This is a genomic window from Anaerobutyricum hallii DSM 3353 (genome assembly GCF_000173975.1).
Taxonomy (GTDB): Bacteria; Bacillota; Clostridia; order Lachnospirales; family Lachnospiraceae; genus Anaerobutyricum; species Anaerobutyricum hallii.
The window spans coordinates 1-45,943 of record NZ_ACEP01000069.1; the positions used below are offsets into that span (position 1 = coordinate 1).

Genomic DNA, 45,943 nt, shown 5'->3' on the forward strand with positions numbered 1-45,943 from the left:
CACATAACATATTTGTGAATAGAATAAATATATTCAATTCTCAATGGAGGCCATCATGAGCAACTATTATCCAGATATCAGCCACTATCATCCTGTACGTAACTGGGGAAAAGTAAAGAGCAATTGTCCGTTTCTTATTGCAAAAGCGACCCAGGGGACATCTTATATTGATGAAACGCTAGATACGAATATAAGAGAATGTGAAAGAAGAGGTATTCCATATTGGTTATATGCATTTTTGAACAGAGGGGATGAGACTGCACAGACCAGATTTTTAGTGGAAGTGTGTAAAGAGCGGGTAGAAAAACATTTTATAGGATATGTGCTTGATGTGGAATCCGGAAATACGGAAGACGGAGTGGAGAGTGCCCTGAATTATTTGAAAAGGCAGAGACACAAGATGATGCTTTATACAATGTATTCTGAATATGAAAGATATGAGAGAATTATTCGGCGCCGCCCGAAAAGATGTGCCTGGTGGGAAGCGCGTTACGGCTTAAATGACGCTGTGTACCGCCCTAGATATAGTGCGCACAAAGGTGCAGATCTGCAGCAATTTACTTCCAATGGAATCTGTCCTGGAATACCCGGAAGAGTAGATTTAAATCGGATTACCGGACAGGGGAAGAAAGAACACTGGTTTCGGAAAGCAGGAAAATGTGACTAGAGCGTGTCTGAAACACGCTCTAAAAAATGCATGAAAAAAACAGAAGCAGTTTTGTAAAATATTTGGTATAATAGATATATAAAATTTGTAAAGAAAAGTAGGGGATTGTTATGAACAAAGGAAAAAATAAAGGAAAGATACAAAAGAGCAGGCAAAATGCAGAGGGAAGAGAGGCGGGCTCTTTTTTAGGGAAAGCGTTTGATTCCTATCATAAATTTCTTTCCAACAAGGTCATAAATTTTGTGATAAATATGATTTTAGCAATTGGAACCGTACTTCCTTTTATGATGAAAATGTGCAATAAAGTTGCATTTACTTATGAGGTAAATGATGATGCAGCTATTGTACAGATTTTAGATGGTTCTTATACAGGAACTTCGGATGGACATGCGATTTTTATAAAATATCCACTATCATGGATCATAGCAAAGTTATACGAGTTAAATCCAAAGCTGCCCTTTACGGTTCCGGCAGATAATGGGACAAACTGGTATGTGACAGCAATTGTTTTATTGGAAGTTTTTGCACTTACGGTGGTATTATTTCGAATATTAAATTATTTCCGGTGTAACAGAATTTTGATATGCTTTTTCTACACTCTTGCATTTGTTTATGTGTGGATGCCTTGTTTCTTTCATCTGACATTTTCTACAGTTGCTGCATTTCTTGGATGCATGAGTCTGTTATTTACTGGATTTTCAAAAAAAGAGGAACTGTGGAGACCGTGGAATTTACTTTGTCTTGGTATTTTAGGAATATCGGCATATTGTATGAGAAAACAGTGCTTTTATATGGTCATTCCATTTTTGCTGATTGAAATATGGTATAAATACAGAATGGATTTCTTTCGTTCTGTTAAACCGTGGTTCATTTTCGGAGTCTGTGGTGTTTTAGGAGCTGGTATATTGTTTTTAAATACCCAGATGTATGGTTCAATGGGCTGGAAAAATTATTTTATTTATAATCATGCAAGGGCTTATATGCAGGATTATACGGGGCTGCCGGATTATGAAGAAAACGAAGATTTTTATCAATCCATTGGTGTGAGTGAAAATGCACAAAAAGTATTTAAAAGTTATAGTTACTGTCTGTATGATGACTTCTCTACAGAAACTATCGAGAAAATTTATAATTATCAGAAGACACAAGAGCTTCAGTTATCATTAGAGCAAAAAGCAGAGAATGCAAAAGAAAAAGCATATCGTTATTGCATGAAGAAAAAGCAGACAGGAGAATTCTTGAAGTTTTCTGGATTTTATGTGTGGTTCCTGATTGTTCCACTCACGGCAGTCACGTTGTTATTTAAATGGAAAAATGGATTTTTAAGATGGGTTTCGACCTTTCTTTATGGAGGGACCTGTGCATTTCTTATTCATATAGAATGGATTTACCTTGCAATGAACGGACGTTTTCCGCAAAGAGTAGAAGAAAGTATTCGGTTATTGATGCTGAGCGTTGGATTTATGATTGTATGTCATTTGCTTTCTTTTTGGAAAGATACTTCATTTATCCGTATTTCTGTTGTTATTCAATGTATTTTACTGGCAGTTATTTTACATATGGGAGTAAATGGAAGTGATAGAATACAAGCGATACAGGGAATACAGGCTGGAAGAGAGGCAGGCAGTGGACAAAAAGCAGAAATTGCAGCCTACTGCGGAAAACATAAAGAAAATTATTATATTTTAGATACACAAAGTTTTGGCAAGCCTTCTGGTGTAAAAGATGATCTTCATCAGGGAAACTGGTATATGTCGGGAAGCTGGACAGCATATTCTCCATTATATGAAGAAAAGCTTGCGAAAGATGGAATTTCTAATTTAGGAACAGGATTTTTATTAAAAAAGAATGTATACATTATAACAAAAGGAAAGAAAAATGTTTTGAATTTATTAGGACAGGAAGATACAGAGCATCTTACATATAAAGCGGTGGATGAAATAGAAGCCAGCGGGAATCTGTTTTTTGCAGTATATAAAGTGTCACGAAGTGTAAAATAAAGGAGAAAAAGTCATGCCCAAATTATATAAAAAATTAATAGATATTATCGCGTTGCTTTGTCTGGCTGCTGTTTTCCTTTTTACATTTTCCTATTTAAAAAGCTGGTGGACGGAAGAAATAGGAGAGAAGAGGCAGGAACAAAATATCTGGAAAGAGAAAAGAACAGGAACCTGGTGTACGATAAAGAGTAATTCTTTAGATGGTGTCCCAATTTATGATGAGGCAGGAGGAAGTGTACCGATTGGTTCCCTGCCAGAAGGAAAACTTTGTGAATTAACAGATAGCACGATAAAAGAAGGAAAGAAATGGGGAAAGGTAAAATATGCCGGCCTTTCCGGCTGGATGAAAATGTCGTATCTTAAGTATATTTGCCAGGAATCGATTAGTATACAAGAAGACAGTCAGATTTATATTAATGTTTCAACAGAAAAAGGAATTCGTATGTATCAAGAACCAGATGTTACCTCTGATGCAGTATTAAAGGGAATTCCTTATGGTGCAGAATTTATCGTCCAGGAAACCAGGGACGGCTGGGGTAAAGTAAGTAATAATGGAAGAACCGGCTGGATAAATCTTTATTATGCAGGATGCTATCCAGAGAGCAGTAAAGCAGCCTGGAAAGTAGAGACATTAAGCAGTGCCCAGCAGATTAACTTTCGGGAAAAACCGGGAGAGGATCAAAGAAGTATCGCAAAAGTCCCTGAAAATACGTATCTTGAAATGAAAGAATTTAAAAACGGTTGGGGAAGAACGGAGTATGGAGGACAGGAAGGCTGGGTAAAATTATCGTATCTGACACCATGCAAAAAGAAAAAATGATAAAAAGACTCGTTTGATTCACTAAGTATTGCATCAAATGAAAAAGCGTTATAGAAAAGGATATTACAGAGGAAGCAGCAGATAAACGGACAAAAGATTTAATTCACCTTCTCTATCCACAGCACAGAAGCCATTGCCCTCAATAAGGCATATTTGTGGTCTCGGAGCAAGTGTTGGATGTGAGCGAATAGAGCGAACATTCAATACGCCGCGACTAAAATCACAAATATGCCTTATTGGGGGCAATGGCTTTGTCTGTAATTTCACTAGAGTGTTGTTTTTCCTGCTCGCTTTGGGAGCGTCTGTCTTGCCTGCGGCAAATTCCTATTTAATTATTGATTTCTCCCAAATATCTGTATATAGTTGCCTGTGAGCAGGAGAATCTTTTTGCAACAAACGGGATGGAACCTTTTAATTGGAATAGCCCCTGTTCATATAATTTGATCATGATTTCCTTCCGCTCATTTTGATTTAAACGATCCACAGGTGTTGTAAAGTTGGCTGTTGCATCATTAAAAATCTGTTCTCTAAGAGAAGCAACATCAATGGCGAAGTTTTCGGTAATCCGGCTGGATAAATCTTTTACATTTTCTTTGGATTCTGCTATGCCAGATGATATATTTTTTACAAAATTTCCAGGATGAATCAGCGAAAATAACTTTTCATGAAGTTCCATATAGCGGCTGTCATCAAAGTTAATACATAAGAGTCCGATCGGATTTCCGTTGGAATCTTTAATGAACATACTTGAAGAACGAAGGATATGTCCATTTTCTGCTACCCCTTTATAGTTGGCAATAAAGTCATCCTCTTCATACACTTTTGAAGAAAGCATCTGGAATACAGCACTTGTAAGAGGGCTGCCAATTGTCCTCCCACTGATATGTCCATTCTCTATAGCAATTACTGAGTGGTTTATATTAGATAAATCCTGAAGAACCACCTCATAATCTGGTCCTAATACACTGCCTAGAAATTTTACGGTGGTTGTGTAAGAATAAAGTAAATCTGTCATAGTTGCTCCTTTATGTGTCTGATTAAATAACTTCTGTCAATCAGAAAAAATTATTATTGTAATAAAAAATTATATAAGATAAAATAACATAAAATGAGGTAAAAATATAGTATTTTTAAAGAAATATCTTTTATTGTTTAACTTATACTACATCTGTACGACGAGCTTCGTCCATACATATAATATTTTTTCACTTGAACATCCAGAAAAGGAATTATATAATTTAAAAGCAATAAACAAGAGAGATTATATCAACGAAATATGGAGGAAATAGAATGGCAAAAAAGAAAATTTATGCTGTAAGAAAAGGACATAAAACAGGTTTATTTTATACATGGGATGAATGTAAAAAAGCGGTGTATGGATATTCCGGAGCAGAATATAAAGGATTTTTAACGAAGGAAGAAGCAGAAGCTTTTTTAAATATTGGAGCAGCTAAAATAATTACTAATAAGAATTCTTCAACGGCAGCAACTGGTGTAGATTCCACTGCACTAACAACTTCGACATCCGACAGGCTTGTTGTTTATGTGGATGGAAGTTTTGATGTAAGTATTCAAAAATACTCTTTTGGCTGTGTTATTTTACTTGAAGATGGAAGAATTATTGAGCGAAGCGGGAATGGAGAGGAGCCGGAGTTATTAGCGATTCGCAATGTAGCCGGGGAGATGCATGGTGCGATGTATGCGGTACAGTGGGCATTTGAAAATGGGTATTCCTCTGTTGTTATTCACTACGATTATGAGGGAATCGAAAAGTGGGCAACTGGTGTATGGAGTGCCAAAAATCCACATACTAAGAAGTATGCGGCTTTTATGAAGCGGATGCAGGAGAAGATAGAAGTTATTTTTCAGAAAGTAAAGGCACATTCAGGAGATTTTTATAACGAGCGGGTTGATAAACTGGCGAAAAAGGCATTAGTAGAGGGGCATGGGATACCGGATGTTGATGTATATAGAGAAAAGAACAGAAAATGAAGGCTGGCACAAGTGTTGAATGCGAGCGCATGAGCGAGCATTTAAACCGCCGCGACTAAAGTCACAAATATAGGGTATCGGTTCTTTTCTCGGGCGTCTGTTCTCTAACTGAATCAAATAGTAAAAATGCAAATTGGTTGCATTTTCTTCTTGACATTTTTATCGAAAGTGTCTAGAATATGAAATTGCAATTGATTTGCGTTTTTTTATTTTGCAATTTGATTGTTGGAGATAATACTTATTCACGATTAAATTTCGATTACATTTTCCCAATAAAAAGTAAGAAAATTTATAAAGGAAATTTATTTATAAAGGGAGAAGGAATGTGTTTATGAAACAGCTATTTAAAAAGAAAAAAAGTTATCAGCAAGTTCTCTGTTACTGGCAGGACTTTTTCTATGTATTGTTTTATCAGTGGGATGTTCTGTAGTTAAAAATACTTCAGGAAAAAATACTACAAGAAAGAATGCTGAATCAGAAAATACAATAGAGCAAAACAGCATAGAGAAAGGTAACAGTAATAAGATTTCGATTGTCTGCACTACTTTTCCGCAATACGACTGGGTGAAGAATATTCTTGGAGAAGAAGCAGAACGTTTTAATGTGACTCTTTTACTGGATAACGGTGTAGATATGCATAGTTATCAGCCTGCGGTGAAAGATATTGCGACTGCTGGTTCGTCAGATTTGTTTATCTATGTTGGCGGAGAGTCTGATACATGGGTTGAGGATGCTTTAAAAGAGGCGAAAAATAAAGATTTAAAGGCGATAAATCTTATGGAGACTTTGGGCAATTTTGTAAAAGAGGAAGAAGTTGTTGAAGGAATGCAGGAAGAAAGGGAATCTCTGGGACATTCTCATGAAAAATCTTCGAAGGAAAAACAGGAGCAAACCCAGAAGGAAAGTCATGAAAATTCTCAGGAAATAAATGGGCAAAAGGAAGCAGCGGATGAAGAACCAGAATATGATGAACATATTTGGCTATCTATTCGTAATGCAGAAATTATGGTGAAAAATATTGAAAAGGCAATTGAGCAGCTTGATTCTGACAATGCAAAAGTCTATCAAACCAATGCAGAGAATTATATTAAAAAACTGGATACATTAGATAAGCAGTATGCGAACACAATTCAGAATGCAAAGTATAAAGCGATTTTATTTGGAGATCGTTTTCCGTTCCGATATATGGCAGATGATTATGACTTAAAGTATTATGCCGCTTTTGCTGGATGTAGTGCAGAGACAATGGCTGGGTTTGAAACGGTAACATTTCTTGCAAAAAAGGCAGATGAGCTGCGGCTTCCTGTTATATTGACGATTGAAAATTCGGATGGTCGGATTGCAGAAGCGGTAAAAAGTAATACAACAAAGAAAAATCAGAAGATTCTGGCGATGAATTCTTTGCAGTCAGTTACAAAGGAGCAGATTGCGGATGGTATTACTTATTTACAGGTAATGCAAGAGAATTTATCTGTTTTGTCGGAGGCTTTGAATTAAGTTTGCGAAACAAAGATTTATGTATATTTTTACGGCATTATAGAAATTAATTGTTACAGTACCCTGCAAATATTACTATGCTAGAGTGTGTTAAAAAATGTGCTGGAAGAAATTTAGAGAAAGAGGTGGAGATACAAATGGCTTATATTACCTGTAAAGACTTAACATTAGGATACGAAGGACATGCTATCGTATCAGATTTAAATTTTAAAGTCAGTAAGGGCGATTATCTTTGTATCGTTGGAGAGAATGGAACGGGAAAAAGTACGCTGATTAAGACGTTACTTCATTTACAAGATGCCATTAGTGGTGACATTATTACGGGAGATGGCCTTAAGGCATACGAAGTTGGTTATCTGCCGCAGCAGACAGTCGTACAAAAAGACTTTCCAGCAACAGTGGAGGAGATTGTCCTTTCCGGTACACTTGCGAAATGTGGCTGGAGACCATTTTATAGAAAAGCAGAGAAGAAGCTTGCTGAGGAGAAGATGAAGCGGATGGAAGTGTGGAAGCTCAGAAAGTCCTGTTATCGGAATCTTTCTGGCGGTCAGCAGCAGCGGACGCTTCTTGCGAGAGCATTGTGCGCAGCGAGTAAGGTAATTCTTTTAGATGAGCCGGTAACAGGGCTTGACCCAAAGGTGACGGCAGAGTTTTATCAGGTGACAAAAGATTTAAGTGAAGAGGGAATCGCTGTCATCATGGTTTCTCATGATGTACAGGCACTTGATTATGCAACACATATCCTTCATATGCAAAAGAAAAACTCTTTTTATGGGACAAAGGAAGAATATATGAACAGTGATAAATGGAAATTGTTTAAAAATGCAGAGGAAAACAGGATAGGAGGCGATAAAAAATGACACATATTTTACAGGAACTTTCTTTTTATTTATCTTATCCATTTGTGCGGTATGCATTGATTGTCGGAGTTCTGATTGCTTTGTGTTCTTCATTACTTGGGGTAACATTAGTACTGAAACGTTTTTCTTTTATCGGAGATGGTCTTTCTCATGTTGCCTTTGGTGCAATGGCGGTTGCTACAATTTTTAAATTAGTAAATAATACGATTTTTATTATGCCAGTTACTATAGCTGCGGCAATTTTGCTCCTTCGAACTGGACAGAATACAAAGATAAAGGGGGATGCCGCAATCGCAATGCTTTCGGTAAGCTCACTGGCAGTCGGTTATCTTGTCATGAACCTCTTTTCTACCTCTGCAAATGTATCGGGGGATGTCTGTTCAACCTTATTTGGTTCGACAACAATTCTTACATTAACAAAAACCGAAGTTTTTACCTGTATAATTATGTCGATACTAGTTGTTGCATTTTTTATTTTATTTTATAATCGTATTTTTGCAGTAACTTTTGATGAAAACTTTACAAGGGCAATTGGAAAAAATGCAGAAACCTACAACATGATTATCGCAATTATTACGGCAGTGATTATTGTACTTGCCATGAGCCTGGTCGGCTCGCTGCTTATCTCGGCATTGATTATATTTCCGGCACTTTCAGCGATGAGGGTGATGCAGTCATTTAAAGGTGTGATTATTTACGCAGCCGTTCTTTCAGTAATAGGTGCTTTCTTTGGAATTGTACTCTCTATTCTTTGTTCCACGCCGGTAGGTGCGACAATTGTAATTCTTGATTTGATTTTATTTTTTGTAAACTGTATAATTGGGAAGTTTATAGGAAGAATATAGGGTGTTTTAACTATTTTACCCTTTATAACTTATACGGATATCAATGATATCAACAGAACTTAATGTATAATGCGTACAATCAGCTATAGAATTTTGTGTACTTTTTGGTAGTTGTTCATTGATAGCCAGATAATTATATAATCGTAAAACTTTTGGGAAGATGATATTTTTTATCATCTTCCCATTTTTTGTAATTTCATCATTGACAACATATACCCATACGGGTATTATGCACCAATACCCCAATAGGTATAGTAGGCGTGCGTATGAAAGGTTTCATAGAGAAATTAGAAGAACTTTTAGAACTTGGAGAAACCAAAAGAGATTTAAAGCGTCCTTGTATTGCTTTTCATTAAATTCAATATCTGGTTCATATTCTTAAGTTTTGATAAAGGTTGTTAAGTTTTGGAGTATCCATTATCATGTACAACCGTACTAGATGTACACTTGTTACAAGCGTGAAAAGTTCCGCACTTGCCGCCATACGAGAAGTACTAAAAAGGTACTAAAAAAATATACAGATAATAAAAACAGCTTATTTTTTGCGAAAATCGAAGAATATATACACGGAAAATAGACGTTTCTTCCTTATATAAATAGGTGTGTAGAACATCAACAATTAGTCAGAATATCGCATACATATTTGCTGAATATTTTATAAGAATAGGAAGAAGGTTTTACTTCGGTAAGACCTTCTTTTTTTTTTCGGTTACTTGTGTTATGATATTAAATAGTCTGTAATGATTCAGAGTAGTGTGGATGAAGTTCTGGATTATTACAATATCTGTAATCAAAAATAAAACTGTTAAAAACGGGGAATGCTACGACAGGATAAAAGTAGCGGTTACAGTCCTTTTTATAAAATACAAAAAGCAGGAGGTAGATAGCGAATGCTAAAAGAAACAGATTTTAAAAGTTATTCCTTTGTGCAGAAGGAAAAGATAGACGAACTGAATGGATACGGCTATGTATTGGAACATAAGAAGACTGGTGCGAGAGTTCTTTTAATAGAGAATGATGATACGAACAAGGTATTTAGTATCGCATTTCGTACCCCTCCGGCAGATGATACTGGTGTTGCTCATATTTTGGAACATTCTGTATTATGTGGTTCGGATAAGTTTCCATCAAAAGATCCATTTATTGAGCTTGCAAAAGGTTCTCTGAATACATTTTTAAATGCAATGACCTATCCAGATAAGACAGTTTATCCAATCGCAAGCTGCAATGCTCAGGATTATCATAATCTGATGCACGTTTATTTAGATGCTGTTTTTCATCCGAATATTTACAAGAGAGATGAGATTCTCAAACAGGAAGGCTGGCATTACGAGATTGCTGATAAGGATGATGAACTGAAGTTTAATGGTGTTGTATACAATGAGATGAAAGGTGTTTTTTCTTCACCAGATGATGTTTTAGCTAGAAAGATTCAGGAGGCACTCTTAAAGGATACTCCGTATGCTTTTGAGTCCGGTGGTGACCCAGATGCAATTCCGGAACTTACCAGAGAGAAGTTTTTAGAGTTTCACAGCAAATATTATCATCCATCAAACAGTTATATTTATTTGTATGGTGACGTGGATTTTGCAAGAGAGCTTGCTTTTATTGACGAAGAATATTTAAGCCACTATGAGAAAAAGACAGTGGATTCTAAAGTTGCAATGCAGGAAGTGTTCAAAGCACCAGAAACATTAAAAGATACCTATTCTGTGTCTGAGAAAGAAGAGGAAGGTGTCTATTTAAGTTATAATGTGGCAGCGGGAGATAGCTGTGATAACGAACGTGGCCTTGCAATGCAGATTCTTGATTATGTTCTTTTTACCATGCCGGGTGCACCAGTTAGAAAGAAACTGATTGATGCCGGTCTTGGAAAAGATGTGGATAGCTACTATGATGGCGGAATCCAGCAGCCATTGTTTTCTGTTATTGTAAAGAATGCGAAAAAGGGTAACGAGGCTCTTTTTATAAAAACATTAGAAGAAGCCTTAAGAGAGCAGGCAGAAAATGGTCTTAACAAAAAGGCGATTTATTCAGCGATTAATAATTATGAGTTTAAGTATCGCGAAGCAGATTTCGGCCGTTTTCCGAAGGGGCTTATTTATGGACTGAATTTCTTAAATAGCTGGTTATATGATGATACAAAGGCATTAGAACTTGCTGATTCCCTGACTCCGCTTGCCAGATTAAAAGAAAAGGTAGAGACAGGCTATTTTGAACAGCTTATTAAAGAAAGCTTTTTAGAGAATACTCATAAAGCCTATGTCTATCTCTATCCGGAAGTTGGCAAGAATGAGCGCTTGGAGGAAGAATTAAAAGAGCAGCTTGCCAGAATGAAAGATAAGCTCAACGCAAAACAGTTAAACTATCTGATTGAGGATACAAAGAAGTTGAAGGAATTTCAGGAGACACCTTCCACTCAGGAAGAGTTAGAGAAGATTCCTACATTAGACTTGAGTGATATTTCAAGAGAGGTACTTCCATTTAAGAATAAAGAGGTAACAATTGGCGGTACAACAGCAGTTGTTCATGAATACCATACGAATGGAATTGTATATTCTGATTTTTGCTTTGATATGTCAGAACTGCCGGAAGAACTGATTCCATATGCTACTTTACTGACAGAGATTTATCGTTATGTAGATACAGAACATTTTTCCTATAATGATCTGGCAACAGAAATCAATTTAAAGATTGGTGGATTATCTTTTCAGACAGGCATGAACGTTCTTGTATGGAAAAAGGATGCCTACCGTCCATATTTTAGTGTTCATATGAAGTGTATGGAGAATCAGGTGGCAGATGGCATGTCCCTGTTAAAAGAAGTTCTTTTAAGCTCCAAGATGGATAATAAGAAGCGTTTAAAAGAGATTATTTCTGAACTTCGCACAAAGATGGATACAAGAATTCCGGCAGCGGGTCATGTATATGCAGCGAATCGTGCCCTTTCTTATATTGACCCGATGATGAAATACAAAGATACAGCAGAAGGAATTGGTTTTTATGAATTTGTAAAGAAGCTTGATAAGAACTTTGACAGTAATGCAGATCTTCTTATGAAGCAGCTCGTGAGAGCGCAGATGTGCATTTTCCGTAAAGAGAACCTGACATTATCCCTTACGGGAGAGTTTAACTTTAAGTCCTTAATGGAAGGAGAAATGCTACAGTTTAACCGTATGCTTTATGATATGCCATGCGTTAAAGCAGTTCCCGCATTTGTTTTGGAGAAAAAGAATGAGGGATTTAAGACAGCAAGTAAAGTACAGTATGTAGCAAGTGCCGGCTGTTTTGAAAAAGAAGGACAGGAATACCACGGTGCATTAAAGGTATTAAAGACCATTTTCTCCTATGATTATCTCTGGGTGAATGTCCGTGTGACTGGCGGTGCATACGGATGTATGTGTAATTTCTCAAGGAATGGATATGGTTTTTTTACTTCCTACAGAGATCCAAACCTTTCTGCTACATTGGATGTTTATAAAAAGGCAGCGGATTATGTGAGAAACTTTGAAGCTGGTAAGAGAGATATGACAAAGTATATCATCGGAACTATCAGTGGCATTGATCAGCCGTTAGAGCCGTCTGCATTGGGAGAGCGTTCTTTCCATGCCTACCAGTCAGGAATTACAGTAGAGATGATTCAAAAAGAGAGAAATCAGGTACTCGATGCAACGGATGAGACGATTCGCTCCCTTGCCGATTATATTGAATCTATGATGGGCGCAGGAACGGTATGTGCTATCGGCAATGACCGTAAGTTAGAAGAAGAAAAAGAGATATTTAAGCAGGTATGCAGCCTGAATCAATAGAGGGTAATAGAGAAAGGAAAAAATATGAGCAGATGTTTTAAATCAGGATTTGTAACCATTATTGGTCGTCCGAATGTAGGAAAGTCTACATTAATGAATCAGTTAATTGGTCAGAAGATTGCGATTACTTCCAGTAAAGCGCAGACAACAAGAAATCGGATTCAGACTGTATATACAAGCGAGGAAGGTCAGATTGTCTTCCTCGATACACCGGGAATCAATAAAGCAAAGAATAAGCTTGGAGATTACATGCTTATGGCTGCCGAGAGAACACTCAATGAAGTAGATCTTATTTTATGGCTCGTAGAACCAACGACATTTATCGGTGGGGGAGAGCAGTATATTATTGAGAAGCTTCAGAATGTAAAGACACCGATCTTCCTCGTAATCAATAAGACAGATGTTGCAACTGAAGAGGAAATCTTGAAGGCCATTGTTGCCTATAAAGATCAGTGTAATTTTGCAGAGATTATTCCGGTTAGTGCATTAGAGGGTAATAATACAGATGATTTAGTACATTCTATTTTTAAATATCTTCCAGAAGGACCAATGTATTATGATGAGGATACTATCACAGACCAGCCGGAACGCCAGATTGTGGCAGAGCTTGTCAGAGAAAAGGCGCTTCGTCTGTTAAGTCAGGAGATTCCACATGGCATTGCTGTTGTGATTGAGCGTATGAAGACTCGAAAAAACGGCAATATTGTAGATATTGAGGCAGTAATTGTCTGTGAGAGAGAGTCACATAAACGTATTATCATTGGCAAGAAGGGTGCGATGATCAAAGAAATCGGTACACAGGCAAGAGTGGAGATGGAGAATCTTCTTGATATGAAGGTAAATCTGCGTCTGTGGGTAAAGGTTCGAAAAGATTGGAGAGATAGTGATATCCTACTGAAAAACTATGGTTATAATAAGAAAGAACTGTAAAGACAACGATGAGTGAACAAACAAAAGTGACAGGGATTGTCCTGTCAGTCTATCCTGTTGGAGAGAATGACAGACGGCTTACGATTCTTACAAAAGAGCGGGGGAAGATTCAGGTATTTGCCAGAGGAAGCCGCCGGCCAAAACACCCTTTGTTTGGGGTGACGCAGCCGCTTATTTATTGTGAGTTTATGGTCACAGATACGAGGAATTATACATACTTAAATTCTGCGGAGTGTAAAGACTATTTTTATTTCTTAAAAAAAGATTTAGAAGATATTTATTATAGTTCTTATTTTGCAGAAGTGGCAGAATATTTTACAATGGAAGGGCAGGACGAAAGAAATATACTGAATCTTTTGTTTGTTACTTTTCTTGCCATGAAAAAGAAGCTGATTTCTCTTTCTCTCATACGGAGAATCTATGAACTGAAAATATTGCAGTTTGCCGGATTTGGGCTGCAGTCTTTTCAATGTGTTCACTGCGGAAACGAGGAGCATCTTACAAGGATTTCTTTTGAAGAGGGCGGTATGCTCTGCAGCGGCTGTGCTGTAAAAGGACAGGGAAGAGAGGTGGAATCGGCAGTTCTTTATGTACTGCAGTATGTATCTTCGATTCCACTAAACCGTTTATATTCCTTTACTCTCAAAGAAAACATTGATAAAGAATTTGAGTGGATAGTAAAGCGGTATTTTGCAGTACAGGCTGGGCATAGGTTTAAATCTGCTGAAATGCTAGAGTGTGTTTGAAAAATCATTCCTGCAATCTGCGATATGAAGAATCACAAAGCAGATACCCGGTAATTCAATGACTGAGTTTTCTGAAGAGAATTCAGTCATTTTTTTGAAGAACTTTTTGCTGTCTGACAAAAAGGGCTTGCAATGGTGGAAAAGACAGGGTAGAATAAAAGGCGAAAATATATCGAATAAAGAAAAATGAGGTAAAAGTGTCATGGAAAAAACAATGGACAAGATTATTGCAGTTGCAAAAGCGAGAGGTTTTGTATACCCAGGCTCTGAAATTTATGGCGGTCTGGCTAATACTTGGGACTATGGAAATCTTGGCGTAGAATTAAAGAACAACGTAAAGAAAGCATGGTGGAAGAAGTTCATTCAGGAAAGTCCATATAACGTAGGTGTTGATTGTGCGATTCTGATGAACCCACAGACATGGGTAGCTTCCGGTCATCTTGGCAGTTTTTCTGATCCATTAATGGATTGTAAAGAATGTAAGGAAAGATTCCGTGCGGATAAGATTATCGAAGATTTTGCACAGGAGCATGAGATTGAGTTAGAATCTTCTGTAGATGGATGGTCTCAGGAGAAAATGAAGGCATTTATCGATGATAACAATGTGCCATGTCCAAGCTGTGGAAAGCATAACTTTACAGATATCAGACAGTTTAACCTGATGTTCAAGACTTTCCAGGGTGTTACAGAAGATGCAAAGAATACTGTTTATTTAAGACCAGAGACAGCACAGGGTATCTTTGTTAACTTTAAGAATGTTGCCCGTACTTCCCGTAAGAAGATTCCGTTTGGTATTGGACAGATTGGTAAGTCTTTCCGTAATGAGATCACACCAGGTAACTTTACTTTCCGTACAAGAGAGTTTGAGCAGATGGAATTAGAATTCTTCTGTAAGCCAGATACAGACTTAGAATGGTTTGCATACTGGAAGGATTTCTGTGTAAACTGGTTAAAAGACCTTGGATTAAAAGACGAAGAATTAAGAATTCGTGATCATGATAAAGAAGAGTTATCTTTCTACTCTAAAGCAACAAGTGATATCGAATTCTTATTCCCATTTGGATGGGGAGAATTATGGGGTATTGCTGACCGTACAGATTATGACCTTAACTGTCATCAGGAAGTATCCGGACAGGATCTTACTTATTTTGATGATGCAGAGAAGAAAAAGTATATCCCTTATGTTATCGAGCCATCATTAGGTGCAGACCGTGTAACATTAGCATTCTTATGTGCTGCATACGACGAAGAAGAGATTAAAGACGGCGAGACAAGAAATGTGATGCATTTCCACCCAGCAATCGCTCCAGTTAAAGTTGGTATTTTACCACTTTCTAAGAAGCTTAATGAGGGTGCTGAGAAGATTTATCATGAATTAAGCAAGATTTATAACTGCGAATTTGATGACAGAGGAAATATCGGTAAGAGATACCGCCGTCAGGACGAGATTGGTACTCCTTACTGTGTTACGTATGACTTTGATTCTGTAGAAGATGGTGCTGTTACTGTACGAGACCGTGATACCATGGAACAGGAAAGAATTAAAATTGAAGATTTGAAGGATTACTTTGCTGAGAAATTCAATTATTAGTAAAAAATTTACAAAATACTCAGCGGGATAACCGAATGCCAGCCCCCGCAAAAGCCCGAACAACATATTGCCAGCGGTTTTTGTGAGGGTTTTTTTGTTAGAAATTTTCGATTGAATTAATAAAATTAAGCGCAAATAAGGCTAATTGTTAAAAATATAGGAATTTGCTTTATAAACTCAAGTTATTTTTGTCTAATTTCATGAAAGTGAGAAAAAACACAAAAATCACTTGCATTTTTAAACAAATCGGGGTATTTTATATTTAGCAATTGCGAAAAGTAAATAATTCAATCTCGATGAGAACAATGGCGTTCGCGAATCATAAGGATTCTCGGACGCTTTTTACATTTTTTGACCTTCGGGCAGGAATGGCAATTGTCGATGAAAAGGATAAACATGAAAGGATGTAATAATTATGAAAACAGATGTGAAGAAAATTTTTGGTTCCAATGTTTTTAATGACGCAGTAATGAAGGAAAGACTTCCAAAAGCTGCATATAAGAAGATGAAAGCTACAATTGAAGCAGGCGCAGAACTTGATCCTGAAGTAGCAGACATCGTTGCTCATGAGATGAAAGAATGGGCTCTTGAAAAAGGAGCAACACATTTCACTCACTGGTTCCAGCCATTAACTGGTATCACTGCTGAAAAGCATGATGCATTTATTGACCCACAGGGTGATGGAACAACATTACTTCGCTTCTCTGGTAAAGAGTTAATCAAAGGTGAGCCAGATGCTTCTTCTTTTCCATCCGGTGGATTAAGAGCAACATTTGAGGCAAGAGGATATACAGCATGGGATTGCACATCACCAGCATTTATCAAAGAAACACCACATTCTACTATTCTTTGCATTCCGACAGCATTCTGCTCTTACAAAGGTGAGGCACTTGATAAGAAGACTCCGCTTCTTCGTTCTATGCAGGCATTAGACGTACAGGCAATTCGTATCTTAAGATTATTTGGAAATAAGACAGCAAAACATGTAACAACATCTGTTGGAGCAGAGCAGGAATATTTCCTTGTTGATAAAGGAAACTTCTTAAAGAGAAAGGATTTAATCTTTACAGGAAGAACATTATTTGGTGCAATGCCTCCAAAAGGACAGGAAATGGATGATCATTACTTCGGTGTTATCCCAGAAAGAGTTCTTGGATTTATGGAGAAATTTAATGAAGAGTTATGGAAACTTGGCATTTCTGCTAAGACACAGCATAACGAAGTTGCTCCAGCACAGCATGAGATCGCTCCTATTTATGACCAGAACAACATTGCTACAGACCACAACCAGTTAGTAATGGAAACAGCACAGAGAGTTGCTGATGAGTTAGGTCTTAAATGTCTCTTACATGAGAAACCATTCGCAGGAATCAACGGTTCTGGTAAACATAACAACTGGTCTATGTGTACAGATGAGGGAGAGAACCTTTTAGATCCAGGTGAAACACCACATGAAAATATGCAGTTCTTATTATTCTTAGCTGCAATTCTTCGTGCAGTAGATGAACATGCAGACTTGCTTCGCCTTTCTGCTTCCACACCAGGTAATGACCACCGTTTAGGAGCAAACGAAGCACCTCCAGCAATCATCTCCGTATTTTTAGGAGAACAGTTAGAGGACGTAGTAGAACAATTCGTAGATAATGGAGAAGCAACAAGCTCCTTAGAGGGAGAAGAATACATTTCTGGTGTACATTCTCTTCCACATTTCCAGAAAGATGCTACAGACCGTAACAGAACATCACCATTCGCATTCACAGGTAACAAGTTTGAATTCCGTATGGTTGGTTCCACACAGTCTATCGCAGACCCTAACACAGTACTTAACACAATCGTTGCAGAAGTATTATGTGACATGGCAGACAAACTAGAGGCAGCAGAGGACTTACCAATGGCTCTCCATGACATGATCAAAGATACAATCGCAGCACATAAGAGAATCATTTTCAACGGTAACGGATATTCTGATGAATGGGTTGTTGAAGCAGAGAGAAGAGGACTTCCAAACATCAAATGTATGGTAGATGCTGTTCCTGCATTAGTAAAACCAGAAGCAGTTGAGATCTTTGAAAAACACGGTGTATATACAAAAGCCGAGATGGAATCCCGTGCAGAAGTTATGTACGAAACATATTCTAAGACAATCAACATTGAAGCACTTACTATGATTGACATGGCTAAGAAACAGATTGTCCCTGCAACAATCAAATACCAGACCAGCCTTGCAGAATCTGTTAATGCAATCAAAGCAGCAAGCAGCGCAGTAGATACTTCTGTACAGGAAGCATTAATGGCAGACATTTCTACAAACTTAAAAGATATGTATGCAGCACTTGCACACCTCGAAGAAGTAGCAGGCAAGGCAGAAGCTATGGAAGAAGGCGCAGAACAGGGTCACTACTACCATGACGTTGTATTTACAGCAATGGATGAGTTAAGAAAACCAGCAGATAAACTTGAAATGTTAGTAGCCAAATCTGCATGGCCATTCCCAAGTTATGGAGATTTAATCTTCGAAGTATAGGATAGAGAGACAGACTGGGTGTCGCTTTAGTTTTAGATTAAGATAAAAAGAGAGTTCTTATATACATTTTAGACTGCTGATTGGAGTAGGAAACTGTTGCTTTATTGCAACAGAGGAATATGAATGAAGCAAAAACAGAACAGGAGTATGAATCACAACCATTGAAGAACTTTGCCATGCTTATGTTCGTCTTCAGAGAGACAACTTCATTGTCTTCTGAAGACGAACATAAGCATGACTCGTTCGTCAAATGTTGCAATTCATATCTCCTGTTCTGTTTTTGCTTCAATATTCAGTTTGGCTTATCGCAATAGAGCAACAGCTACCTACTCAACTATCAGCGGCTGATTTTCGTCCGTTTTATGCAAAGAGTTGTACACTTCCCCATTTTATGTTATTATTATCCTCGATTGTATACGCAATAATATGAAGGAGCGTTAGTAATGAATTACATTTCTTTAATAGAAGAGTTAAAAAAGAGGGGCAGTATACCAGGTCTTGATGCAATTCAGGGGTTGCTGGAAGAGTTAGGGCATCCAGAAGATGATTTGAAGATTGTACATATTGCCGGAACGAACGGAAAAGGTTCTGTTTTTGCATATCTTTCTTCTATATTAATGGCAGCAGGTTTTAAGGTGGGAAGATATATTTCCCCGACTATTTCCTGCTATGAGGAAAGATTCCAGATTAATGGAACGTATATTGCAAAGGATAAGTTAGAGAGGCTTTACGGTGTTGTAGAAGAAGCGATGCGAAAAGAGGAGGCGAAAATTGGATTAAGACCTACACTTTTTGAAGTGGAGACAGCGCTTTCTTTCTTATATTTTAAGGAGGAAAAGGTTGATTACGCCTTGGTGGAAGTTGGTATGGGAGGAAGGCTTGATGCCACGAATGTGATTAAGCATCCAGAACTTACTGTAATTTCTTCCATCAGCTATGATCACAAGGCAATTCTTGGAGATACGTTAGAGGAGATTGCCTGCCAGAAAGCAGGAATTATCAAAGAGAGTGCTCCTGTTGTTTTATCGGAGAATCCAGAAGAAGTCTGCAAGGTTGTAAAACACGAAGCAGCAGAGAAAAAGGTACATTGCATCGAAGTAAAGCCGCAAGATTATGAGATATTAGCGGAAACTCCATATGGAAGTACTTTTTTATGGAAGGAACAGCGTTATGAGACAAAGCTTCCGGGAAACCACCAGATTTCTAACGCTGTGACAGCCCTTACCGCATCAGAATATCTTTTTGAGAAAGATTATGAGAAGAATGAGGCAAGGAAGAAAATTCCAAAAGAACTAGATACCATGAACATAAAGGCGGCACAGCAAGGTGGTATTATAAGGACAATCTGGCCGGGAAGGCTTGAAGTGTTAAAAAAAGAACCTTTATTTTACAGAGATGGTGCACATAATCCAGATGGCGCACGCAAATTAGCGTCATTTTTGCAAAAACATTTTACAAATAAGAGAATCATTTATATAATGGGAGTGTTAAAGGATAAAGAATATACGAAAATACTCCAGTATCTTATGCCGATGGCAAAGAAAGTTTATGTATTTAGACCGAATAATGAACGGGGGCTTTCAGCAGAAATTTTAGCAAATACAATAAAAGAGAAAGCGGATGTTCCAGTTATGATTGAGCCAGACGTAAATACTGCGGTTTCTAAGGCATTGGAGGCTGCACAGCCGGAAGATATTCTGGTGGCCTGTGGTTCGCTCTCTTTTATGGAAGAAATGGAGGCTATACAGTAATGAAGATAGGAAAATACGAGTTTGACCTTTTACATAAAGGCTATATTATGGGAATTTTAAATGTAACACCCGATTCTTTTTCCGATGGCGGCAAATATCAGTCTGTTGATCTGGCGTTAAAACAGGCGGAGAGAATGATAGAGGAAGGTGCAGCAATTTTAGATATCGGTGGAGAATCTACAAGACCAGGCCATAAGAAGATTACAGACCAGGAAGAAATCGAAAGAGTTGTTCCGGTCATTGAAGCAATAAAGAAGAATTTTGATATCGCGGTATCTCTTGATACTTACAAATACGAAGTTTCTAAAGCTGGAATTGCTGCCGGAGCAGATATGATTAACGATATCTGGGGATTGAAATGGGATGAGAGACTGGCTCCGTTACTTGCCAAAGAGGACGTTGCCTGTTGTCTGATGCACAACAGAGATAATCAGGAGTATACTAATTTTATTGAGGATTTCTGTTCTGATATGGAAGAGACACTGGCCATTGCGAAAAAGGCAGGAATCAGGGACGAAAGAATTGTTCTTGATCCAGGTGTTGGCTTTGGAAAAACATTTGAGCAGAACCTTTCTATTATGAAGCATATGGATGTATTTTCAAAATGGGGACTTCCTGTGTTACTTGGAACATCAAGAAAGTCTGTGATTGGTCTTGCGTTAAATCTTCCTGTTGATCAGCGAGAGGAAGGAACTGCGGCAACAACAGTACTTGGCCGTATGAAAGGGGCCTCTATTTTCCGTGTGCACGATGTAAAGACAAACTATAGAGAATTGAAGATGATTGAGGCAATTCTGGAGGCAGAGTAAGATGGATGAGATAAGAGTAAAGAATCTGGAAGTATTTTGCCATCACGGTGTATACAAGGAGGAAAATGTTCTCGGTCAGAAGTTTCTCGTCAATATTGTTTCAAAAGTAGACACAAGGGCTGCAGGAAAGACAGATGAACTTGAATTGTCAGTAAGCTACGGAGATATCTGCCGCTGTGTCAAAAAAGAAATGACAAAGCAGAACGACAAACTGTTAGAACGAGTTGCCGAACGCCTTGCAGAGTGTATTCTTTTGCAGTTTCCACTTATAAAAGAAGTGGAGATTGAAGTGAAAAAGCCGTGGGCACCTGTCTTAATGCATGTGGATTACACTTCTGTTAAGATTAAGAGAAGCTGGCATAAAGTATATATTGGTGTTGGTTCTAATCTTGGAGAGCGGGAAGAATATATGAAACTTGCAAAGGAGAAAGTGAGTGCTTTGCCGGATACAAAGAACTTCAAATCTGCTTCAATTATTGAGACAGAACCATACGGTTATACGGAGCAGGGCAAGTTTTTAAACACAGTATATTCGATTGAAACATTAGATACACCAGCAGAATTTCTTGACAAACTACATCAGATTGAAAATGAGGCAGAGCGAAAGAGAGAGATTCACTGGGGACCAAGAACATTAGATTTGGATATTCTTTTATATGATGATTTAGTGACAGAAGATGAGGAGATTACGATTCCTCATCCAGAACTGACAAAAAGGCTTTTTGTATTAGAGCCATTGTGTGAGTTGACTCCAAGAGGAATCCATCCGTTAGAGAGAAGAAGATATTCAGATATTTTAGAGGATTTAAAAGAAAAAGAGAAATAAAGGAAGCAGTAGTGGAATGGATAAAGAAATAAGAAAAGTAGATGATGTACGAGATGATATTACAAAAATAGATTACGAAATTGCAGAGTTATTTGAAAAAAGGATGGGATTTGCCGCAGAATTAGCGCTTTCTAAAAAGCAGGCGGGAGAATCCATTTATAATAAAAATAAAGAAGACGAAAAGTTATCAGATATTACAAAGAACCGATCCAATCCATTTGTCATAAAGGGATTAGAGGAAGTTTTTATTCAGATGATGTCCATAAGCCGCAAATATCAGTATCATATGGTTCACCAGAGAGACCGCTATATTGAGAATTATTTTACCGAAGTACCAGAGTTAGTCATGTTCCCAGATACAAGAATTGTTTATCCGGGAGTGCCAGGATCTTTTTCAGAGATGGCATGTGAAAAGTTCTTTGGAGCGGATGTAGATCATTATGCCGTTGTTAACTTTAAAGATGTTGCGATGGCATTGAATAACGGAGATGCCGATTACGGCGTACTTCCGATTGAGAACTCTTCTGCCGGAGATGTTACAGGTGTTTATGACATTTTACTGGAGAATGATGTCTGTATGGTAGGAGAAGTTTTTGTAAAAGTAGAACATTGTCTGCTAGGCTGTCCGGGAAGTAAGATTGAGGATTTAGAAGTTGTTCTTTCACATCCGCAGGGATTAATGCAGTGTGCTCCATATTTAGAAAACCTGGATGTCAAAAAGGTTAGTGTGGAAAATACAGCCATTGCTGCTGAGAGAGTAGCAAGAGAGAAAATAATGACACAGGGAGCCATTGCAAGCCGCAGAGCTGCAGAACTTTACGGTCTTGATATTTTAGATGCAGGTATCAACTTTGACAAAAATAATGTAACTCGTTTTGTAATCCTCTCTAAGAAGAGACAGTACACAGAGAATGCGAATAAGATCAGCATTTCTTTCTCTCTGCTTCATGAAAGCGGAACTCTTTATAACATATTATCTCATTTCTTATATAATGACTTAAACTTAAGCCATATTGAATCTGTTCCTCTGCCAGACCAGCAGTGGGAATACCGCTTCTATATTGATATCAACGGAAATCTGCATGATCCGGCAGTAAAAAATGCCCTGCAAGGTGTTCGTACAGAAGTAGCGGATTTTAAAATTTTAGGAAACTATTAAACGGTCTACAAAAGGAGCGTAGAGTACATGAGTGAAACAGTAAAAAATAAGCATGTGAAAAAGAAAAATTCGGCGGTTTTATTATTAAAGACAGTGATTACAGCGGTTCTTCTTTTCTTTACCTGGTATTTATGCAGTCACTTTATGGAATATCAGAAAAATGCAACAAATCAGGTAAATAAGTATCGAATTGATCAGGTCTGCCAGTTATCGGCAGGATCTGCTGTAAGCCAGAAGTTTGTTGCAAAACATACACATTTAAAAACGGTAAAAGTTTATTTTGGCAATGACTATTCTGGACAGGCAAGTGGAAAGGTTATTCTTAATATTATAGATTTAGAAACCGGAAAAAGCATACAGAGACTTACAAAAAATATCAGTGATATTGTAAATAATGATTATACAGAATTTAAGACAGATCTGCAGCTGACGAAAAAGAAAGAGTACAGCATTCAGCTTACAACAAGTGGAGCAGAATCCGGCAAGGAACCTCTTATTTTCCAGTGGACAACAAAGGAAACTGGTTTCCGTGGCAAGTTAAAGATTAATCAGGAAGAGCAGGGTAAGTATCTTGTATCTAAGCTCTATTATCCAGTAACAATATATCAGCAGTGGGCAGGTATCTGTATGATGATGGCACTTGTCCTTCTTCTTTTATGGTTTGCACTGCCGGCACCGGAGATGGTAAAGAAAGCACTTGGTCAGATTCTGTTTTTTGCAGCACCGTTATTTACATTCTGGTTTGTGGAAAGGTTTACTGACAATCCAATTTTTAGAATGCGTGCTGCAGAATTTTGGCTTAACATATTAGTTTATTATATGTTCTTTGGATTATTGTATCTGATTTTCAATTCCAGGAGAGTATCTGTAACAATAGGAAGTATTTTGTGGTGCATTATTGGAATTGCAAACTATTATGTTTTAAGTTTTAAAGGTGCACCGATCGTTCCTTCAGATATTATGTCCGCAAGAACAGCTGCGAATGTTGCAGAGAACTATACTTACAGCATTCAGCCGGTATTTGTATGGAATGTCTTATTCCTGCTGTTATATTTAGCCATAATGTGGCGCTGTCCGGTTCCTAAAAAAATGGGCTGGAAAAAGCGGGTAATTATGCTTGTTGTTATCGGCCTGCTAGGTTCAGTGCTCGGACATTTTGTCGTAGAACAAAAAACATTAAAGAACTTTGGCATTAAGAATAACGTGTGGGATCAGAAAAAAGGCTATGCCAAGAATGGACTGTTCTTTGGTTTTGTTCTTAACATGAATTCTCTGGTGCAGGAAAAACCATCTGATTATTCTGTAGAGGCGGCCAAAGACATTGCCGAGAAATATGAAGAAAAGTTTGCGAATGAAGATTCCGATAAAAAGAAAAAAGGGCGGTTAGAAACTGCAGATGGTACGAAACCAAATGTAATCGGCATTATGAACGAGGCATTTTCTGATTTAAGTGTTATCAATGAATTTTCCACAAATGAAGATTATATGCCATTTATTCATAGTTTAAAGGAGAATACAATAAAAGGTTCTCTTTATATGTCTATCTTCGGTTCAGGAACTTGTAACTCCGAGTTTGAGTATTTAACTGGAAATAGCATGTCCTTCTTACAAAATGGTATTATTGCATACACACAGGTTGTAAAGGACAAACTTCCTAATATGACCTATCTGTTAAAAGAACAAGGATATAAAGGCAATCTGGCTTTACATCCTTACCTTGCTTCCGGCTGGAACCGTGTGCAGGTGTATGATTATATGGGATTTGATCATTTTTATTCAGAGACAGATTTTAAGAATCCGACAATGTATCGAAAATATATTTCTGATGAATCTGATTTTAAGAAGATAGAGGAGTTATACGAAAACCGTACTGAGAAAGATGAACCATTTTATCTTTTCAATGTTACGATGCAGAATCACGGTGGATTTGATAAGACGTACTCCAATTTCCATAATGATATACAGATTACAGATAATCATAAAAATGAGCAGGCAGAGCAGTATCTTTCCCTTGTAAAGAAGACAGATGATGCGTTTAAACAGCTTGTAGAGTATTTTTCAAAAGTAAAAGAACCGACAATCATCGTAATGTATGGTGATCATCAGCCGGCTGTACAGAGCAGCTTCTATGACAGCCTTTTTGGAAAGAGTGCAGGCAGTCTTACAAATGAAGAATTAATGAACAAATACAGAACACCATTTATTATCTGGGCAAACTATGATATTAAAGAGAAAACCATAGATAAAATGAGTGCGAACTATTTAAGTGCCTATGTGATGAACGAGGCAGGCTTAGAAACAAGCCCATACCAGAAGTTCTTATTAAAACTCCGCAAGAAGCTTCCTGTACTTACGGCAATGGGATGCTTTGATAAGAAGGGCAAATATTATGAATCTGCTTTAGAATCGCCTTATAGCGATATGGTAAAAGAGTATCAGATATTACAATATAATAATCTTATTGATACAAAACATACAGTGAATTCTTTCTTTTATCTTTCTGACGAACAGAAGAAATAAGAAAGCCGGAGAAGTGCCAGAGGCAAAAAGGAGGCAGCGATGGGAATAAGTCCGTATGCGGCAATTGTAATCGGTTCAAAAAATATGCTCATGAAAGTGTATGAGATTTCCGGTGGAAAGGGATTTCGTACAGTGGATGAGATACGTTATGAGTATGAACTTGGCAAAGAGGCCTATTTTACAAGAAAGATTACATTTGCGCAAATTGAAGAAATCTGTAATGTACTGATGGAATTTCAGCAGCGTATGAGGGAATATGCGATAACAGAATTCCGATGTTACGCGACAAGTGCGATTCGTAATGCAAAGAATCAGGTATCGGTTCTTAATCAGATTAAAATTCGCACAGGTGTGGATGTTATCATGCTCAGCAATTCGGAACTTCGTTTCCTTATGTATAAGGGAATTCAGGTATTAGATATTGATTTCAATAAAATCATTGAAAAAAATACTGCCATTTTAGATATTGGTTCCGGAAGTGTACAGGTATCCCTGTTTGATAAACAGGCACTTTATATGACGCAGAATTTAGATATCGGTACAGTAAAAGTGAGGGGATTTTTAGAATCTGTTGAGAATAACGTACTCGATTATATTTCTGTATTAGAAGAATATATTCAGTATGAATTTGATATGTTTAAAAGTGGCTATCTGAAAGATAAAGATATTAAAAATGTAATCGCCATCGGAGACGAGATAAAAAATATCAATCGCCTGATTCCGGAACTGCATCTTACCGATACGATGAGCTATGAGCAGATTTTATACATTTACAAAAAGATTAAAAAGGCATCCTATCAGGATATTGCCTTAAAATACGGACTTTCCATTGAGGATGCCAGAATGGTTCTTCCATCGGTACTTATTTATAAGACATTCTTAGAACGTTCTAAAGCAGATACCGTTTATATATGTGCGACGAATCTTTGTGATGGAAGCGTGGTGGATTACGCACAGGAAACAAAGAAGATAAAACTAAGCCATGATTTTTATCAGGATATTGTAGCTTCTGCAAAGTATATCGGAAAAAGATACCGTTATAGTAAAGTACATGCACAATATATTACAGATTTAGCGTTAGAGATTTTCGATAAGACGAAAAAGTTCCACGGACTTACACAACGGGACCGCCTTATTCTTGAAATATCTGCGATTCTTCATGATATTGGAAAATATGTTAACTTAAATGATCCAGGTAAGAATGGCTACCAGTTAATCATGTCCACTGAGATTATGGGCTTATCTCACAGAGAGAGAGAGGAAGTTGCTAATATTGTGCTTTACAATACACAGGAACTTCCAGATACTGACGAGTTAGATACTGCATTCTGGAGAGAAGAATATCTTCGGATTGCCAAGTTATCTTCTATTCTAAGGCTTGCAAATGCATTAGACAGAGGACATAAACAAAAACTTGAGAAATGTTCTATGGCAAGAAAAGGAAAGGAATTGATTATTTCCCTTGAAACAAATCAGGATATTACATTAGAGATTACCCGCTTTTCCAAGAAAGCAGAAACCTTTAGTGAATTTACTGGAATCACACCAGTATTAAAGCAAAAAAGAGCATTGTAGGGGAGGATAGAAGATGGACAAAAGTATATTTGACAGACCGGAGAATTTTACAAACCGTGAATTGAGCTGGTTAGAGTTTAACCAGAGAATTCTTGGAGAGGCAAGAGACCGCAAAAATCCATTATTTGAGCGAATGAAGTTTTTAAGTATCACTGCCTCGAATTTAGATGAATTTTTTATGGTGCGTATCGCTTCTTTAAAAGATATGGTCAATGCAGGGTATAAGAAGAAGGATATTGCAGGAATGACCCCGCAGGAACAACTTGGTGCATTAAATGAGAAAACCCATGCATTTTGTGAAAAACAGTATACGACCTATAATCGTTCTCTTCTTCCTAAACTTTCTGAAGCGGGGTTAGAAATTGTAACTTTTAACAGTCTTTCTGAAAAAGAAGAGGAGTTTTTAGAAGAATATTTCCATAAAAATGTATATCCGGTACTGACTCCGATGGCGATTGATTCTTCAAGACCGTTTCCGCTGATTCAGAATAAGACATTGAATATTGCTGCTTTGATAAAAAGCCGGGGCGAAGATAAAAAAGAAAAGAAAGACTACGATATTGCGACAGTACAGGTACCTTCTGTACTTCCAAGAGTGATTGTGCTTCCGCAAAAGGATGGAGGAAAAAGAAAATGCCGTGTTATTCTTCTTGAGAATGTCATTGAACATTACTTAGATGTTTTGTTTTTAAATCATGAGATTATCTGTTCGGCTCCATACCGTATTATGAGAAATGCAGATTTATCTATTGATGAAGATGATGCAGAAGATTTATTAAAAGAAATTGAAAAGTCTTTAAAAATGCGTCAGTGGGGCGAAGTCATCAAGTTTGAGTATGAAGAGCGGATGGATAGCCGTCTGGTGAAGTATTTAAAGAAGCAGTTTAAAGTGCATCCATGCGACATGTATGCTTTCAATGGCCCGCTTGACCTTACGTTCCTTATGAAATGTTATGGCATTGAAGGGTTCTCTGATTTAAAAGAAGAACCATATACTCCGCAGAAAAATAAAAAGCTTCGTGCAGATAAAAATATATTTACCCAGATCCGAAAGGGCGATGTGTTACTGCATCATCCATATGAAAGCTTCGACCCGATTGTGGCATTTATCAGGCAGGCGGCAGAAGATAAAGACGTGCTTGCGATCAAGCAGACTCTTTACCGTGTCAGTGGGCATTCCCCGATTATCGCTGCATTGGCACAGGCAGCAGAAAATGGGAAGCAGGTAACTGTATTGGTAGAGTTAAAGGCACGATTTGATGAGGAGAATAACATTAACTGGGCAAGAAAGTTAGAAAAGGCAGGCTGTCACGTTATTTATGGTTTAGTTGGTCTGAAAACACACTGTAAGATTGCACTGGTAGTGCGGAAAGAAGCGGATGGTATCCGCCGCTATGTGCATCTTGGAACAGGAAACTATAATGATTCCACTGCAAAGCTTTACACAGATACCGGTATGTTTACCTGCCGCGATGTTGTCGGAGAAGATGCTACAGCCGTATTTAATATGTTAAGTGGTTATTCCGAACCGGCAAACTGGAACCGTCTTATTGTAGCACCAATCTGGATGAAAAAGCGTTTTCTTGAGATGATTCACAGAGAGACGAAAAACGCAAAAGAAGGCAAACCGGCAAAAATTATCGCCAAATGCAATTCTCTTTGTGATAGAAAGATTATCCTTGCCTTATACGAAGCTTCCTGTGCAGGTGTACAGGTTGATTTGATTGTTCGTGGAATCTGCTGTCTTGTAGCGGGCAAACCGGGAGTCAGTGAAAATATCCGGGTACGTTCTATTGTGGGAACTTTCTTAGAGCATGCAAGAATTTTCTATTTCTATAATGACGGACATGAAGAAATTTATATGGGAAGTGCGGACTGGATGCCTAGAAATCTTGACCGCCGTGTAGAGATTGTTTTCCCAGTTGAAGAGGAAGAATTAAAAGAAAAAGCAAAACATATTTTAGATGTTCAGCTTAGTGACACATTAAAAGCGCACAGGCTTTTAGAAGATGGCACATATCAGAAAGTGGACAGAAGGGGAAAAGAGGCAATTGAGGCACAGAAGACTTTTTGCGAGGAAGCGATTGCTGCAGCAAATGAATCAAAAAAGAAAGTACCCAAAAAGAGAACCTTTGACCCTCGGTTTTCACCGCAGGAGGAGTAATGAAAAGATATAAAGTAATAGTGTTATTATTATGCTTTACCCTGTTTGCGGGAATACTTGCAGGGTGCGGCTCCCATAAAAAGAAAGAAAAATCCGAAGAAAGTACATCTACCTCAAAGGATTCAGGAGAATTAGATGATATTACTTTAGAGGGGATGGTTTCTGATGCTCTTTCAAGTATGACCTTAAAAGAAAAAATAGGGCAGATGTTCATTGTCTGTACCGATTCACTTGATTTTGATGCGGAGACAGAAGTAACAAAGAAGATGCAGCAGAAATTAGAAGAGTATAAACCTGGTGGTGTTATCTTTTTTTCCTATAATCTTAAAGACCGTGAGCAGGTAAAAAGTATGATTGCTGACATTCAGAAAAGTAATGATATTCCATTGTTTATTTCGGTTGATGAGGAAGGCGGCTCCGTAGCAAGAATTGCAAACTCAAAAAATATGCAGACAACTAAGTTCCCTGCCATGTCCGAGATTGGTAAGAGTGGGGACAGTAAAAAAGCCTGCGAAGTAGGAGAGACAATCGGAAAAGAAATCAGGGAACTTGGATTTAACCTTGACTTTGCACCGGTAGCAGACGTGAATACAAATGCAGAAAATACGGAAATCGGAAATAGAAGTTTTAGTTCTGATGCCAAAACCGTAGCAGGAATGGTATCTCAGGAAGTGAAAGGCCTGCAGTCTCAGGGCGTAAGTTCTACTTTGAAGCATTTTCCAGGACAGGGACAGTGTGGAGAGGATACACACAAAGGGTATGTAGATCTAAATGCAACAATTGACCGCCTCCGTGAAGTAGAATTCCTTCCGTTTGAATCTGGAATTGCAGCGGGAGCGGATATGGTAATGATGTCCCATGTTGCTGTGAGCCAGGTAACAGGAAAGGAAACCCCGGCTTCTCTTACAAAACTTATGGTAACAGATATTTTAAGAGAAGAATTACAATTTAATAATGTTATTATTACAGATGCTATGAATATGAAAGTTATCACAAAGTTCTATGACGCAGATCAGGCGGCGGTAATGGCAGTTCAGGCTGGAAATGACATGATTTTAATGCCGGATAATTTTGAACAGGCATTTGAAGGTGTATTAGAAGCAGTGAAAGACGGCACGATTTCTGAGAGTAAGATTAATGAGGCGGTAAGCCGGATTCTTTCCGTAAAAATCCGCAGAGGAATCCTTCCAACAGATTCGAAACTATTTCGTCATAATGCAGGAAAATAATCTGTAAAATTCATAAAAAATACTATATAAAATACACATAAAATTTGTGAATGGTTCTGAAATCTGAGAAATGGCTTGTACGGACACTTATTTTATGTTAGTATACAATCGTTTCAATTATATTCACTAATGAAATTATGGAGGAAGAAAATGGCGTTTGATATGGAAGAACAGTTTTCTGAAGAGTGTGTGGATTCTGGAATTCACGAAGAATGCGGAGTGTTTGGAGCATATGATTTCGACGGAAATGACATTGCTTCAACAGTGTATTATGGGTTGTTTGCTCTGCAGCACAGAGGACAGGAAAGCTGTGGTATTGCAGTTTCGGATACCAACGGCCCGAAAAAGAACATTCAGGTTCATAAAGGAATGGGCCTTGTCAACGAAGTGTTTAGCAGTGAAAACCTTGAGAAATTAAAGGGAAATATCAGTGTGGGTCATGTCCGGTATTCAACTGCAGGTTCTAGTACCAGAGAGAATGCACAGCCGTTAGTACTGAATTATTATAAAGGTACGCTGGCTCTTGCACATAATGGTAATCTGGTAAATGCATTAGAACTTCGCGAGGAACTTGAAAAGACAGGCGCTATTTTCCAGACAACGATTGATTCTGAGGTAATCGCTTACCATGTTGCCAAAGAGAGAATTTCTTCCGCAACAGCAGAAGAAGCGGTACTTGCAGCAATGCGTAAGTTAAAGGGAGCCTATTCTCTTATCGTAATGAGTCCGAGAAAGCTGATTGGGGCAAGAGATCCATTTGGTTTCAGACCTCTTTGTATCGGCAAGAGAGACAATACATATTTCCTTACATCTGAGACGTGTGCCTTAGATACAGTAGGGGCAGAATTTGTAAGAGATGTAGAACCAGGAGAAGTTGTTACCCTAACACCGAGTGGAATTGTATCAAATAGGGAACTTTGCTTCAAAGATTCTTCTAAGCAGGCAAGATGTATTTTTGAATATATCTATTTTGCAAGACCGGATGCAGTCATTGACGGGGTTGGTGTTTATGCCAGCCGTATTAAGGCAGGAAGATTCCTTGCTATGGATTCACCGGTAGAAGCAGATATGGTTGTTGGTGTTCCTGAATCAGGTAATCCGGCAGCACAGGGATATGCTATGGAATCTGGTATTCCTTACGGAACAGCTTTCATTAAAAATTCTTATGTTGGAAGAACGTTTATCAAGCCAAAGCAGAGCATGCGTGAGAGCAGTGTACAGGTAAAGCTTAATGTATTAAAAGATGCTGTAAAGGGTAAGAGAATTGTTATGATTGACGATTCTATCGTTCGAGGAACAACTTGTCATCGTATTGTTCGTATGTTAAAGGATGCCGGAGCAAAAGAAGTTCATGTAAGAATCAGTTCTCCTCCATTTTTACACCCTTGTTATTTTGGAACGGATATTCCTTCCGAAGATCAGTTGATTGCCTATGGTAAGACTTTAGATGAGATTCGTGACAGCATTGAGGCAGATACATTAGCTTATCTTGGAATGGAACGTTTAAAAGAACTTAACAACGGACTTCCATACTGTGATGCATGTTTCAGCGGTAACTATCCGATTGAACCGCCAACACAGGATATCCGTGGAGAACAGGGATAAATTAACTAATAGAAAATCAAGTGGCAATTATAAAAAATCAGGAAAGGAAAAGCTATTTAGATGCAAATCATCTGGCATATACACATTTGTATATGTTTTTAGTAGCAGGTATAAACAATGTACGACAAATATCAGAGCCCTCTCTCAGAAAGATATGCAAGTAAAGAGATGCAGTATATCTTTTCTCCAGACAAGAAGTTTAAGACATGGAGAAAGCTTTGGATCGCATTAGCAGAGACAGAATATGAGTTAGGTCTTGACAGTGTGACAAAGGAACAGATTGAGGAGTTAAAGGCCCATGCCGATGACATTAATTTTGATGTGGCAAAAGCAAGAGAGAAAGAAGTACGTCACGATGTTATGTCCCATGTATATGCATATGGTGTACAGTGTCCAAATGCAAAGGGAATCATCCATCTTGGAGCAACATCCTGCTATGTAGGTGATAATACAGATATTATCATTATGACAGAGGCTCTCAAGTTAGTAAGAAGCAAGCTGATTAATGTCATTGCAGAGCTTTCTGCATTTGCTATGAAGTACAAAGACCTCCCTACACTGGCTTTCACACATTTCCAGCCAGCGCAGCCAACGACCGTTGGAAAGAGAGCTACATTATGGTTACATGATCTTATGCTTGATTTAGAAGACTTAGAATATGTTATCAGCACAATGAAGTTGTTAGGCTCTAAAGGAACAACGGGAACTCAGGCAAGTTTCTTAGAGTTATTCAACGGAGATCATGAGACAATCCGTAAGATTGATGGAAAGATTGCAGAGAAGATGGGATTTGATGCATGTTATCCAGTTTCCGGACAGACATATTCCCGTAAGATTGACAGCCGTGTACTTAATGTACTTTCTGGAATTGCACAGTCTGCTCATAAATTCTCTAATGATATTCGTCTTTTACAGCATTTAAAAGAAATTGAAGAACCATTCGAGAAACATCAGATTGGTTCCTCTGCAATGGCTTATAAGAGAAATCCTATGAGAAGTGAGAGAATTGCCTCTTTAGCAGATTATGTAATGTCTGATGCGATGAATCCGGCATTCGTAGCATCTACACAGTGGTTTGAGAGAACATTAGATGACTCTGCTAACAAGCGCCTTTCTGTACCAGAAGGTTTTCTTGCGATTGATGGTATCCTTGACTTATATCTGAATGTCGTAGATGGTCTTGTAGTATATCCAAAGGTAATTGAAGCACATCTTATGAGAGAACTTCCATTTATGGCAACAGAAAATATCATGATGGATGCAGTAAAAGCTGGTGGAGACCGTCAGGAACTTCACGAAAGAATTCGTCAGCACTCTATGGCAGCAGGTCGTGTTGTAAAAGAAGAAGGTAAAGAGAATGATCTTCTTGAAAGAATCGCAGCAGATTCAGCATTTGGAATGACAATGGAACAGCTTCAGGCCATCATGAAACCAGAAAACTTTGTTGGAAGATCTCCAGAGCAGACAGTAGAGTTCATTACAGAATACGTTCAGCCTGTTCTTGACGAGAATAAAGACATTCTTGGAATGAAGGCAGAGATTAATGTATAAAAATACAGAAACTTCGGATTGACATGCTAGAAAGAAATCCGTATAATACTAAGGGTTATCGGCAACGATAACCCTTAAGTTATGTAATTTATAAAAACAGGAGAAAGAATAACCCTTAAAGTTTGGAAAGGTGGTTGTCAGTTGAGTAGCAAAGATACAAAAGAAACGAATGTACTTGCCCAGGCTTCAATATTGATGGTGGCAGGTATCGTGACAAGGATTATCGGTGTATTATATCGAAGTCCGGTTACAAGTATTATAGGTGATGAAGGTAATGGATATTATAGTATTGCTGTGAATATTTATACGATGATATTATTGATATCTTCCTATAGTATTCCTATGGCAGTTTCCAAGGTGGTTTCGGCCAAGATGGCGGTACATCAGTATAAGATTGCACATAAGGTATTTAAATGTGCACTTATATATGTTCTGGTAATAGGTGGGATTGCCAGCCTTATTACTTTTTTTGGAGCCTCTGTATTAATTCCTTCGAATCAGCCTAAGGCGATTCCTGTACTTCGTATTTTAGCTCCAACTATCTTTTTCTCCGGATTTTTAGGGGTATTCCGTGGATATTTTCAGGCACACAGGACGATGATTCCGACTTCGCTTTCTCAGATTGTAGAGCAGGTGGCTAACGCAGTCATTAGTATCGGGGCTGCCGTATTCTTTATTCATGCATTTGCAGGTGGGGATGCCGATAAGATTCCAGTATTTGGTGCGATGGGAAGTGCCGCAGGTATTGGGGCAGGTGTTATAACCGGTCTCTTATTTATGTTGTTTATTTACTCCTGTAATAAAAAATATTTTAAAAAAGAAATTCAAAAAGATGATACGGGTGTTGACAGTTCCTATAAAGATATCTTTAGGATTATCTTTATGATGGTAACACCGGTAATTTTAAGCACGTTTGTCTACAATATCAGTACGGTAGTTGACCAGACTTTATTTATGGATATTATGGGATTTAAAAGAATGGCTTCTGAAACAGCGGCCTCTTTATATGGCGTGTTCTCCGGAAAATACTGGGTGCTCATCAACGTGCCGATCGCGCTTGCAAATTCTATGTCTACTGCTATGATTCCTGCAATTTCCGGCAGTTATGAGTTGAAAGACTATAAAAAATGCAGGGGGCATGTAAGGCAGGCAATTCATTTTACAATGGTTATTAGTATTCCTGCTGCAATTGGAATGGGGGCGCTTGCCTATCCAATTATGGAAGTGCTGTTCCCACAAAAAGCAACGATTGATCTGGCAGTAAGTATTTTACGCACTGGCTGCATCAGTATTATATTTTATGCACTGTCTACAGTAAGTAATGGAGTATTGCAGGGAATTGGAAAGGTAAATATTCCGCTTCGTAACGCAGCGGTTTCCCTTGTCCTTCATGTTGTTCTGCTTACACCGTTGTTGTATTTTACAAACCTGAATTTATATGCGCTTGTATTTGCTACGATGTTCTATGCTTTCCTTATGTGTCTGCTGAATAATTTGAGTGTACGCAAGTATTTAGGATATCATCAGGAAATGAAACGAACATTTATGATTCCATTACTTTCTTCTGTAATTATGGGAATACTCTGCTATGTATTTTATCAGGGAATCTACTTGATCTTATCAGGAATATTCGGAAGTTTTATTCATTTAAGAATTCTTGTATTTATATGCTTGATGATTTCAGTAGGCTTTGCGGTTATCGTATATTTCGTTCTGGTACTTAAGTTAAAGGGAATTACAGAGGCAGAACTTCGTAACTTCCCGAAAGGAAATATGCTTGTCAGAATGGCAAAGAAAAGTAAGTTATTGTAATTATTCTTTACTTATAAAGCAAAGTAAGTTATAATTAGTGTGTTTGGGTGATGGGACAAACCACATCCATAAAAATAGTAAGTTTTTAAAGCTGGGAGGAATGAGCTAATGGTAAAAGCAATCGTAGGCGCAAACTGGGGAGATGAAGGTAAGGGTAAGATTACTGATATGCTCGCACAGGATTCTGATATTATTATCCGTTTTCAGGGTGGTGCCAATGCAGGCCATACAATTATAAATGATTATGGAAAGTTTGCACTCCATACATTACCATCAGGTATTTTCTATGGACATACAACAAGTATTATCGGTAACGGAGTAGCACTGAATATTCCTATTCTTTTTAATGAGTTAAAAGAGATAACTTCTAAGGGGGTTCCTGCACCAAAGATTTTAATTTCTGATCGTGCACAGATTGTTATGCCTTATCATATTCTTTTTGATGAATATGAAGAGGAGCGTCTGGCAGGTAAATCTTTTGGTTCTACTAAGTCTGGTATCGCACCTTTCTATTCTGATAAGTATGCGAAGGTTGGTTTCCAGGTTAATGAATTATTTGAAGAAGAGGCAGTACTTCGAGAAAAGATTGAGCGTGTTATCGTACAGAAAAATATCTTATTAGAGCATCTTTATCACAAACCATTAATTGATGCAGACGAACTGTATAACACATTAATGGAATACAAAGAGATGGTTGCTCCTTATGTATGTAACGTATCTGCGTACTTAGATAAGGCAATCAAAGAAGGTAAAAATATTTTATTAGAGGGTCAGTTAGGAACATTAAAGGATCCAGATCACGGAATTTATCCAATGGTAACATCTTCTTCTACATTAGCAGCATATGGTGCGATCGGAGCAGGTATTCCTCCATATGAGATTAAGAAAGTTGTTACAGTATGTAAGGCATACAGTAGTGCAGTAGGTGCTGGAGCATTTGTAAGTGAAATCTTCGGTGATGAGGCACAGGAACTTCGTGTCCGCGGTGGTGACGGCGGAGAATTTGGAGCAACAACAGGACGTCCAAGAAGAATGGGTTGGTTTGATTGTGTTGCATCTAAATACGGATGCCGTCTTCAGGGAACAACAGATGTTGCTTTCACTGTAGTAGATGTACTTGGATACCTTGACGAGATTCCTGTATGTACAGGCTACGAAATTGATGGTAAGGTGACAACAGAATTCCCTGTAACAAATCAGTTAGAGAAGGCAAAACCTGTATTAGAAGTACTTCCAGGATGGAAATGTGACATTCGTGGAATTAAGAAGTACGAAGATTTACCAGAGAACTGCCGTAAATATATCGAGTTTGTAGAAGAACATATTGGATATCCTATTACTATGGTTTCTAACGGTCCGGGAAGAGATGATATCATCTACCGCGGATTTGAGAAATAATTAAATAAATATACTCTTAGGAATCTTTCTAGAGTGTGTTTGAAAAATGTTTTCTGTAAGATGTGCAGATTGCAGGAATGATTTCCCAAACACGCTCTAGGTTTGCTTTTTGACTGGGAGAATTTTTCGTACTAAAGCAGGAACAGAAAGATTCTAAAAGTATATAGGATACCAAAGGAGGTAATTCATGAAAATCCTGACAATTGCAATTCCAAGTTACAATTCTATGGATTATATGAGAAACTGTATTGAAAGTCTTCTTCCAGGTGGGGAAGATGTAGAGATATTGATTGTTGATGATGGTTCAAAAGATGAGACTCCTGCAATCGCAGATGAATATGAGGCGAAATATCCGGGTATTATTCGTGCGATTCATCAGGAAAACGGTGGACATGGAGAGGCAGTGAATGCCGGACTCCGTAATGCAACCGGATTCTTTTATAAAGTAGTAGACAGTGATGACTGGGTAGACGCAGAAGCTTACCAGAAGATACTTGCCTTTTTAAAAGAGGCAGTGAAAGAAGAAGAGCCTCTTGACATGCTGCTTTCAAACTATGTTTACGAGAAGGTTGGAGCAAAGCATAAAAAGGTTATCCAGTATCATTCTATTCTGCCGGAGAATCGTTACTTTGGATGGGAAGAGATTGGACATTTCCATGCCAGCCAGAATATTTTGATGCATTCGGTGATTTACCGTACAGAGCTGCTTCGGAGTTTTCAGTTTGAATTACCAAAACACACATTTTATGTAGATAACATTTTTGTATACTGGCCATTGCCATACGTTAAGAAGATGTATTATCTTGACGTAGATTTTTATCGGTATTTTATTGGGCGTGATGACCAGTCTGTCAATGAAAAGGTAATGATTTCAAGAATTGACCAGCAGATTCGTGTGAATAAGATTATGATTGACCTTTATGCAAAGCATGAGAGCATGCTTTCCTGTCCACAGCTTAAAGAATATATGCTTCATTATCTTGAGACGATTCAGATGGTAACCTCTGTGCTTCTTATGAAGATGAATACATCAGAATCAGAGGCGATGCGAGATGATTTATGGCATTATCTTGAAGAGAAATCTCCAGATGCTTATAAAATATTAAAAAGCTCTGTTCTTGGAAAGTTTACTAAGTCCCACAATAAGCTGAGTCATAAACTCACGATGGGAGGATATAAGATTGCACAGAAATGGATTGGATTCAACTAAGAAGTCTTATAAAAATGATATTTTGCTGATTCTGTTTTTTCTGATTATTGGTATTGGTGCCTTTGCTTTTATGCAGCTTCAGGGAAAGAGAGGAGCAGAGGTAAAAGTCAGTGTTAATAATAAGGAATATGGAATATACTCTTTAGATAAAAACCAGACTGTTACAATCGGCGAAGATGACTGGGAAAATATTCTTATCATAAAGGATGGGAAAGCCAGTATGGCAAAAGCAGACTGTCCAGATAAGATTTGTGTCAATCATGCAGCGATTAGTAAAAAGGGAGAGACCATTGTCTGTCTTCCTCATAAAGTGGTTGTAGAAGTCGTTGATGAGAATGGAACACAGGATGGGAATCAGATAGATATTATCAGTAAATAACATCAGTTGATATAATTTATTATTTAACAATAATAGATTGGATTGCATACAATATTGTTCTATTTTAAATACAGTATTGTAAAACTACACAAAAAAATTGCAAATAATTGCATAATAGCGAAGTTTTTTTATATAAAATATGGGAAATGGCGAAGTTGCTAATCGTTAAGAAAATGACGATTCTTGATTTCGCCCTTTTTTTCTTATATTATTATTAATGATTTTATATCAAATATTGAAATGCTTTCGTAAGAATTTATGTGAGACTTACAAAAATATGCATGCACTATTTGATTTAAAAAATTTTAGAAAGAAGGTAAAAAAATGGGACTACTAACATTTAAAGGTGGCCTTCATCCGTATGATGGTAAAGAGTTAAGTAAGGACAAACCAATTACTGAATATTTACCACAGGGAGAGCTGGTATACCCTTTAAGTCAGCACATTGGTGCTCCTGCCGTTGCCTGTGTAAAGAAAGGTGACAGAGTTTTAGTCGGTCAGAAAATCGCGGAGGCTGGAGGATTTGTTTCTGCCAACATCTATAGCTCTGTTTCTGGAACGGTAAAAAAGATTGAACCAAGAATGACAGTTTCTGGTAACAAAGTGAACTCCATTATTGTAGAGAATGACGGAGAGTACGAAACTGTTTCCTTCCAACCAGTAACAGAAAAGACAAATGAAGCAATCATCAATGCAGTAAAAGAAGCAGGTATCGTCGGACTCGGTGGTGCCGGATTCCCTACGCATGTAAAGCTTTCCCCAAAGGAACCGGAAAAAATTGATACAATTATTATCAACGCAGCAGAATGTGAGCCATACATCACTGCCGATTATCGTTGTATGATGGAGATTCCGGAACAGCTTATTTCTGGTCTTAATATTATGCTTTCCTTATTCCCTAAAGCTAAGGGTGTAATCGGAATCGAAGATAATAAGCCAGAGGCGATTGCAAAGTTGACAGAAATGTGTAAAAATGAGAGCCGTATTGAAGTGGCTGCATTAAAGACAAAGTATCCACAGGGTGCAGAGCGTTCTTTAATATTTGCAGTAACAGGTCGTGCCATCAATTCTTCCATGCTTCCAGCCGATGCCGGATGTATTGTAGATAACGTGGCAACTGCGATTGCGATTCATGAGGCAATTACACTTGGAAAACCCCTCTTTGAGAGAGTAGTAACTGTAACAGGAGATGCGATTAAAAATCCTGGAAACTTTAAAGTAAAGAACGGAACAAATGCCGCAGAATTAGTAGAAGCAGCAGGCGGATTTAAGTCTCAGCCAGAAAAAGTAATCTCTGGTGGGCCTATGATGGGTATGGCTTTATCTACATTAGATGTTCCTTGTGCAAAGACATTCTCTTCTCTTTTATGTTTCACAAAAGATGAAGTGGCTGCTTGTGAGCCAAGTAACTGTATCCGTTGCGGACGTTGTATTTCCGTATGTCCTGCCGGCCTGATGCCTACAAAGCTTTCCGAAATCGCAGACCACGGAGATTTCGCATTATTTGATGAACTCAATGGATGTGAATGTGTGGAATGTGGATGCTGTTCTTACATCTGTCCGGCAAAGAGAAGATTAACCCAGTCTATGAAGACAGGTCGTCGTGAGGCGATGGCTCTTCGCAGAAAGAAGAAATAAACATAAGGAGAGGTGAAAAAATGAACGAACAATTATATAACGTATCAGCCAATCCTCATGTAAGGGATAAGGCTTCTACACATAGCATTATGCTTGACGTAATTATTGCTCTTCTTCCAGCAACATTATTTGGTTTCTGGAACTTCGGAGTAAAGGCAATCATCAATACAGTAATCTGTGTTGCTGTCTGTGTTCTTGCAGAATATGTATGGCAGCGCTTCATGCACCAGAAGATTACAATTAAAGACTGCAGTGCAGCACTTACTGGTTTATTATTAGCATTAAACCTTCCGCCAGAAGTACCATTCTGGATTCCTGTTATCGGTGGTTTATTCGCAATCATCGTTGTAAAACAGCTTTTTGGTGGTTTAGGCCAGAACTTTATGAACCCTGCGCTTGGAGCACGTTGCTTCTTATTAATTTCTTTTGCAGGAATTATGACCAACTTCTCCTATAATGGATTTGGTGGAAGTTTTGACGCGACAACAAGTGCCACACCTCTTGCTGCATTAAAAGCAGGAGAAGTCGTAAACTTAAAGGCTATGTTCCTTGGTAATACTGCTGGTACAATTGGTGAGACATCTGCACTCTTACTGCTTGTCGGTGGTGTATATTTAATTGCAAAGAAAATCATTAGCTGGAGAATTCCAGTATGTTATATTGTTACACTTGGTCTTTTTGTTCTCCTTTTCGGTGGACATGGATTTGATATGGCATATCTTGCAGAACAGTTATGTGGTGGTGGATTAATGCTTGGTGCATTCTTCATGGCTACAGATTACGTTACATCTCCAATTACACCAAAGGGACAGATTGTATTTGGTATCTTACTTGGTATCCTGACAGGAATCTTCCGTTTATTCGGTGGTTCCGCAGAGGGAGTTTCCTATGCGATTATCTTCTGTAACCTGTTAGTACCATTAATTGAAAGAGTTACAACTCCTACCGCATTTGGAAAAGGAGGTAAGAAATAATGAATTCTTTAGTAAAAGATGCTTTAAAGCTTGTTATTATTACTGTTGTTGCAGGTCTTGTCCTTGGTGCAGTATACGGAATCACAAAGAAACCTATTGCTGATCAGGAAGCAAAGGCACAGATGGAAGCATACAAGGCTGTATTTCCAAAGGCAAGTGATTTCAAAGATGTTGACGGATTCTCCGAGGAAGCAGCTTCTAAAGTGATTGCTTCTTATAAGAATACTGTTGATGGACATGAGAGCGATGTTATCTCTTCTGCAGTAGAGGCAGTAGATGCTTCTGGCAAAGCACTCGGTTACATTTTCAATATCACAACTTCTAAAGGATACGGTGGAGACATTCAGCTTACTGTTGGTATTCAGTCTGACGGAACAGTAAGCGGATATTCCGTACTCTCTATCAGTGAGACAGCAGGTCTTGGTATGAAAGCCAAAGATGACCCAAGCTGGGGCAAACAGTTTGCCGGTAAGAAAGCAGATGCTTTCTCTGTTGTAAAAGATGGTTCCGGTTCTGGAGATGACGCAAAGATTGATGCCATTTCCGGTGCAACAATCACAAGTAAAGCAGTTACAGGTGCTATGAATAGCTGTCTTGCTTATTTCCAGTCATTAGAAGGAGGTAACTAAGATGAAAAATAATAGTGCTTTAGAAAGACTTTATAATGGTATTATCAAAGAAAACCCTACCTTAGTTCTTATCTTGGGTATGTGTCCTACTCTTGCGGTAACAACATCGGCAATCAATGGTGCAGGTATGGGACTTTCTACAACCGTAGTATTAATGTTCTCCAATATGATTATTTCTATTCTGCGTAATTTTATTCCGGATAGAGTTCGTATTCCTGGATACATTGTAATTATCGCATCCTTAGTTACAGTAGTACAGTTCCTCTTACAGGGTTATGTGCCAGCATTAAATGATGCTCTTGGTGTATATATCCCATTAATCGTAGTTAACTGTATTATTTTAGGACGTGCAGAATCCTATGCAAGTAAAAATGGTCCTGTTTCTTCTTTCTTTGATGGACTTGGAATGGGTCTTGGATTTACAGTATCCCTTACTATTTTAGGTGCGTTCCGTGAGTTACTTGGTGCCGGAACAATTTTTGGAAAGACAATCTTATCTGAATCTTTCTACACACCAATTACTATTTTTATTCTTGCTCCTGGTGCTTTCTTTGTACTTGCCTGCTTAGTAGCTGCAAGAAATAAGATTATGAACCGTAAGGTAAAGAATGGCGAGATGGAAGAGATTCCTGCAGGATGTGGCGATTGCTCTGCCTGCGGTAATTCCTGCTGTTCGAGCAAGAGTTTCTTTGATATGTCTGTAGACAATAAAAAAGAAGAAACAAAGGCTGCTTCTGAAGAAAAAGCAGAGAATAAATAGAAAGGGGAAGGATTATGAAAGAATTAATATTATTAATTATCAGTGCCGCTATTGTTAACAATGTAGTACTGAGTCAGTTTTTAGGATTATGTCCTTTCCTCGGAGTATCCAAAAAGGTAGAGACTGCCGGTGGAATGGGAGCAGCCGTAATCTTCGTTATTACAATTGCTTCTTTAGTGACATCATTAATTTACAAGTTTATTCTTGCACCACTTGATTTAACTTATTTACAGACGATTGTATTCATCCTCGTTATCGCTGCGCTTGTACAGTTCGTAGAGATGTTCTTAAAGAAATCTATGCCAGCTTTGTATGAATCATTAGGAGTATATCTTCCACTGATTACAACAAACTGTGCCGTACTTGGTGTAGCTTTAAACTCTGTACAGTATGGATATAATATTTTACAGTCTGTAGTTTATGGTCTCGGTATTTCTATTGGATTTACAATCGCGATTGTTATCCTTGCCGGAATCCGTGAGAAAATGGAATACAACGACATTCCAGAGTCCTGGCAGGGTATGCCTATCGTAATGGTAACAGCCGGACTTATGTCTATTGCATTCTTTGGTTTTTCAGGAATCATTTAATTAGGAGGGACAAAAATGAGTATAAGTGGAATTATCCTTGCGGCAGTAGTTGTCGGTGGAACCGGACTTGTTATTTCCATTCTCCTTGGCATTGCTTCCGAGAAATTTAAAGTGCCGGTAGACGAAAAAGAAGTTGCTGTAAGAGAGTGCCTTCCGGGAAACAACTGTGGTGGTTGTGGATTTGCCGGTTGTGATGCACTTGCTAAAGCAATCGCTGCTGGAGAAGCTCCAGTTGGAGCATGTCCTGTAGGTGGACAGCCAGTAGCAGATAAAATCGCTTCTATCATGGGTGTAGAAGCTGGAGTAGGCGAAAAACAGGTTGCATTCGTAAAATGTGCCGGAACCTGCGATAAGGCAAAATCAAAATACAAATATGCTGGTAATGAAGACTGTGTTTCTGCCATGAGTGTACCTGGCGGTGGACCAAAAGCCTGCAGCTTTGGCTGTACTGGTTTTGGAAGCTGTGTAAAGGTTTGTGACTTTGATGCTATTCACGTTATCAATGGCGTTGCTGTAGTTGATAAAGAAAAATGTGTTGCCTGCGGTAAATGTGTGGCAACTTGTCCGAAATCTTTAATCGAGCTTGTTCCATATGCAGCTCCTCATAAAGTACAATGCAGCTCCAAAGAATTTGGTAAAGCAGTAAAAGAAGTATGCTCCGCAGGATGTATCGGTTGTAAGATGTGTACTCGTGTCTGTGAAGCAGATGCAATCACTGTTGAGAACAACATCGCAAAAATTGATTACAGCAAATGTACCGGATGTGGAAAGTGCGCAGAGAAGTGTCCTGCTAAGATTATTCTTTAATCTGTATGATTTAGTTGATGCTATATTCAAGAATGCCCCGGCATTCTTGAATTTGCGGAGAAGATTTTTTCTTCTTCTCATATGTCTTTGAAAATACTTGTTGCAAGTTATGAAATATAGGTTGCTATAGTAATTTTTCAGCCATATTCTGGAATATAGTTTATTGTAAGAAACTTAATAAAAACGAAAGAAAAGGCAATCTATCTTAACGAAAATGCAAGACAGATTGTCTTTCTTTTTTCACATTTATCCTGTATAGTAGTTGAGAAAAGGAATCTGTCATATACAGAGAGGACGGGAGGCTTTTGTATGGCTTATCAGAAATTTACAGGAACATATCAAAGTTCTGATCATATAAACAGAATACATTATTATATCTATGAACCGGAGACAGATCTTCGTGCTATTTTACAGATTGTGCATGATTTTGGAGATTTTGTGGAGAGAAATGAGAATTTGATTCGTTTTTTTACAGATCATGGCGTTATGGTTTGCGGATGTGACCATATCGGGCATGGACGTTCTTCTAAAAAAGAGGACTATGGCTATTTTGGCAGCAAGAATGGATGGACTTATCTGGTAAAAAATACAAAAAAGCTGACACACTATATGAAAAGAGAATATCCAGATACACCGTATTTTATCTATGGACACGGACTGGGATCTCTCATTGTGCGAATGGATTGTATCCATGAAAAAGGCATTAATGGAGTGATTTTGTCGGGGACTAGCGGTAAACAAAAGTATTGTTGGAGAAAGATTCTTTTAGCGGCCCTTTTGAAGAGGATTTGGGGGGCGGAACACAGAAGTGTATATCTTGAAAAAGATATAGAAAAACGTTTAAATCATCGTTTTTTAAAGGAACAGGACACATATTCCTGGATTGCTGCGAATGAAAAAATAAGACGAGAATATTCCAGGATTTATTCTGAACATCTTCCTGTTACCGTAGCAGCATATGAAGATATTTTAAAAATGCTTGCATTAGTCTCCACCAGGAAATGGTATCGTTCCGTAAATGAAGATATACCGATTTTGTTGCTTGGCGGAAAAGAGGATCCTATTGGTAATGGCGGAAAGGGGATATTGGAAGTACACCGGCAGTTAGAAGACACTCGTCATTGGGTGGAGCTGCATTTATATGAAGGGATGCGTCATAATATTTGTGATGAAGTGCGAAGAGATGAAGTATATACAGATATGCTTCAGTGGATGAAATTGCATATGAATGAGGAATATGAACTGCAATAAAGAAATTTATAATAAAAAGAACTTATAATTCCATTACGGTCACAATATTTTGCTCCTAGAGCGTGTTTTTCAAACACCCTCTAGATAATAAATGAATAGCATATAGATAGCATTATTTTAAGAAAGCCCTCATAATTTAAAAGAAAGGGCTTTTTTGATGCGTTTTTGGGAACTTAGTAATAAAGATGTGATTAATTGTAAGAATGGACATCGCTTAGGCTGTGTTGGAGATTTAGAAATTGATGTATGTAAATTATGTATCACAGATTTCTATGTTCCTACAGGAGGAAAATATTGCGGTTGTCTTGGCAAAAAATCAGAATATAAAATTCCGGTCGGAGCAGTCATTCGAATAGGCGTAGATAGTATCCTTGTAGATATTGACGAGAAGAAATGTCTTGTAAAATAGCTATTTTTCTGGTATAATAACCGGCACGATAAATGTAAACATAAGAGATAGAAATACTGGAGGATAAGATATGAAATGCCCTTTTTGTGGATTGGATAACACCCGTGTAATTGATTCAAGACCTGCAGATGATAATTCATCCATACGACGGCGAAGACTTTGTGACGAATGTGGAAAAAGATTTACTACATATGAGAGAGTAGAGATTATGCCACTCACTGTCATAAAAAAAGATAAAACAAGAGAACCATATGATCGTTCTAAGATGATGTCCGGAATTTTGCGCGCCTGTCATAAACGTCCGGTATCTGTAGAGCAGATTGAACAGATGGTGAATAAGATAGAGAATGAACTTTTTAATTTGGAATATAAAGAAATTGAAAGTAAGCAGATTGGCGAGGTGGTCATGGAGCATTTGAAGTCCTTAGAGCAAGTTGCGTATGTGAGATTTGCTTCTGTTTACCGTGAGTTTAAGGATGTGGAAACATTTATGAATGAACTCAAGAAGATGTTGGATAATAACCGTTAAATAATAACTTGTGTGGCTAAACAGACGCCCACTGGAAAATAAATAAAGCATATTTGTGGCCTCGAAGCAAGGTTTGGATGTTCGCAT

36 protein-coding genes are annotated in these 45,943 nt (G+C 38.0%); 35 read left to right on the forward strand and 1 reads right to left on the reverse strand.

The features are described 5' to 3' along the window. Positions 1–55: 55 nt before the first annotated feature. From EUBHAL_RS06615 to EUBHAL_RS06625, 3 genes are all read left to right on the forward strand, one after another. Positions 56–667: a GH25 family lysozyme gene (locus EUBHAL_RS06615; protein ID WP_044922336.1), complete on the forward strand. Its 612-nt coding sequence runs from the start codon at positions 56–58 to the stop codon at positions 665–667. A 110-nt stretch (positions 668–777) separates the two neighbouring features. After that, complete coding sequence (locus EUBHAL_RS06620; RefSeq protein WP_005346909.1) at positions 778–2,667, forward strand: hypothetical protein; 1,890 nt, start codon at positions 778–780, stop codon at positions 2,665–2,667. 13 nt (positions 2,668–2,680) lie between these two features. Next, the gene (locus EUBHAL_RS06625) at positions 2,681–3,487 is read left to right on the forward strand and encodes an SH3 domain-containing protein (RefSeq protein WP_005346915.1); all 807 of its coding nucleotides are present in this window, start codon (positions 2,681–2,683) and stop codon (positions 3,485–3,487) included. Positions 3,488–3,815: 328 nt separating this feature from the next. Here the strand turns inward: EUBHAL_RS06625 and EUBHAL_RS06630 are convergent, their stop codons facing one another. Then, positions 3,816–4,502, reverse strand: coding sequence for a helix-turn-helix transcriptional regulator (locus EUBHAL_RS06630; RefSeq protein WP_005346922.1), 687 nt, complete (start codon positions 4,500–4,502; stop codon positions 3,816–3,818). A 275-nt stretch (positions 4,503–4,777) separates the two neighbouring features. Here EUBHAL_RS06630 and EUBHAL_RS06635 point away from each other — a divergent pair, with 275 nt between their 5' ends. The 32 genes from EUBHAL_RS06635 to nrdR all read left to right on the forward strand — a co-directional run bounded on the left by EUBHAL_RS06635 (position 4,778) and on the right by nrdR (position 45,856). Continuing rightward, a complete protein-coding gene (locus tag EUBHAL_RS06635) occupies positions 4,778–5,479 on the forward strand; it encodes a ribonuclease H1 domain-containing protein (protein ID WP_005346924.1) in 702 nt (233 codons plus the stop codon). A gap of 414 nt (positions 5,480–5,893) precedes the next feature. Further along, a complete protein-coding gene (locus tag EUBHAL_RS06640; protein WP_005346930.1) occupies positions 5,894–6,976 on the forward strand; it encodes a metal ABC transporter substrate-binding protein in 1,083 nt (360 codons plus the stop codon). A gap of 137 nt (positions 6,977–7,113) precedes the next feature. Then, positions 7,114–7,836 carry a metal ABC transporter ATP-binding protein gene (locus tag EUBHAL_RS06645; protein WP_044922341.1) on the forward strand — a complete coding sequence of 241 codons (723 nt, stop codon included), beginning with the start codon at positions 7,114–7,116 and terminating at the stop codon, positions 7,834–7,836. Continuing rightward, positions 7,833–8,681 carry a metal ABC transporter permease gene (locus EUBHAL_RS06650; protein ID WP_005346936.1) on the forward strand — a complete coding sequence of 283 codons (849 nt, stop codon included), beginning with the start codon at positions 7,833–7,835 and terminating at the stop codon, positions 8,679–8,681. Before EUBHAL_RS06645 ends, EUBHAL_RS06650 begins: the two co-directional genes overlap by 4 nt. Before the next feature lie 890 nt (positions 8,682–9,571). Further along, positions 9,572–12,490 carry an insulinase family protein gene (locus EUBHAL_RS06655; RefSeq protein WP_005346945.1) on the forward strand — a complete coding sequence of 973 codons (2,919 nt, stop codon included), beginning with the start codon at positions 9,572–9,574 and terminating at the stop codon, positions 12,488–12,490. A 24-nt stretch (positions 12,491–12,514) separates the two neighbouring features. After that, positions 12,515–13,420 (forward strand): GTPase Era, encoded by a 906-nt coding sequence (gene era, locus EUBHAL_RS06660; RefSeq protein ID WP_005346947.1) that lies wholly within the window; start codon positions 12,515–12,517, stop codon positions 13,418–13,420. Positions 13,421–13,428: 8 nt separating this feature from the next. Further along, positions 13,429–14,166 (forward strand): DNA repair protein RecO, encoded by a 738-nt coding sequence (recO, locus tag EUBHAL_RS06665; protein ID WP_005346949.1) that lies wholly within the window; start codon positions 13,429–13,431, stop codon positions 14,164–14,166. 202 nt (positions 14,167–14,368) lie between these two features. Further along, complete coding sequence (locus EUBHAL_RS06670) at positions 14,369–15,757, forward strand: glycine--tRNA ligase (protein ID WP_005346958.1); 1,389 nt, start codon at positions 14,369–14,371, stop codon at positions 15,755–15,757. Positions 15,758–16,172: 415 nt separating this feature from the next. Then, the gene (locus EUBHAL_RS06675; protein ID WP_005346959.1) at positions 16,173–18,281 is read left to right on the forward strand and encodes a glutamine synthetase III family protein; all 2,109 of its coding nucleotides are present in this window, start codon (positions 16,173–16,175) and stop codon (positions 18,279–18,281) included. 443 nt (positions 18,282–18,724) lie between these two features. Beyond that, positions 18,725–20,032, forward strand: a complete 1,308-nt coding sequence (locus EUBHAL_RS06680; RefSeq protein ID WP_005346960.1) for a bifunctional folylpolyglutamate synthase/dihydrofolate synthase — start codon at positions 18,725–18,727, stop codon at positions 20,030–20,032. Then, complete coding sequence (gene folP, locus EUBHAL_RS06685; RefSeq protein ID WP_005346961.1) at positions 20,032–20,841, forward strand: dihydropteroate synthase; 810 nt, start codon at positions 20,032–20,034, stop codon at positions 20,839–20,841. The genes EUBHAL_RS06680 and folP overlap by 1 nt, the downstream gene beginning before the upstream one ends. A 1-nt stretch (position 20,842) precedes the next feature. Next, positions 20,843–21,667, forward strand: coding sequence for a 2-amino-4-hydroxy-6-hydroxymethyldihydropteridine diphosphokinase (gene folK, locus EUBHAL_RS06690; protein WP_005346962.1), 825 nt, complete (start codon positions 20,843–20,845; stop codon positions 21,665–21,667). A 16-nt stretch (positions 21,668–21,683) separates the two neighbouring features. Continuing rightward, complete coding sequence (locus tag EUBHAL_RS06695; RefSeq protein WP_005346963.1) at positions 21,684–22,826, forward strand: bifunctional chorismate mutase/prephenate dehydratase; 1,143 nt, start codon at positions 21,684–21,686, stop codon at positions 22,824–22,826. Between the two features lie 27 nt (positions 22,827–22,853). Further along, positions 22,854–25,346 carry an LTA synthase family protein gene (locus EUBHAL_RS06700; protein WP_005346964.1) on the forward strand — a complete coding sequence of 831 codons (2,493 nt, stop codon included), beginning with the start codon at positions 22,854–22,856 and terminating at the stop codon, positions 25,344–25,346. Between the two features lie 39 nt (positions 25,347–25,385). Beyond that, positions 25,386–26,921: a Ppx/GppA phosphatase family protein gene (locus EUBHAL_RS06705; protein WP_005346965.1), complete on the forward strand. Its 1,536-nt coding sequence runs from the start codon at positions 25,386–25,388 to the stop codon at positions 26,919–26,921. Between the two features lie 13 nt (positions 26,922–26,934). Continuing rightward, positions 26,935–29,085: an RNA degradosome polyphosphate kinase gene (locus EUBHAL_RS06710; RefSeq protein WP_005346966.1), complete on the forward strand. Its 2,151-nt coding sequence runs from the start codon at positions 26,935–26,937 to the stop codon at positions 29,083–29,085. Beyond that, entirely contained in the window at positions 29,085–30,314 is a 1,230-nt protein-coding gene (locus tag EUBHAL_RS06715) for a glycoside hydrolase family 3 protein (RefSeq protein ID WP_005346967.1), read from the forward strand. Before EUBHAL_RS06710 ends, EUBHAL_RS06715 begins: the two co-directional genes overlap by 1 nt. 150 nt (positions 30,315–30,464) lie before the next feature. Beyond that, positions 30,465–31,919, forward strand: a complete 1,455-nt coding sequence (gene purF, locus EUBHAL_RS06720; RefSeq protein ID WP_242648754.1) for an amidophosphoribosyltransferase — start codon at positions 30,465–30,467, stop codon at positions 31,917–31,919. A gap of 117 nt (positions 31,920–32,036) precedes the next feature. Further along, a complete protein-coding gene (purB, locus tag EUBHAL_RS06725) occupies positions 32,037–33,470 on the forward strand; it encodes an adenylosuccinate lyase (protein WP_005346969.1) in 1,434 nt (477 codons plus the stop codon). A gap of 141 nt (positions 33,471–33,611) precedes the next feature. Beyond that, a complete protein-coding gene (locus EUBHAL_RS06730) occupies positions 33,612–35,282 on the forward strand; it encodes a putative polysaccharide biosynthesis protein (RefSeq protein WP_005346970.1) in 1,671 nt (556 codons plus the stop codon). 108 nt (positions 35,283–35,390) lie between these two features. Continuing rightward, positions 35,391–36,680, forward strand: coding sequence for an adenylosuccinate synthase (locus EUBHAL_RS06735; RefSeq protein ID WP_005346971.1), 1,290 nt, complete (start codon positions 35,391–35,393; stop codon positions 36,678–36,680). A gap of 187 nt (positions 36,681–36,867) precedes the next feature. Further along, on the forward strand, positions 36,868–37,890 hold the full coding sequence (locus EUBHAL_RS06740) for a glycosyltransferase family 2 protein (RefSeq protein WP_005346972.1): 1,023 nt from the start codon (positions 36,868–36,870) through the stop codon (positions 37,888–37,890). Next, positions 37,862–38,269 (forward strand): NusG domain II-containing protein, encoded by a 408-nt coding sequence (locus tag EUBHAL_RS06745; protein ID WP_049940638.1) that lies wholly within the window; start codon positions 37,862–37,864, stop codon positions 38,267–38,269. The genes EUBHAL_RS06740 and EUBHAL_RS06745 overlap by 29 nt, the downstream gene beginning before the upstream one ends. 324 nt (positions 38,270–38,593) lie before the next feature. Next, a complete protein-coding gene (gene rsxC, locus EUBHAL_RS06750) occupies positions 38,594–39,907 on the forward strand; it encodes an electron transport complex subunit RsxC (protein ID WP_005346974.1) in 1,314 nt (437 codons plus the stop codon). Positions 39,908–39,927: 20 nt separating this feature from the next. Next, positions 39,928–40,881, forward strand: a complete 954-nt coding sequence (locus EUBHAL_RS06755; RefSeq protein WP_005346976.1) for an RnfABCDGE type electron transport complex subunit D — start codon at positions 39,928–39,930, stop codon at positions 40,879–40,881. Next, positions 40,881–41,510, forward strand: a complete 630-nt coding sequence (locus tag EUBHAL_RS06760; RefSeq protein ID WP_005346978.1) for an RnfABCDGE type electron transport complex subunit G — start codon at positions 40,881–40,883, stop codon at positions 41,508–41,510. The genes EUBHAL_RS06755 and EUBHAL_RS06760 overlap by 1 nt, the downstream gene beginning before the upstream one ends. A 1-nt stretch (position 41,511) precedes the next feature. Then, positions 41,512–42,270: an electron transport complex subunit RsxE gene (gene rsxE / locus EUBHAL_RS06765; RefSeq protein WP_005346979.1), complete on the forward strand. Its 759-nt coding sequence runs from the start codon at positions 41,512–41,514 to the stop codon at positions 42,268–42,270. A 14-nt stretch (positions 42,271–42,284) separates the two neighbouring features. Further along, a complete protein-coding gene (rsxA, locus tag EUBHAL_RS06770; RefSeq protein WP_005346980.1) occupies positions 42,285–42,860 on the forward strand; it encodes an electron transport complex subunit RsxA in 576 nt (191 codons plus the stop codon). Between the two features lie 15 nt (positions 42,861–42,875). Continuing rightward, positions 42,876–43,667, forward strand: coding sequence for an RnfABCDGE type electron transport complex subunit B (locus EUBHAL_RS06775; RefSeq protein WP_005346981.1), 792 nt, complete (start codon positions 42,876–42,878; stop codon positions 43,665–43,667). A gap of 309 nt (positions 43,668–43,976) precedes the next feature. Then, positions 43,977–44,918 (forward strand): alpha/beta hydrolase, encoded by a 942-nt coding sequence (locus EUBHAL_RS06780; protein ID WP_005346982.1) that lies wholly within the window; start codon positions 43,977–43,979, stop codon positions 44,916–44,918. Positions 44,919–45,075: 157 nt separating this feature from the next. After that, positions 45,076–45,327: a YlmC/YmxH family sporulation protein gene (locus EUBHAL_RS06785; protein WP_005346983.1), complete on the forward strand. Its 252-nt coding sequence runs from the start codon at positions 45,076–45,078 to the stop codon at positions 45,325–45,327. 70 nt (positions 45,328–45,397) lie between these two features. Continuing rightward, positions 45,398–45,856: a transcriptional regulator NrdR gene (nrdR, locus tag EUBHAL_RS06790; RefSeq protein ID WP_005346984.1), complete on the forward strand. Its 459-nt coding sequence runs from the start codon at positions 45,398–45,400 to the stop codon at positions 45,854–45,856. The last annotated feature ends 87 nt before the right edge of the window (positions 45,857–45,943 follow it).

Bases quoted from the DNA above. Each gene is read 5' to 3' on its own strand.
- EUBHAL_RS06615 (WP_044922336.1), top strand. From the start codon at position 56: ATGAGCAACTATTATCCAGATATCAGCCACTATCATCCTGTACGTAAC.
- EUBHAL_RS06620 (WP_005346909.1), top strand. From the start codon at position 778: ATGAACAAAGGAAAAAATAAAGGAAAGATACAAAAGAGCAGGCAAAAT.
- EUBHAL_RS06625 (WP_005346915.1), top strand. From the start codon at position 2,681: ATGCCCAAATTATATAAAAAATTAATAGATATTATCGCGTTGCTTTGT.
- EUBHAL_RS06630 (WP_005346922.1), bottom strand. From the start codon at position 4,502: ATGACAGATTTACTTTATTCTTACACAACCACCGTAAAATTTCTAGGC.
- EUBHAL_RS06635 (WP_005346924.1), top strand. From the start codon at position 4,778: ATGGCAAAAAAGAAAATTTATGCTGTAAGAAAAGGACATAAAACAGGT.
- EUBHAL_RS06645 (WP_044922341.1), top strand. From the start codon at position 7,114: ATGGCTTATATTACCTGTAAAGACTTAACATTAGGATACGAAGGACAT.
- EUBHAL_RS06650 (WP_005346936.1), top strand. From the start codon at position 7,833: ATGACACATATTTTACAGGAACTTTCTTTTTATTTATCTTATCCATTT.
- EUBHAL_RS06655 (WP_005346945.1), top strand. From the start codon at position 9,572: ATGCTAAAAGAAACAGATTTTAAAAGTTATTCCTTTGTGCAGAAGGAA.
- era (WP_005346947.1), top strand. From the start codon at position 12,515: ATGAGCAGATGTTTTAAATCAGGATTTGTAACCATTATTGGTCGTCCG.
- recO (WP_005346949.1), top strand. From the start codon at position 13,429: ATGAGTGAACAAACAAAAGTGACAGGGATTGTCCTGTCAGTCTATCCT.
- EUBHAL_RS06670 (WP_005346958.1), top strand. From the start codon at position 14,369: ATGGAAAAAACAATGGACAAGATTATTGCAGTTGCAAAAGCGAGAGGT.
- EUBHAL_RS06675 (WP_005346959.1), top strand. From the start codon at position 16,173: ATGAAAACAGATGTGAAGAAAATTTTTGGTTCCAATGTTTTTAATGAC.
- EUBHAL_RS06680 (WP_005346960.1), top strand. From the start codon at position 18,725: ATGAATTACATTTCTTTAATAGAAGAGTTAAAAAAGAGGGGCAGTATA.
- folP (WP_005346961.1), top strand. From the start codon at position 20,032: ATGAAGATAGGAAAATACGAGTTTGACCTTTTACATAAAGGCTATATT.
- folK (WP_005346962.1), top strand. From the start codon at position 20,843: ATGGATGAGATAAGAGTAAAGAATCTGGAAGTATTTTGCCATCACGGT.
- EUBHAL_RS06695 (WP_005346963.1), top strand. From the start codon at position 21,684: ATGGATAAAGAAATAAGAAAAGTAGATGATGTACGAGATGATATTACA.
- EUBHAL_RS06700 (WP_005346964.1), top strand. From the start codon at position 22,854: ATGAGTGAAACAGTAAAAAATAAGCATGTGAAAAAGAAAAATTCGGCG.
- EUBHAL_RS06705 (WP_005346965.1), top strand. From the start codon at position 25,386: ATGGGAATAAGTCCGTATGCGGCAATTGTAATCGGTTCAAAAAATATG.
- EUBHAL_RS06710 (WP_005346966.1), top strand. From the start codon at position 26,935: ATGGACAAAAGTATATTTGACAGACCGGAGAATTTTACAAACCGTGAA.
- EUBHAL_RS06715 (WP_005346967.1), top strand. From the start codon at position 29,085: ATGAAAAGATATAAAGTAATAGTGTTATTATTATGCTTTACCCTGTTT.
- purF (WP_242648754.1), top strand. From the start codon at position 30,465: ATGGCGTTTGATATGGAAGAACAGTTTTCTGAAGAGTGTGTGGATTCT.
- purB (WP_005346969.1), top strand. From the start codon at position 32,037: ATGTACGACAAATATCAGAGCCCTCTCTCAGAAAGATATGCAAGTAAA.
- EUBHAL_RS06735 (WP_005346971.1), top strand. From the start codon at position 35,391: ATGGTAAAAGCAATCGTAGGCGCAAACTGGGGAGATGAAGGTAAGGGT.
- EUBHAL_RS06740 (WP_005346972.1), top strand. From the start codon at position 36,868: ATGAAAATCCTGACAATTGCAATTCCAAGTTACAATTCTATGGATTAT.
- rsxC (WP_005346974.1), top strand. From the start codon at position 38,594: ATGGGACTACTAACATTTAAAGGTGGCCTTCATCCGTATGATGGTAAA.
- EUBHAL_RS06755 (WP_005346976.1), top strand. From the start codon at position 39,928: ATGAACGAACAATTATATAACGTATCAGCCAATCCTCATGTAAGGGAT.
- EUBHAL_RS06760 (WP_005346978.1), top strand. From the start codon at position 40,881: ATGAATTCTTTAGTAAAAGATGCTTTAAAGCTTGTTATTATTACTGTT.
- rsxE (WP_005346979.1), top strand. From the start codon at position 41,512: ATGAAAAATAATAGTGCTTTAGAAAGACTTTATAATGGTATTATCAAA.
- rsxA (WP_005346980.1), top strand. From the start codon at position 42,285: ATGAAAGAATTAATATTATTAATTATCAGTGCCGCTATTGTTAACAAT.
- EUBHAL_RS06775 (WP_005346981.1), top strand. From the start codon at position 42,876: ATGAGTATAAGTGGAATTATCCTTGCGGCAGTAGTTGTCGGTGGAACC.
- EUBHAL_RS06780 (WP_005346982.1), top strand. From the start codon at position 43,977: ATGGCTTATCAGAAATTTACAGGAACATATCAAAGTTCTGATCATATA.
- EUBHAL_RS06785 (WP_005346983.1), top strand. From the start codon at position 45,076: ATGCGTTTTTGGGAACTTAGTAATAAAGATGTGATTAATTGTAAGAAT.
- nrdR (WP_005346984.1), top strand. From the start codon at position 45,398: ATGAAATGCCCTTTTTGTGGATTGGATAACACCCGTGTAATTGATTCA.